This window comes from Desulfotomaculum copahuensis, assembly GCF_001655685.1.
Classification (GTDB): Bacteria; Bacillota; Desulfotomaculia; order Desulfotomaculales; family Desulfovirgulaceae; genus Desulfotomaculum_G; species Desulfotomaculum_G copahuensis.
The window spans coordinates 1-51,788 of sequence record NZ_LYVF01000175.1 but is presented as its reverse complement, the minus strand read 5'-3'; the positions used below and the strand labels follow the sequence as shown (position 1 = coordinate 51,788).

The following is a 51,788-nucleotide window of genomic DNA, read 5'->3' as shown; positions in this document are numbered from 1 at the left end:
CCGTCCCCGCAGGTGTCCGGCAGCCAGCCAGCCGGCCGGCATTACCGGCGTTCCGGCACGGCACGCCGGTCACCCAGGCGCCGGACAACCAGCCGGGCCAGTCCGGCGGCCACCACCGCCTTAAGCAGGTCAAACCCGATAAAGGGCAAAAAGCCGATCTTGATTACCTGTGCGGCGGAAACAGCCTTGCCCAGATAGAAATTAAGAATCAAGTACAAATAGGGCAGGCCCACCAGGTAGATCACCGCCAGACCGGCCACCATGGCCGGCAAATAACGCCACAGACCGGGTTCCCGGCGTCGTGGCAAAAGTGCGCCGATGACAAAGGCTCCGGCAATGAAACCAGGCAGAAAACCAAAAGTGGGCTGCAGTACATAAGCCGGCCCGCCGAAGGGCGGTTTTTCAAACACGGGCAGCCCGGACAAACCCAGCAACACGTAAACCAGTATGCTCAGCGCCCCCGCCCGGGCGCCCAACAGCGCGCCGGCCAGCATAACCACAAAGGGCACCAGGCTGAAAGGCACCACCGCTCCGCCAAAGCGCACCAGCGCGGCCGCCACTGCGCAAAGGGCGGCAAAAAGTGCCGCCAGCACCATTTCCCGCGGTGACATTTTCACGCTACAACACCCCCGAATAAATCAGTTAATAACGTTCTTCGCTGTGCCCGGGAAATACCCGGACTGTCGCACGACTTTCGCAAAACGCAACCTCATATTGGGTATGATAGCCTCAGGCTTGGATTGGCCTTTCACAGCGGCAACGGGCAACTGTCAACCCATCCCCGTTCCCGGTTAACAAAAAAGGCGTGCTCAACCGCTGCATGCGCCGTTTAAGATTACTGCGGCCGCAAGCTCACCTCCCCGGAAACCACCTTTTTCAATTCCCCCGCAGGCAGGCGTAGCAGAAGGGCGCCATTCTCATCCACGTCCTCGGCCAGGCCGGTCCAGCTTTCCTTCAGTGAAGCCACCCGCACCGGCCGGCCGAGGGTGACGGAAAATTCCTTCCAGCGCGCCAGCACGGGGGCGAAGCCGTCCTGCAGCCACAACAGATACCAGTGTTCCAGTTCCGTCAGCACGGCCTGCAACACGGCCACACGGGAAACGGGCCGGCCGGTTTCAATCAAGACGGAAGTGGCCGTAGTACGCAGTTCCGCCGGCAAATCGGCCGCCGTCAGATTCAAATTAATCCCCATGCCCGTGATCAGGAAATTGATCCGCTCCATTTCCGCGCTCAGTTCGGTGAGAATGCCGCAAATCTTTTTTCCGTTCACCAGCAAATCATTGGGCCACTTGATCCCTGCCTCAACGCCGGCCGCCCGGCGCAGGGCGCTGCAAACGGCGACAGCGGCCAGCATGGTCAGGGGCGGCGCGTCCACCGGGTTGACGGGCGGGTGCAGGATAACGGAACACCAGATGCCTTTGCCGCAAGGAGAATACCAACCCCGCCCCAGACGGCCGCGCCCGCCGGTCTGCTCCTCCGCCACCACCAGCGTGCCGTCTGGCGCCTCCCGTCCGGCCAGTTCCCGGGCGGTACGGTTGGTGGAAACCAGCGATGTGTAGTGGTATATCCGGCAGCCGATCAAACCGGTCGGCAAGCCGGCGGCGATTTCTTCCGCATACAGCCGGTCGGGAATGTTAATCAGCCGGTAGCCGGCGTGAGGCTGGGCTTCGATGCCGTAGCCGGCCTCCCGCAAGGCGCGTATGTGCTTCCATACCGCCGTGCGGGAAACGCCCAGCGAGCGGCAGATGGCCTCCCCGGATACAAAACCGGGATAGCCCTTTTTCAAGAGACGTAAAACACTTTCCTTCAATGCTCTGCACTCCGGTCGGTAATGAATGTTTCTGTAAATTTTAAATGATCACGGACAATTTGTCAACTCCGGCGGCATAACCGGTTGACATTGCACTCCCGCCGGCAGGCAGCCGGGGCGGATCAGCCGGCACGCCAGTCCGCACCGGCCCGGGGGAAAGCCGGGCCAGGCATACAGCCGGACCGGAACGCACGGCGGGCCGCCGGGTTAAAGCCGCGCCCCGCTTCCCGCCCCGGCCGGCAGGGACGGACCGGACACGCCGGCGGGGACGTCCGCGGCTTTTGGCGGTCCGGGCGGGCGGGGCGGCTCGCGGCGCGCCTTGTGTGAAGAATGTAAAAACATCACCATCGGCACGGCCACCGCCACAAAAACGGCGGCCACCATGAAGGTGTCGTCAATCGCCCGCACGAAGGCCTCCCGCTGGGTCAAGCCGTATATAACGGTCAGCGCCCGCTGGTTGCCGGGAAAGCCGCCGCCCAGCAACAGTGCTATTTCCTGCAGCACTCCGTGCGCCAACGGCGAGGAAAATGTCACCGCTTCGGCCAGCCTTACGGAATGGAAATACTGTCTTTGCTGCAGGATGGAAGTGAGCAGGGCGATGCCGAATGAGGCGGCAATCTGCCGGCAGACGTTGCTCAATGCCGAGGCCTGTCCGACCAGGGCGCGGGACACGGTGTTCATGCCCGCCGTAGTGATCGGCATCATGGCCAGACCGATGCCCAGCGCACGCACCACCATAATCATCTGGATGTGCCGGTAGCTGGTGGCCAGGGACAGGTTGTGCAGCTCCCAGGTGCCCAGCGCGGCTATGGACAAGCCAACAACGCCCGGCACCACCGCCCCCAGGCGGTCGAAAAGAAAGCCGGCCACGGGCATGGTCAAAGCGGTGGCGATGGCTGAAGGCATGAGCAGCAAGCCGGTCTGCATGGGCGTAAGCCCCATCAGGTTTTGAGTGAACAGGGGCATCAAAAACACACCGCCGAAAAGCCCCATGGTATTCAAACTGGCGGCCAGAATGCTTAAAGAAAACACCGGGTTCTTCAATGTGCGCAGTTCCAGCATGGGCTGTTCAATGTTCAATTCCACCAGCACAAACAAAATCAAAGCCGCAAAACCGGTCGCCAGCAGGGTGACGATGAACTGGGAACCCCAGCCGTCCTTGTGCGCTTCGCTCAAAGCCAGCAAAAGGGCGAAGCAGCCGCCGGTGGAGAGCGCAAAACCCCAGAAATCCGGCTTGCGATCCGGCTGGCGGTCACCGCCGGGCAGCAGGAGCAGCGCCAGGATCAGACCGAGCACGCCCACCGGAATATTCATGGTGAAAAGAAAACGCCAGCTCAAGTGGTCGATCACATAGCCGCCCAGAGTGGGACCCACGGCCGGGGCGGCCACCGCCGAAACACCCCACACACCCAGGGCCATGCCGATCTTTTGCCGGGGGACGATTTTATAGATAATAGCCATGCTCACCGGCATGATCACCCCGCCGCCGATACCCTGGACCACCCGGGCGGCAATCATGGTGTTCAACCCCAAAGAGATGCTGCATAAAAAGGAGCCCGCGGTAAACACACCGAGCGCAATTATGTACAGCCGGCGCGATCCCAGGTAATCCCCCAGGAAGCCGGTCACCGGAATGACCACCCCGGAGGTAAGCATGTAGGCGGTCAACACCCACTGGATTTCATCAGTATTGGCTCCAAAGATGGACATCATTTTGGGAATGGCCACGTTGACCGAGCTGTTGTTGAGTATGGCGGCAAAGGCGCCCAGTACCACCACGAAAAGGGGCACCCAGAAGGAGGCGTTCTCCTGATGTGCATCTGTCTGCATTATGGTCCTCCAATAGCTCCAGACTCCATATTAAGCCGGGGTTCGCCGGCTTAATAGTTAATTGACTTAACTATTTGGCTTAAAAAAGACAATCTCATGTTAACATAATAATAACCGTCCGTCAATAAGTTGCGAACGAAAACGGTGCCGGCCTGTTCCAAAGCGTTGAAGGCCTTGCCCGCTAAAGCCGGAGGGTTAGCGCAACGGCTTGATCTCCCCCACATCCAGGCTGATATCCAGCGCCCGGGCCGAATGGGTGAGCGCACCCAGGGAAATGTAATCCACCCCGGTACGGGCCACCTCGATGATGTTTCCCTCGTTTATGCCCCCGGAAGCCTCGAGCAGGGCGCGGCCCGCAGTCAGTTCCACCGCCCGGGCCATGGCGGCGGTATCCATGTTATCCAGTAAAACGGCATCCGCCCCGGCGGCCAGGGCTTCTTCCAGACCGGCCAGATCCTCCACTTCCACTTCAATTTTCATCAGAAACGGAACGGCCGCCCGGGCCAGCGCCACCGCCCGGCCGATACCGCCGGCCACCTTGATGTGGTTGTCCTTGATCAATACCGCGTCGTACAGGCCGAAACGGTGGTTTTTCCCCCCGCCCACCCGCACGGCGTATTTTTCCAGCATACGCAGGCCGGGAGTGGTTTTACGCGTATCCACGATTTTAACCGGGAAATCCCGCACCATGCCGGCCAGGCGGTCCGTATAGGTGGCGATGCCGGAAAGCCGCTGCAAAAAATTCAAAGCCACCCGCTCGCCGGTTAAAATAGTGCGGGCGTCTCCTTCCACCCGGGCCAGCAATTGCCCGGCCTGAATATGCTCGCCTTCCCGCACCCGGGGCTGAAAGGAAATATCCCGGTTCAAGCGGCGGAACACGGCCCTGGCCACGGGCAAACCGGCTACCACACCCGGTTCCTTGGCCTGGATCAGACCGACGGTGGTATAATCCGGCGGCACAATGCTGCCGGTGGTCACATCACCGGTACCGGTATCTTCAGCTAAAACACGCTCAATCAAATCGTTGAGCAAAAGCTCATTGAGCATAAATTTTCACCTTCACCACGAGTAATCATTTTTCGACCGGTCAGGCGCCGGCACCGCTCCACGATCAGCTTTCCCCCGGCACCCGGGCATATGCACAGAAGCTGCGGCGGACCAGGACATTACAAAAGGTTACCCGAATACATCAGCGGCGCAAAATCACATGTTTTTGCCAGCACGGGCGCGACTCCGGATAATCATGCCGGTAATGCCCGCCCCGGCTCTCGGTGCGGATTAGGGCGGCCTGGGCGACCAACTGCCCCACCTGCAGCATGTTGCGCACTTCCATTTCCGGCGGCCCGCCGGCCCGGCAGCCCTCCAGTCCGGACCAGCGTTCAAAAAAAGCCAGCGCCTTCTGCAGTCCGTCCGCCGTGCGCGCCGGCCCGGCATACTTGCCCATGATGGCTTGAATTTCCGCCCGCAGTTGCTTTTCATCCACCGCCGGCGGATCGGACAAAACCCGGCAGCAAAAATCCGGATATTCCCCCCCGGCCGGCGGCAGGCCGGCAACACGTTCCACAGTGCGGCCGCCGTAGACCAGGCCGTCCAGCAGCGAATTGCTGGCCAGCCGGTTGGCCCCGTGCACCCCCTGGCAGGCCACCTCGCCGCAGGCATACAGGTTGTGGATGCTGGTTTCGCCGTGGAGGTTGGTCTTTACCCCGCCCATCATGTAATGGGCCGCCGGGGCCACGGGCACCGGGTCCCGGGTGATATCCAGTCCGTATCCGGCGCAGGTGCGGCTGATGGTGGGGAAACGGCTGTGCACCATTTCCGGATCCAGATGCGACAGATCCAGAAACACTTTGTCTGCGGCGGTATTGGCCATTTCTTTCAAAATGGCCCGCACCACCACGTCACGCGGCGCCAGTTCGGCCAACTCGTGATAGCGCGGCATGAACCGCTCCCCGTAGCGGTTGCGCAAAAACGCACCTTCCCCCCGCACAGCCTCGGAAATGAGAAAACGGGGGGCGCCGGGCAGGCTCAAAACGGTGGGGTGAAACTGGAGAAACTCCATGTCCATTACTTCCGCCCCGGCCCGGTAGGCCAGGGCGATGCCGTCGCCGGTGGCCACTTCCGGATTGGTGCTGTGGTCGTAAAGCTGTCCCAGGCCGCCGGTGGCCAATACCACCGCCCGGCCGTAAAACACCTTCAACCGGTCTTCCCGGCAGTCCAGGGCAAGCACACCGTAGCAGGTATTTTCCCGTACCAGCAGGTCGACCACAAAATGATTCTCCCGCACCTCGATCAACGGGTCCAGGGAAACCTGCTCATTCAATACGCGCTGAATCTCAGCCCCGGTGGCGTCTCCGGCGGCATGCAGAATGCGCCGCCGGCTGTGCGCCCCCTCCCGGGTGAGGGCCAGTTCGCCGTCCTGGCGGTCAAACCGGGCGCCCATGGCGATCAGCTCGCGCACCCGCTGCGGCCCTTCATTGACCAGTATATCCACCGCTTCCCGGTCGCACAGGCCCGCCCCGGCCCCCAGGGTGTCCTTCAAGTGCAGGCCCGGCGAATCGGAGTCGCCCAGGGCGGCGGCGATACCCCCCTGCGCCTTGTCCGTATTGCTGTCCACCAGCGTGTGCTTGGTGAGCACCACCGAACGGCGGCCGGCCCAGCTGGCGGTGCAGGCCGTATACAACCCGGCGATGCCGCTGCCCAGGATGACAAAATCCCATTTTTCCCGGGGCAGCTCCCGGGTGTCGAAATTGACCAGGTAACCGGAGGTCACATTAATCCTCTCCCGGAAATATATTAAGCGCACCGCCCGTTGGCACCGGTGGGCGGTACGCCGTGAAACCGTTTTTCTATGGATCCGGCGGCGCACGCAACCGGCACCGACGCGGCGGCCACACCAAAGGCCGCGGTCCGTACCCGTTCCTGGTTTGAACGCGGGAATCCGGTTAAAGCAACCTTGATTGTTTCACGTTAAACAATGGCCAGCATCCGCTCCAGGGAACGCAACGCCTTTTCCCGGATTTCCGCCGGCACCGTCACCCGCGGCTGCAGGGTGGCCAGCGCCCGGTGCACCTTTTCCAGTGTGGTGGCCTTCATATTCGGACAGATCAGTTTGTTGGACGCCAGGTAAAAACTTTTGCCCGGGCATTGCTTGTGGAACTGATGCAGAATGCCCGCCTCGGTGCCGACAATGAATTCCCCGGCGGCGCTCTCCCGGGCGTAACGCAGCATGCCCGTGGTGCTGGCCACCGCGTCGGCCAGGGCGATCACCTCCGGCCGGCACTCGGGGTGCGCCAGCACCAGCGCCTGCGGGTGGGCTTCCTTGGCGGCCAGAATGTCTTCCCGGGTCAATTTGTCATGTGTATTGCAGTAGCCCGGCCACAGGTGCAATTCCCGGCCCGTCTGCTGCGCCACGTAGCGGCCCAGGTTCCGGTCGGGAATGAAAAGCACGGGCTGATCCGGCGGCAGGGAATCGACCACCTTGACCGCGTTGGCGCTGGTGCAGGCGATGTCGCTTTCGGCCTTGACTTCAGCCGAAGTGTTGACGTAACAAACCACTGTGACCCCGGGCAGGGCCTGCTTTTCAGCGCGCAGGTCTCCGGCGGTCACCATGTCCGCCATCGGACAGCCGGCGTTTATCTCCGGCAGCAGCACGGTTTTTTCCGGGGAGAGAATGGCGGCGCTTTCAGCCATAAAGTGCACGCCGCAAAAAACGATTACTTCGGCGTCCGTTCCGGCGGCCTGCCGGGACAACCCGAGGGAATCACCCACGTAATCGGCCACTTCCTGCACTTCGGGACGCTGATAGACATGGCTTAAAATGACCGCCCGCCGCTCTTTCTTGAGCTGTTTGATTTCTTCAGTCAACTGGTGGTTTTTGTCTTCAGCCACTGCTTTCACTCCCTGTCAATAAATGGAATGCAGCCGGTCCAAACAATTAAAATAATTCTACCATGCCTTTCAACTGTGTCAAGAGGCCAGGTTTATCCTCTCTCGCCGGGCGCCTCGCCGTGCCGTACCTCCGTCACCCGGTTTTTCTCATCCACCAGCAGGACGGTGGGTTGAAAACCGGCCGCCTCTTCCGGCGTGAGCATGGTATAGGCGATGATAATCACCGTATCGCCGGGCTGCACCAGGCGGGCGGCGGCGCCGTTCAGACAAATCACCCCGGAATCACGCGGGCCGGCAATGACGTAGGTTTCAAACCGGGCGCCGTTGTTGTTGTCCACAATCTGCACCTTTTCGTGAGGGAAAATGCCGGCCGCTTCCAGCAGCGCCTGATCAATGGTGATACTGCCCATGTAGTTCAAATTTGCTTCCGTGACCGTGGCCCGGTGAATCTTGGCCTTGAACATGGTGATGAACATTTATGCTCCCCCCTTGCCCTGCATGATTTTTCCACATCTCCCGGCGTGAGCGGCAAGTGAAAACAGCCGGGCGCCGGCCGGAAACCGGCCGCATAAAATGCCGGCGGCCGCACCTCGCCGCTCAAATGCCCCGGCCCGCCCTTCCCCGTCGAATTGCCGGGAAAAGGCCTATAAATCCGACACACCGCCGTTGAGCACCGTGTTGTCGATCAGGCGGGTGGCCCCGAAACGCACCGCCAGGGCCAGCAGCGCCGGCCCGCGCAGTTCCGTCAGCGGCTCCAAATCCGGCAGGGAGCGGATCTCTACATAGTCCACCTGCGCCCCCGGGGCGCCGGTGATCTTTTCCAGCACGGCCCCCCGCAGCCGGGCGGCGTTCCTTTCCCCCGCCTGCACCAGTTTTTCAGCTTCCTGCAGGCTTTGATAAAGGACCGGGGCGGCGCGCCTTTGCTCCGGATCCAGGTAGACGTTGCGCGAACTCATGGCCAGTCCGTCCGCTTCCCGCACCGTGGGCACGGCCTCAATTTCCAGGGGCAGGTTCAAATCGGCCGCCATGCGCCGGATGACCAGCACCTGCTGGGCGTCCTTCTGGCCGAAGAAGGCCCGGTCCGGCTGAACAATGTTGAACAGCTTGTTCACCACCGTGGCCACACCCCGGAAATGACCCGGCCGGGAGGCGCCGCACAGGCAGCCGGTGAGCCTGCCCACCTCCACGTGGGTGGCAAACCCTGGCGGGTACATCACTAACGCCGGCGGGACGAAAACGGCATCCACCCCCGCTTCTTCAGCCAGGGCGGCGTCCCGCTCAAAGTCCCGCGGATAGCGCTCGAAATCCTCCTGCGGCCCGAACTGCAGCGGATTGACAAAAATGCTCACCACCACGGCGTCGCAGACTTCCCCGGCCCGGCGCATCAGGGACAGGTGCCCCTGATGAAAATAACCCATGGTGGGCACCAGGCCCGCAGTCTGCCCGCGGGCCCGGACCAGGCGCACAAAAGCGCGTATTTCTTCAACCGTTCGGCAAATATGCAAACCGGACACTCCCATCTAATACAGCCTGGCCATTACTTCCTCCGCCATGCCGAAACCATGCTCCGGGCCGGGGAAGGTGCCGCTTTGCACTTCCTCCCGGTAGGCCTGCAGCGCCCGGGAAATATCCTCGTGCAGTTGGGCGTAGCGTTTGGCGAATTTGGGCGAGAAACCGCCGTACATGCCCAACAGGTCGTGGGTGACCAGCACCTGGCCGTTGCAATGCGGGCCGGCGCCGATGCCGATGGTGGGTACATCAAGGGTTTCGGTCAGCATTTTGGCCAGGGGCACGGGCACGCACTCCAGGACGATGGAAAACACTCCTGCCTCTTGAATGGCCCGGGCGTCGTCAATCAGCTTCCTGGCTGCGGCCTCATCCTTGCCCTGCACCTTGTAGCCGCCCATCTGGTTGATGGACTGCGGAGTCAGGCCCAGGTGGCCCATCACCGGAATGCCGGCCGCCACTATGGCCCGGATGGCCTCGGCCACTTCCCGGCCGCCCTCCAGTTTCACCGCCCGGGCGCCGCCTTCCTGCAAAATGCGTCCGGCATTGCGCACGCTTTCCTCGCGGGAAAGATGGCAGGACAAAAAGGGCATGTCCCCGATCACCATCGCCCGGCGCACACCGCGGGTGACGGCTTTGATGTGATGCACCATATCATCCATGGTCACCGGAATGGTGGAGTCGTAACCGAGCACCACATTGCCCAGGGAATCTCCCACCAGGATGGCGTCAATGCCGGCGTCGTCCACCATTTTGGCCATCGGATAATCATAGGCGGTGAGCATGGTCACCGGACGGCCCTCTTTTTTGGCCTCCCGGAAATAAGCGGTGGTTACCCTTTCGTTGCTCATGAAAAAACCCCCTTAAAAATGTGCTTTAAGTATACCTGGCGGCATATTCCGCCATTGCGGCCGCCGGAGACAACCGGCCGGTTCCCGGCATTACAGGCAGTCGCCTCCGTTCCGGGCGCACGCCCGGCGGCAGCCGCCGGATTAATCGCTGGTTGAACAGGCTCGCGGCTTATCCGTAACTAGCATACCTCTTCGCTGTTGGCCCTATCCTCCAGCAGTTTTCTCAGCTCACCGGCCTGCCGCCGGTCAATACCGCCCTTTTCCAGCGCCACCCCCACCGTATACAGGCCGAGCAGGCGGTAGAGGACGGCTTCTGTATCTCCGACCTGCTCCAGGGCCGGCAAATGCCCGGCCACGGTGGGCAGATCGCCGCGGGCGATTGGTCCGGTGAGCGCCGCCGTGGGGCCGGACCGGGCGATGTTGTTGATGGTGCCCTGCACGAGCGGTAACAGCGCCTGAAAGGCCTGTGTCCGGGACAAACCAAATTGCCCGTAAAGTCCGGTGGCCAGATGCATCAGGGAAACCAGGAAGTTGGAAGCAATGCAGGCCGCCGCGTGGTAAAGGGGCTTATCCGCCGCCTTGACATAAAAGGCGTGGCCGTTCAGATCGGCCACCACCTGCCGGGCCAGGGGCATGGCGTCTTCGTCCCCCTCCAGGGCAAACCAGGAACCGGGCAGGTTTTCCATCGCCCCCCGCACATCGGCGAATGACTGCAGGGGGTGTATGGACAGCGCCAGCGCCCCGGCTGCACGCACTCCTTCAAGCTCATCCGCCGCATGGGCGCCGCTGGTATGGGCCACCACCTGGCCGGGACGGAATCCCCCCCGGGCGGCGATGCCCGCTGAAACCGGGGCGATTTCCCGGTCCGGCGTGGTGATAAAAACCAGTTCCGCCGCCCGCACGGCCCCATCAACCGTTGCCGCCGGGCAGCCCAGCGCGCCGGCCAGTTTTTCCGCCGAGGCCGGCGTTTTGCTGGCCACCGCCGCCGCCGGGTAGCCGCGTTCTTTCAAAAGCAGGGCCAGTGCGCCGCCCACCTTGCCGCACCCCACCACGGCAATGGCCGGTCTGGTCATCAGGACACACCTCCGTAGATATTTTTAGCATTTCCCATCACCGGCCGGTTCTTTACATTGCCCTGAAAACCAGCCATCTTTTCGTTTAAAAACAAAAACGCCCTCCGGGACAACCGGGAGGCATTCTTCACCCTATCACCCCCGTCTCGGTCCGTCCGGCTCCAAGCGGTATAGAAAATATTTTACTGGCAAAAAAAGATTTTCCAAGGTATGGTTCCGCATGGATACCATCCTGTAGTGACATTCTAGCACAGGCCGGCGGGCAATACAAGACAATTTTGAAAACGGAAGGCGGCACGGGCAAGTTGCTATCCAGCCCCGCGGCCCGGCAAATATAAACAGGAATATGTTGAAGCAGGGATCGTATGTTTACGCGCCGAAGATAACACAAGCAGTACCAGCACATCATTCACATCCCGGCCGGGAATCGCATGTTTATGCGCGAAAATATATCAGAACGGACGGACCGGTTCTTTTCCCTTTGTGGTGCGGGCAGTTGTTCAGCGCCAGGCCGTCCACGACTGCGCTGCGGAAGCGCCCGCACTGTTTCCTGGTTTCGCCGGCCCGTACTGCGCCGCAGTTCAGCCCTGCGACCGGGCACTATGACTGTTTAAAGCACACCACTGTTTATCCGTCGGCCGGCGTTTTAAGGAAATGCCGAAGGCGTGCCGGAGGAAGGAAAATGACTGTACTTGCCATTGGCCCGGAACAAACCCTGCTCGTCAAGGCCGCCCGCCTCTGGCGGGGGTCGCCGGAACCGCCGGAAAAGGACGCGCTAGTCTGCCTGCACCGGGGCCGGGTGGCGGCCGTTTTCACCGGCACGGCCGGTATGCAGGTTGATCAAACAGCCTTGTGGGGGGATGATGCCGTACGGCTCACGGACATCATGCGCCGGATACTCACAGACACAAAAACAACCGGGCGGGAAGACGGCCCCATCCCCCTGCCCGGGCAGCCGGATACGGCGCACCGCCATCCATTTACATGCGTTCCGGCCGGAGACGGACAGCGACAGCCTCCGCCATGCCGGACCATCGCCCCACGCCTTTTCCCGCCGGGATGTTCGTGCACCGGCACCGGGGCGGTCCGGGTGCTGGAACTGCCCGGCTGTATGCTCATGCCCGGGCTGGTTGACTGTCACGTTCACCTGGCTCTGGACGGGCGCGATTTTAACGCTTCCCGGGAGCGGTGGAACGACCGGGCGGGCGTCCAGGAACTGATTGGGGCCAATCTGTCCGCCGCCCTGGAACGGGGGATCACCGCCGTGCGGGATGGCGGGGATCTGGCTCTGGCCGGGCTGGCCGCCCGGGACACGGTAGCCGCCGGCAGGCCGCCCGGCCCGCTGGTGCTGGCCTCCGGGCACGCCCTGCGCCGGCGGGGCGAATACGGCTCCTTTCTCGGTCCGGGGCTGACGCCGGCGGAACTGGAAACGGCCGTGGACCGTCTGGCCGGACGGGGCGTGGATCAGATCAAAGTGCTGGTCTCGGGCCTGGTCAGTTTCCGGGAATACCGCCGGGTGGGCGGACCCCAGTTTTCTGCCGGGGAACTGGAACGTATCGTCAACTGCGCGCACAGCCGGGGCTTGAAAGTGATGGCCCACGCCAGCGGCGACGAAGCGGTGCGCCTGGCCGTGGAGGCCGGGGCGGATTCTATTGAACACGGCTACTTTGTCCGCAGGGAAACTCTGGTCCAAATGGCCGCCCGGGGCATTCCCTGGGTGCCCACGGTGGTTCCGGTGGCGTGCCAGCTGCAGGAAGGCTTTTGTGCACAATATTCTCCGGCGGAAAAGGAGGTGATCCGGCAAACTTACCGGCGCCAGTTGCAGCAGATCGGCCTGGCCCGGCAACTGGGCGTCATGCTGGGGGTGGGTACCGACGCGGGCGCCGGCGGTGTGCCCCACGGCCGGGGATACCTGGATGAACTGCTGCTTTACCGCGAGGCCGGCCTCACCCCGCCGGAAACATTGCTGGCCGCCACGGTAAACGGTGCGGCCATCCTGGGCGCGGAAAACGTGCCGGGTACCATCGCCCCGGGCAAACCGGCCCGGCTCATCGCAGTGCGGGGTGATCCATGGCGGGACACCGGCGCTCTGGCGGATGTGCGCTATGTAATTATTGCCCGGTAAACAGCCGGGCGCTGAATACATCCGGCACGGCTTTTCGCCCGGGAAGGACCGGCCGGGCAGTTGCGGAAATAGCCGCCCGTTACACAGCGGAATACCGGGTTTAAAGAATTCATGCCGTAGCAATTTTACGGACGGTTTCCCTCTGCTCCGGCGCCAGTCCGGCCAGCAGGCGGTCCACCCGCCCCCGTCCCGGCACCGTCAGTTCCGGCACCAGATCGGCCAGGGGCACCAGCACGAAAGCGCGTTCATGCAGGCGCGGATGGGGAACGGTCAGCTGCGGCCAGTTGATTACCCGGTCACCGTATAAAAGCAGGTCAAGATCAATCACCCGCGGCCCCCAGCGGATGGTGCGCACCCGCCCAAGGCGGTTTTCCACCTCCAGGCAGGCGGCGAGCAAATCTTCCGGCGGCAGGGCGGTTGCAACTTCAGCCGCCGTATTGACAAACCAGTCCTGATCCGTGTATCCTACCGGCGCGGTACGGTAATAAGGCGCCACCCGCAGCAGCCGGACGCCGGGCGTACCGGCGAGCAAATCCAGCCCCTTTTTAATATTGGCCGCCTTGTCGCCAAGATTGGACCCGATCCCGATGTAAGCTTTTACCGGAAGATCACCAATAGACGACAATCACATTACTCCCTTTTCCGGGCCACTTGACTGTCAATTCCTCAAACCGTTTAAAATACCTCATTCAAATCAACCTTCAACCCTTCAAACAGGGATGAGGTCAGCGGTTTCCGGGCCGACCGGGCGAACAACCGCGGCGGCTGTTCCTCCCCCTCCGTCAGGGAATAAAGCTCGATCGTCTGGACGCCGGCGTTGACCAGCCAGAGTTCCCGCACTCCGTACCGGGTGTATAGTTTCTTTTTAATGGTGCGGTCCCTTTCCGCCGTTGACGGGGAGAGGACCTCCACCACCAGATCCGGGGCGCCCTGGATGTTGGCATCAGTAACAATGCCGGAGCGTTCCTGGGAAATGAACATTATATCGGGCTGAACCACGTCCTGGCCGGAGAGTACCACATCAAGCGGAGCAAACAGAACCTCGCCGCAATCTTTTTCTCGCACATAATCGCGTAAAATTGCCTCCAGGTTGGCTGCTATGCGCTGATGAATGACGCTGGGCGACGGAACCAAGTAAAACTCCCCCTCGATCAACTCGTAGCGCCGGTCTTCGGGCATCAGGCAGTAGTCTTCGTAAGTGAACTTGATGTGCGGGTTAACCACGTCCAAACGCACTCACCCCTGATCCAATTTTACAGCCTGTTTCTTCCAGCGTCAATAAAGTGTCCCGCTCCGGGCCTTCTGAAAGCCTAAGACCTGTGCTTTAGCAGGCGGCATTCCAATGATATGAGAAAACTCTCGCGGAAAAGCCTCCTGGCTTGTCCTGGAGGAAGTTAAATTTACCACCCCTTACAAAAAAGCCACCCGGTCCGGAGCGCAATCCCGGCCGTTTTTCAGCGCCGCCGCTCGATCTGCACGGCCATGTAGTCAAACCGGCCGGGCAGCGGGGCGCCGGGTTTCTGCACCCGCACGATCACGTCCTGCACTGCAAACCGTTCCAGCACGGCGGTGGCGATTTTCTCCGCCACCGCTTCAATCAGCCGGCAGGGCGGCCCGGTGACGATCTCTTCCGTCAGACGATAAACGTCGGCATAGCTCACCGTCTTTTCCAGATCGTCGGTGCGCCCGGCCGGGCGCAGATTCAGCGTCATCTCCACATCGACTTCAAAGCGCTGGCCCAGTTCCTGCTCCGCGGGCAGCACGCCGTGCCGGCCGTAAAACTGCATGCCTTTCAAAATGATCCGGTCCATAATAACCCCCGTTTTCCCCGCAGTGATCACGCCTTTGTCCGGGCGTACAATCCGGACGTATCGATAATCCGGAAAACATCAGCCTTACGGGCAACCGCCCTACCCCGCCGGGATATCCCGCCGCCGCACCATGGCGTCGGTCATCCGGGCCACGCGGGCCATTTCCTTCACGTCGTGCACGCGTACAATGTCCACTCCGGCGGCAATGCCGATCGCCACGGTGGCCGCGGTGCCCTCCACCCGCTGGTCCGCGGGCAGGTGGAGCGTTTTGGCGATCAGCGACTTGCGGGAAGTGCCCAGCAACACCGGCCGGCCCAGGCAATCCAGTTCCCGCAGGCGGCGCATGACCTCCAGGTTCTGCTCCAGCGTCTTGCCGAAGCCGATACCCGGGTCAATGATAATCTTATCCCGGCACAGGCCGGCCCGTTCCGCTATGGCCATGCTTTCCCGGAAAAAGGCAATCATGTCCCCCATCATGTCCCGGTACTCCGTGCCCTGCTGATTGTGCATCAGGATCATCGGAGCGTCGTAGCCGGCCGCCACGCCGGCCAGATCCGGATCGGCGCGCAGCGCCCACTGGTCGTTGATGATATGCGCGCCGGCCTCCAGCGCGCGCCGGGCCACCCCGGCCTTGGTGGTGTCGATTGAAACGGGCACGTCGATTTCCGCCGGCAGCTTTTCCAGCACCGGCATCACCCGGCGCAGTTCCTCGTCTTCCGGAATGGCTTCATAGCCGGGCCGGGTGGACTCCCCGCCTAGATCAATGATATCCGCCCCGTCCGCCACCATCTGCCGGGCGTGTTCCAGCGCCCGCTCCGGGTCGTTGAAGCGCCCGCCGTCGGAAAAGGAATCGGGGGTCACGTTTAATATACCCATAATCAAGGTACGCTCCCCCAGCACCAGCGACCGGCTGCGGCAATCCAGACGGCAGGGGCGGCGGCCCTCCAGATTCTGCAGCACCTGCCGGATCTCGCCGGCCAGCGCGGCCAGACCGAAAGGCTGCAGGCGCAGCTTGGCCATCAATGCTTCGTACTGTTTGAGTGTACCCATGAGCAAAACGTCCGTTTCTTCCACCGTGCCGTCCGCCGCTCCCCGGGCGATGGCCGCCTCGCCGCCCTTGCCCAGCATTTCCTGTTTGATGATATTGGCCTGTTTGGGATTGACGCCGCTCAACTTCAGCAGGCGGTGCACCGCCTTGGGCGCCATCAACCGGCAGCCGGTCCGGTCCGCGCCGATGGCGGCTATTTCGGCCAGCGCCTGCTCCCGGTTCTTTATTTCAATATTACGCACCTGAATAGACAAGACTATCCCCTCCTGTAAGAGACAACGGCGCAACAACCAGCCGGACGGTTTACGCCGGACGGCGGCAGGCACGCCATTCAACTGTCTAATAAACCAGTGCCTGCCGGACAGCGGGCATATCCTCCGCCTTGTAACACTCCCGGCGCGCCGGACAGGAGGCGCAGGGCCGGGCCAGATCGTCGGCCCGGGCCAGCAAGCGTCCCAACAGTCCGCCTTCCGGTCCGCCGTGCCGGTGGGCGGCGATGGCCCGTGCAATAACATCCGTCTCACCGGCCTTGAACCCCGTCTCCAGCAGTATAGGACGGGCGTCCCGGGCGCCGGCCGCGGCGTGATCAACCCCGGTGTCGTATTGCCGCCAGCGGGAAATGTCATGCAGCAGGCCGGCGGCGTAAACCGCTTCCCGGACCGCTTCAGACCCGTCCAGGGCGTGGGCGCGCATCAACCGGTCCATTTCTCCCGCTTCCATCAACAAAATATAGGTGATCCGGGCCACATCAAGCATATGCTGAAAATCGTGACGGCAAAAAATTCGCTCTTTTTCCCGGTCCGCATTGCGTATAAGACCTTCCCGGTAAACGGGGTGTTTGATGATCCGTTCAACCCGGTGCATGACAGCCCCCCCCTTTCCGGACATGAAAAACCCGGCTTTATCCGGCGGCGGGCGGCCTTTAATCCGGCCCGCCGCCCGTGCGCTCAAAAAACCGGGTTGCTCCTGAAGACATCCAACCGCACAAATCCAGTGTTTGGCACCCCGCGGCCGGCGCCGGGCAAAAGCATAAAGCATCCGGCAGCAGGTGCATTTCACTGCTTATAGGCACCCGCACCGTTTCCGGACGGATGCCGGAACTAAAGCTGCTCCATCTTTTTACCATGCTCCCAGTGCAGGCAGTTGAAGGGCTTGCCCTCTTCGTCAATGCGGTAAACATCACGGCCGGCGCATTGCGGACAGGCCATCTCGGAAGCGCAGGGACCCTGGCCGCAGGGAACTTCCCACTCATGACCGCATTGCTCGCAGTGGAAGCGGCGCACCACCACCTGGAAGTTACCCCCCTCCACCCGGATGGCCTTGCCGTTGACCAGGGCTTCAGCCACTTTGGCCCGGGCGGCACTCAAAACGCGGTGATAAGTGGGCCGGGAAACACCCATTTTCTCCGCACAGGCTTCCTGCTCCAGCCCCAGCAGGTCCTTCAAACGGATCGCTTCCAACTCTTCCACGGTCAGGCCGACTTCTTCCAGATCGCGCAGGGGTACACCAGCTGGTTTAAAGAAAGTAAGTCGGGGCAGAAATTCCACCCGGCGGCATTTCGGTGGTCTGGACATAATACACAACTCCCATCTTTTGCTCATTTTGGATCCGTCGCCGGACCCGCGACAGGCAACTTCGCCTGATTGTCCATAATATCTTAAATTATAGCCGCTGCCTGAACCAATGTCAATTTGACAATTAGTTATAATTTAGGTTTTAAAAGCATTGCTTAAAAACAGGAAAAATTCCGCCCGTTGTACACCAAAGAAGGGATTCCTGTACAGGAATCCCTTCTTGTCTGCTTGTAAAACTTCCCGTTTATTTAGAACAGTCCGAGCACCTTGCCGGTTTCCGTATCCACGTCGATCCGCCGGAAGGCCGGGTCGGAACTGGTGCCGGGCATCAGGCTGATCGCGCCGGCCATCGGGCAGAGGAACTTGGCCCCGGCGTAGACCAGCACGTCGCGGATCGGCAGCGTCCAGCCCTTGGGCACGCCTTTGAGCGTGGGATCGTGGGTCAAGCTCAGGTGCGTCTTCACCATCATGGTGGCAAAGTCTGCGTAGGCCGGATCCGATTCAAACCGCTTGGCCTTGGCTTCCGCTTCCGGCGTCCAGGAAACGCCGTCCGCGCCGTAGACTTCCCTGGCGATTGCTTCCACCCGCTGACGCAGAGGCATTTCCAGCGGATAGAGGAACTTGAAGTCGACCTTGTCGTTGCAGGCGTCGATAACCGCGTCGGCCAGTTCCAGGGCGCCGTCGCCGCCTTTGAGCCAATGCTCGGACAATGCGCAGCGGGCGCCGGCGGATTCGGCCGCCCGGCGGACCACGGCGATTTCATCCTTGGTATCGGTGTAGAAGGAGTTGATGCAGACCACCGGCTTGATGCCGGCCTTGCGCACTGTATTGATGTGATGGATCAGGTTTTCGCAGCCTTTTTCCACCAGCGCCACATTTTCCTTGACGTATTCATCAGGCAGCGGCCGGCCGGGCACCACTTTCGGGCCGCCGCCGTGCATCTTCAGCGCCCGGATGGTGGCTGTGATCACCGAGACGTTCGGAATAAGACCGCTGAAGCGGCACTTCACGTTCCAGAACTTCTCAAAACCGATGTCGGCGGCAAAACCGCTCTCCGTTACGTGGTAGTCGAACATCTTCAGGGCGATGCGGTCGGCGATGATCGAAGACTGGCCGATGGCGATGTTGGCGAAGGGGCCGGCGTGCACCAGCACGGGCTGATATTCCACCGTGCTCATCAATGTCGGGTTGATCGCGTTGCGCATGAAGGCAGTCATCGCGCCGGCCACTTCCAGGTCGGAGGTGGTCACCGGGTTGCCCTTCTTGTCGTAGGCCACAATGATCCGGCCGATGCGCTCGCGCAGGTCCTTCAAATCCCTGGCCACGGCCAGAATGGCCATTATTTCCGAGCTGACGGCGATACCGAACTTGGATTTCATCATATAGCCGTCCATCCGGCCACCGATGCCCATAATGATATTGCGCAGGCCCTGGGCGCAGAAGTCGATGATCCAGCCCATTTCCACATTGGTCGGGTCGATATCCAGGCGGCGCAGGTTGCGCTTGGCCAGTTCGGCGTCGTCATAGTTCCGCTCGTGCTGCATGCGGGCGTTCAAAGCCACCATGGCCAGGTTGTGGGCGTTCATGATGTCATTGATGTCGCCGGTCAAACCCAGGGAAAATTCAGTCATCGGGATGGCCAGGGCGTTGCCGCCGCCGGCAGCCGTGCCCTTGATGTTCATGGTCGGGCCGCCGGAAGGCTGCCGGATGGCGGCGCCCACATTCACGCCCCGCTTGCCCAGCCCTTCCACCAGGCCCATGCTGGTGGTGGTTTTGCCCTCGCCCAGCGGCGTGGGAGTGATGGCGGTCACTTCAATGTATTTGCCGTCCGGCTTGTCCTTCAACCGGTCGATGATCTTCATGAAATCCAGTTTGGCAATCCGGCCGAACGGGATGATCTCGTCCTTCTCCAGGCCCAGTCTCTCCTGCCACTGACCGGGAGTGGGCATGTTTTTCTCTGCAGCTTCGGCAATTTCAAAGTCCTTCATTTTGGTTGCATCGTAAGCCATTTTTATTTATCCTCTCCTCTCTTTTGGTTCAAAAAATCTCTTGATGCATTTATGACGGGTCATTTCCCCTGCATTGGTTCCCCCTTCTCCTCTCCTCCTTTACCGTTCAAGTTAATTTAAAAGGCAGCCTGCAGGCCGCCGGCAAAACATAGCGAACATAGAACAATTATATTTATTCGCGCGGCCGGCAGAAGTTTCCTCCCGCCGCCCCATATTTTCATCCCGGACCGGGTTTCTTTTAATATATCCCCAATTTAACCGGACATGATTATTTTTTCTTGGCCGCCCGGGTTAAAAACTTTTCTTCCGCTACAATGAACCGTTCGTGGACGCCCCGCCCGATTATTTCCATTTCGTCCCGGGCCTCGACCTGGAAAACCAGCCGTTTGCCGTCGATTTCCGTCAACCGGGAGGTGGCGAAAACCTGCATGCCAATGGGGGTGGCGGCCAGGTGCTCGACATTCACCCGGATGCCGACCGTGGTCAAACCTTCCGCCAGATAAGGCTGCACCGAGGTCAGGGCGGCTTTTTCCATCAGCCCGATCATGGCCGGCGTGGCAAACACTTTTACCCCCCCGCTGCCATAGGCCACGGCGGTGTTGGACTCGCCGACCGCAGTCACAGCCTCGCCGGTGATGCCGGGAGTCAACCGGTTGCTCATCCTTGTTCACCTCTTCGCTTTTTTGTAAATTCGTCACCTTATCAGAGAATTCCTGCAAACCCACCAAAAAACCAGCAAAAATAAATATTGCCGGAAAGGTAGATCTTTAAATACCGAAAAACCCGGGCTTTAATCCCGGGTTTCGTTTCCCCTGGCGCTTTTGCTTTTCCGGCAGGCGTACTTGCTGATTTTCTTCCGCCGGTCCGGCGCCACCTGTGTTTCGGGCCGGCGCCGCCAGACCAGGCGGGGCAGGGACAGCTTTTTGGGCATTACTCGTAGATCCAGCGATCCAGGGAGCGGTCATAAGACACCAGTTCCTCCGGGCGGAAAAAGAGGTTGATTTCCCGTTCCGCACTGGCCGGCGAGTCGGAGCCGTGAATGACGTTGCGCCCGATGTCCATGCCGTAGGTGCCCCGGATGGTGCCCGGGGCCGCCTGGAGCGGATTGGTGGCCCCCATCATTTCCCGGGCCGTGCTGACGGCGTCTTTTCCCTCCAGCACCATGGCCACCACCGGGCCGGAGGTGATGTAGTCCACCAGCGGGGCGAAAAAGGATTTCCCCTTGTGCTCGCCGTAATGCTCTTCGGCCAGGGAGCGCGGGATCTGCATCAGCTTTAACCCGGCGATTTTCAAACCTTTCCTTTCAAAACGGGAAATTATTTCCCCCACCAGCTGGCGCTGCACGCCGTCCGGCTTGACCATGACGTATGTACGTTCCATTTTGTTCCTCCTTGACATTGGCACTGTTGATGAATACCGGCTTCCGGGCATTGCCGGAACCGGTCACTATACTTTGTGCTCCTCCTCGCCGGTCTGTTTCATCAGGGCGGCAAACTCCTCCGCCTCGATGGTTTCCTTTTCCATCAGTGTCCTGGCAATCAGATGCAGTGTATCAATATGTTTTTCCAATATTTCCTTGGCCCGGTTGTAATTTTTCTCAATGATCTGGCGCACTTCTTTGTCTATGGACGAGGCTACTTCCTCGCCATAGTTGCGGTCGCGGGCCAGATCCCGGCCCAGGAACACCGTCTCCTGCTTGCGGCCGAAAGTCAGGGGACCAAGTTCATCGCTCATGCCATATTCCATCACCATACGGCGCACGATTTCCGTAGCCCGTTCCAGATCGTTCTGCGCGCCGGTGCTGATTTCCTTGAGCACCACCGCCTCGGACACCCGGCCGCCCAGGAGCATGGTCACCTGATCCAGGAGCATGGACCGGGTCATATAATAACGGTCTTCCTTGGGCAACAGCAGCGTGTAGCCGCCCGCCCGCCCGCGCGGAATGATCGACACCTTGTGTACCGGGTCGGTATTGGGCAACAGGTAGCCGACCACGGCATGACCGGCCTCATGGTAAGAAACCAGTTTTTTCTCCTTTTCGCTGATCACCTTGGACTTCTTCTCCGGTCCGGCAATCACCCGTTCAATGGAGTTTTCCAGCTCATGCTGTCCGATTTCAGATTTATTGAAACGGGCTGACAGCAGCGCCGCCTCGTTGACCAGGTTGGCCAGATCGGCGCCGGTAAAGCCGGGTGTGCGGCGGGCCAGCACGTCCAGATCCACGTCCTTGGCCAGGGGCTTGCCCCGCACATGCACCTTGAGAATTTCCTTGCGCCCGACGATGTCGGGAATATCCACCACCACCTGCCGGTCGAAGCGCCCCGGCCGCAGCAGCGCCGGGTCCAGAATGTCCGGGCGGTTGGTGGCGGCAATGATAATGATGCCCTCGTTGGGGCTGAAACCGTCCATTTCCACCAGCAGCTGGTTCAGTGTCTGCTCCCGTTCATCGTGACCGCCGCCCAGGCCGGCCCCGCGCTGGCGGCCGACGGCGTCGATCTCGTCGATAAAGACGATGCAGGGGGCGTTTTTCTTCGCTTGTTCAAAAAGATCCCGCACCCGGGAAGCGCCCACACCGACAAACATTTCCACAAAGTCCGAGCCGCTGATACTGAAAAAGGGCACTCCGGCTTCCCCGGCCACCGCCCGCGCCAGCAGCGTCTTGCCGGTGCCCGGCGGGCCGAACAGGAGCACCCCTTTGGGTATGCGCGCCCCCAGTTCCGAAAACTTTTTCGGATTTTTCAAAAACTCGACAATTTCCTCCAGCTCTTCTTTGACCTCGTCGGCCCCGGCCACATCGGCGAAAGTGACCCGCTTCTTCTCATCGGTATGCAGCCGGGCGCGGCTTTTACCGAAAGACATCACCCGGTTCCCGCCGCCCTGGGTTTGCTGCATCATAAAGAAAAACAGCAAGACAAAAATCAGGATCGGCAGCACGCTGGTAAATATGTTCGCCCACATGCCCGGCGGCGGGGGTTCCTCCGTATTCATCGGCACCCCTTTTTCCAGCAGCAGGTTGGTCAGCTGGGTATCGGTTTTTAACGCAATCACTTGAAAATGGGTGCCGTCCTTGGTATCCCCGATGATCAGGTTGGTGGTCGGCCTGGACTGGACAGTCACCTTGGCTACCTGCCCCTGGTTTACGGCCTGATAGAACTGGTTGTAGTTCCACTGTTCAACCCCCGGGGCGGATGGCTGGGTAACTCGAATCAGAAGGATGATTACCAGCACTATGAGCAGGTAGATGCTTAAGTTCTTCAAGACCTTGCTCAAAAAAGACACTCCTCTCGCCAAGGCCAGTCGCACGGCTCATAATAAAGATTTTAGCATAATTACGGCCGTGTTTCAATTAAATAAAGCTAAATGATTGGACTGGAGCGCCGCCTTCCATTATTCTCAAATAGAGGAATTCTTTTGTCAACGGGGTCACTTTAAACTTTTCGCCCGGACGCACCCCCCCCACCCAGACAATATCATCACCACAAACCACCAGGGGCAAACAATCCCGCTGCCCGGCCGCAATACCGCAGCCGTTCAGGAATTTTTTCAACCGCACCGGTTCTCCCAAACCAAGGGGCATGAAGCGATCCCCGGCCCGGCGGCGGCGCACAAACAGCGGTCCCGGCAGCTTTCCCCGGTCCAGCAGCGCTTCGCCGGCGGTCAGCCGGCACGGATCCGGGGACTGCCCGGGTGGCGACAGCTCCGCCCGGATGGTTTTGTTTATTTCCGGAATATAAGTGCACCCGGGCACCGCCAGGGGGTAAAAATAAGGGGGCACCATTACCGGCCGCCCGCCGCCGCAATAAAAACACAACCGGGAGCCCGCCCGCACGGCCTCCGCCCCGCCGGGCAGGACCGCTGCCCGGCCGCCGGCGGTGTTGTCCAGCATCCCCAGCAGTGACTGCACATGTCCGTACGACAGATCGGCGGACGACCCCGTCAGTTCACGCCAGGCCCGGCGCAGCATCCGCCGCCGCAACGGCGGGGGGACCGCGCGCAGGGCGTCGATATCCAGCTCCAGGGCCGCTCCACCGGCGTCCGACTCCCGCCGCGCCGCCGGGTAAAGCCCGGCTGCCTGCTCTTCAAGATAGGCGTCCTCTTCGCGGCAGATCTCCCCCAGGCGGACCAGGGCATCCACCAGGCGCGGGTTGTATTCGCTCTCCAGCAGGGGGATCAGGTGCAGCCGGATGCGGTTGCGGGTATAGGTATCCTGCCGGTTGCTGGCGTCCTCACGGAAGGGCAGGCGGTGCCGGCGGCAGTATTCCGCGATTTCCCGCCGGCGGACATGCAACAGCGGCCTGATATAAGGCCCCCTGACCGGCGGGATCCCTTTCAAACCGGCCGGACCGGCGCCCCGCAGCAGGTTGAGCAGGATTGTCTCCGCCTGGTCGTCGGCGTGATGCCCGAGTGCCAGCCGGTTGGCGCCCGCACGCCGGCAGGCCTGTTCAAAAAAGGCATAGCGCGCTTCCCGGGCCGCCTCTTCCAGGGAAAGGCCCCGGGCGGACCGGTAGGCGGGGACGTCGCATTCCCCGGCAATGACGGACAGCCCCAGCGCGCCGGCCAACTCCCGGACCAGGCCGGCGTCGGCCCGGGCTTCCGCGCCCCGGATCAGGTGGTTGAAGTGGACGGCCTGCAGGCTGAAACGCCGTTCTTCCCGTAAACTCCACAATATATGTAACAGGGATACCGAATCCATACCGCCGGAAACACCGGCCAGCACCAGATCGCCCGGTTTGATCATCTGAAAGGCGTCAATCAGGGCGCATACTTTTCGCATCAAATCCATCGCCGGATACCCGCCTGCCTGAATCATGTCTAGGAAAAATTCCACAAAGGAAAATATTTTCCTTTAATTTTTTCTTCCGGACGGAAAAATTTAGGGGCAAATATATCGTATCCCCGGCGGCGGGCCGCTATCCATACCTACACGGCCTTTTCCAGCCTGACCACCAGCACTGTCATGTCATCGCCCTGTTTTTCCCCGCCGGCGCCGGTTTGGGCCAGTTTCAGGAGCAGCTCCGCCATTTCCCGGGGCGCCAGATCGCCAATCTCGCGCAGCACGCCGCAGAGCCAGTCCTCCTTGTCTTCCGGTCCCCGGTGGGCGTCCAGAACACCGTCGCTGACCATGACCAGTGTGTCGCCCGGCTGCAGTTTTTTATCCACGGAAGCGACATCAATATCCTTGATGATTCCCACCGGCAGCGAACTGGCCTGCAGGGTGCTTACCCGGTGGTTGCGGACGAGAAAGCAGGCCGGGGCGCCGATTTTGATAAATTCCCCCGCCCCGGTGTAAAGATCGAGCAGGGCGACATCCAGAGTGGCGAAGCTATCTCCGGTGGCCCGCAAAACCATGATTGAATTGACCGTTTTTACGGCCAGGTGATGTTCCAGGCCGGATTCCAGCAGGCGTGCCAGCAGGGAAACGGCGGTCCGGCTTTCCGCGGCCGCCGGCGCGCCCACCCCCATGCCGTCGCTGAGCACCACGGCAAACTTGCCTCCCCGCAGAGGCAAAAGAGCGTAACTGTCGCCGCAAACCCCGTCCTTCCCCCGGCTGGCCACGCCCGCCACCAGGCGCAGCGGCAGGTCGGGGTACAGGCGCAGGCGGCAGATCCCCTCCTCCCCCCGGAAAAGGGCGCAGTCATTTACGGGCAGCGTGTACCGCCCGTCCAGCAAGCGGGAAACCAGGGGAACCACCCGGTTTTGGCATTCCCCGTTTTCCGGGCAGGCCTGCCGGCACAACATGACTTCCTGTCTTTCCCCGTCCGGCCGCGACACCCGCACATCGGCAACCGGAATGCCCGCCTGCTTCAGCTTCTGGCGCAGCAGCGCCTCCTCCCGGCCGGTTCCGGCCACATCGAATTCCAGTTCGTGGGAGAGGTTTTCGATAATTTCGGAAACGCCACGCAGCTGGTTTGACACCACTTCCTTGCTTTCCGAAAGGCGGCCGGCCCAATACTGGTTTACCTTATAAGTATCATAAAGGCAGGTCACGGTGATGGCCATTTCCTTGGGCCGGGAGCAGCGCTTTTTCAGTACTTCCGGCAAATCCCGGCTGTTCACCTGCCCATAGGTTTCCACCAGGCTGAACAATTCGAGCAACGCCTGGTAGGTCTGATAAAACTCCCGCTCCCAGCAGGTGCGGTACATGCCGCACCCCCGGCATACCTTGCCGCCGATTTCATTGAACAGCGGCTGCAGTCCGGCCTCCGGCACGCCGCCCGGGGCCGGGGCGGTGGAGGCAACCTGATCAAAACTGCGCGAAAGCTCGTGCAAAACGCGTGACCAGTGGCGCATGCGGCCGGCCACCACCGCCTGCACCCGCCTGTCCTTGACGGCCGCCGGCGCCGGATCGACCGCCGGGACCAGGGAAACGGCCAGACGGTTGACGTGTGCCGGCGGTACAAGCAGGAAAAGGAGTACGGCCAGGCCGGTTTCCGCCGCCACTTTGGCCAGGCCCCCGAAATTATCCAGATAAACGGACAGAATGATATTGCCGAGCAGAAAGCCCACCGCCACGCCGGCCTTGCCGAATCCGCGGCCCAGACCGGCCAGCAGGCCGGTAAAAGAAAAGGCGCCGACCACCGCCGGCGCGGCGGTATAAACCAGACCGGGGAGAATGCCCACCACCGCCCCGGCGGCGGCGCCCAGGCCCGGTCCCCCGGCCAGGGCGGCCAGCAGGATGATCAGGCGGCTGAGCAGGCCTTTCAAGGTGAACAGTCCGATCTGAAGCTCACCGGTGCCGGCCACCAGCGCCGCCAGCAATACGGAAAAAGAAAAAAGCTCTTCCCCGGAAGGGGGTTTGGCGCCGGACAACCTGTCCAGCACGGGCAGCGCCTGTAAAAAGACCAGCGTCAGGGCGGCGGCGATCAGCGCCTCAAAAGCGACACCGATGTACTCATAAGTAGCCGGACCGGTAAAAGCAAGTAGACCGGTTTTGACGATCAAAGTCAGGGACAGCACCAACAGCGGCATAATCAGCCAGGGGCGCCCCGTTTCACCGGGCAGCCCGCGGGCCAGCGCCCAGGTCAAGACCACGGTGGCCAGGGCGCCGGCCAGGGGCAGGCCACGGCTTACCGTGGCCAGCCCCACGCAGGCCCCGGCCACCGCCGGCAGGCCGGCTCCCGGATACACCCGCGCCACTGCGGCTGCAAACGCCGCCGCGCAGGGCACCATTTCCCCGAGCAGGATCACCCGCCCCAGAAAAAAGCCGGCCGCACACAAAAGCGGCATCTTGGCGTCCCAGGTCAGTTCCTTCAACAAGCGGCCGGAAAACCTGAAACGGCCGGCGGACAGGCGCTTTTTTTTACGGACGGGACGTTTTTTTTTGCCTGCGGACTTCACCCGCTGATACGGATAGACCTCCATTTCTTCAGACAACAAATGCCACCCCTTATCAGAATACCGGATTCCTTTAATTGTAAATTATAGTATAACGGGTGGCAATTAATTGTCATTATTGGTAGGTCAATACATTTTTTCTTTCGACAGCCTCCAGAGCCAGACCGTGCATTATGTCGGCCTCGCTCGCTTTAAGTTCCGGCAGCGCCAGCTGCTTCAACACCTGGCTCACGATGCGCACTCCGGCCGGGATGATATCGGCCCGCTCCGGCTGCAATCCGGGCAGGCGCTTCCTTTCTTCCAGATCCGACTTTTCCAGCTGGTCCAGCAGGGAGTTCACCCTACCGGCCGTCACCGCGTGGCCGTGCACCCGGTCCGGATCATAAACCGCCAGGCCAAGGTCCATGGCGGCCAGGGTGGTCACCGTGCCGCCGACCCCGACCAGCGTCCGGGGGGCGGCCGCCTTCACCCGGCGCAGCGGGGCGGCAAGCCTGCCGGCCAGCCAGCGCCGGTCATAGCCGCCCTCGGTGATGCGCACCGCCCCCACATCAACACTGCAGAAATGCACCCGCCCGTCCCGGGACCAGATAAACTCCGTACTGCCGCCGCCCACGTCCATGACCACGGACGAAGCCTCCTCCACCGGCAGGCCGCTCAACACCCCGCGGTAACTCAACCGCGCTTCCTGCTGCCCGCTCAGGACCTCTACAGTCAAACCGGCCCGGCGGGACGCCGCCAAAAAATCGTCCCGGTTGGCGGCGTCCCGCACGGCGCTGGTGGCCGCCGCCAGCACCAGCGCGGCTTTACGCTCCCGGGCGATGTCCAGGTAGTTTTGCAGTACGCGCACGGTCCGGCCGACGGCCTCCGGACGAAGCCGTCCGGTGGTAATCCCCTCACCCAAACGGGTGGTGGCCAGTTCCCGCTGCACCGGCAAGACTTTCCGTCCTTCCGTTACGTCGGCCACCAGCAGGCGCGTGGAATTGGTGCCGATATCCACAACCGCCACTCTGATCAATTTCATCACCACCGGTTTCAAAAATCGGGAAATAATAAAAAGGCACCCTTTCAGATGCCCCGCTCCGGCACAAAATAAATCATTTAACTGAAACGGCCCGTTCCGGCGGCACCGCGCAGCCGGCCGGGCGCCGTCAAACCAGCTTGCGTCCGGAACCGCGGCCGCCCCGCTTGGCATCGGTGCTTTTACGCAAAGACTGCTGCCTTTCGTCGCTTTCTTTAAGAAAACGGTTTAATTTTTCTTCGAAGGAAGGCTCGAACCGCTTCCGCCTGGTATGGCCGGCGGCGGACGGATTGGCCTGCTTGATGGAAAGGCCCACTTTACCGCGCGGATCCACCGAGATCACCTTTACGTTTACCCGGTCGTTTGGCTTGAGAAAATCATTGATATCCCTGACATAGACTTCCGCAATTTCAGAGATGTGCACCAGGCCGGTCTCGCCACCGGGAAGCTGGACAAAAGCCCCGAAATTAGTGATCCCGGTAACCACACCCTGCAAAACGCTGCCCACTTCCACCGGCATTTACGGCGATGCCTCCCTGCTCAGATCAAGCCTTGATCAATTATATGCAGGATGGCGGAAGAGTGTCAAGATGTGTTTTTAATTGGCCGGCCGGCTTTTTCCCGCCGGCTGCACCGGGACAATGCGCGTTTCGCCCGGTTTGACCAGACCCAGCCTTTCCCGGGCCACCTGTTCAATATAGGCGTTTGACTGCACCAGGCTGAGCTGCTGCCGCAAATCGTTGTTTTTCTGCTGCAACTGGTTAACCTGCTGCTGCATTTGCTGCAGATCCCTCTGCATGGCAAACAGGCGGTTGAACTGGGAGACAAAAGAAAACACCAGGTAAACGGCCATCACCACCAGCAACAGCAGCGGCAGCCTGCTCTTTTTAAAGGAAAAACTGTGCCGGTGTGCCCTGGCCGGCATATGTCCGGGGAAAGAAGCGCCTGTTTGCTTGTAGGCCGGTGAAATCATGAACCCTGCTCCTCCTCGTCCTCGTCCGGGCCGAACAGTCCCAGTTGATCTCCCGGAATAATCATTACCACTTCATAGCCCTTGTTGCGGGCGCGGTTGAACAAAGTGGCCACCGTACTGGCACTCAGCTTCAACCGGCGGGCCACCCGCTCGTTGGAATAGCCGATTTCCTTAAGCGCCACCACCTGGCGTTCACGAAAGCTGAGCTTCTCCATGCCCCGGATTTCCAGCCTCATGCCGCCAACTCCTGTATCCACAAAACTTGTACATCCTTTCTACATACAATGGACAATTTCCTGCCGGGGGAGGAAAATTTTTCTTACTTTTTATGCTTCGGTCCGCGCCGCCCCGGCCGGCGGCGGGCCAGCCCGCCCGTAATCCGCGCCGGCAGGGGAATCAGATAGCACCTGCCCAACCGGCCCACCCCCCGCCCGGCGCAATGCAGGCCGGCGCCGGCCCAGCGGCAGGGCAGGGCGAAGGCCAGGTAGAGCATTTTAAACGGAAAGGCGATCACCTGCCAGAGAAAACCCGACACCGTCAGCACCAGCATCGCCAGACGGCAGACAGCATGCAGCAGCGCCCGGATCAGCCGCCTGGCGGCCGGACTGAACAGTTTCAAGTATACCAGCGCACCCAGGCCAAGACCGAGCAGCAGGTAAAAGCGCACTTCACCCTGGTTACCCGCCAGTAAAACGGCAAAGACCACCCCGGTCAGGAGCAGCCAGTACAGCAGATCACCCAGTAAAACAACTGTTTTCCCCGGCCGCAGCAGTTCCCGGACCACCCGGTAGCAGTCATAAAGAAATCCGGCCAGCATGCCGGCGCCCAGAGTGAGCACGAAAGCAAACAACTGGTCATCAAGCATCTTTGTCCACCCCCCGCGATTAAAAAAAAGCGCCGCGGCGCTTGAAGCCCTGCCTGTTGTTACTTGAGCAGCCTATCCAGCACGCCTTTGCCGCGGGCGCGGCCGCCGGCTTTGGCCTCCCGGAACTGCAGCAGGCTGAACAGGCCCGCCGCCTCCAGTTTCCCGGTCCCCAGGTCGAGCTGTGTAATATGTAAACCTTCCCCTTTCAGGTAAAGCAAACCCATGTTGGTGTCCAGCGTGATTTCTTTTTCGTCGAAGCTTTCCACCTGCCGGACACCTTCCACCTGCAGGTGCTTGCGGTCGGTCAGCGCCACTTTGTTCTTGCCCTGCGGCTCCACGGCGCCCCCTCCTTCCTGGCCAAACCAGCGTGTTATCCAATATCTATGCGCCGGAGGGAAATATATGAACAAAAAAAGAAGCGACCGGCAAGGTCGCCCCTTATGTCCATAACTTTTGTAATTTGATGTTTTGGTAGTAGAAGCGGATAATCTCTTGCGGGGAACGTCCTTGCTGCGCCATCAGCCTGGCCCCCCACTGGCACATGCCCACCCCGTGGCCGTAGCCTTTGCCGGTGAGAATCAGACTGTCCGCATCAACAGACACACCGGTCAATAACGTGGAACGCATCAAATCGCTGCCCAGCGCCAGCCTTAAAGCCGGGGCGCCGACGGTGACGCCGCCGATCCGGAGCTGTTCGGCCCGGCCCGACGGTCCGCGCCGCACGACAACCGCTCCGGTTATCGCCCCCGGATCACGGCCGGTAACCTGCTGCACCGCCGCCCGCACCGCCGCCAGGGGGAATTTGTGCACCCAGTGGCGGTTTTCCGGTGTGGTAATGGACAGGCAGTTGTCTTTTACCCCCGCTTTGACGTACGGAGTGGGCTTTTTGGTATAGGCCAGCCCCTCGGCCGCCGAGGCTGAAACCCCTCCATCACAGGCCGAAAACCAGGATTTGATATAGTCACCCCGGTGGGTGACCACCTCCCCCCGGGTCCGCGCCACAGCTTGACGCACGTTATCATTGATCCGGGCGGGATTGTAGGCTTGAAATTCCTCCACACTGGTGGAAGCGTCTGTTCCGTGCAAACGCTTCACCCGTCCGGCCTTGATGTTTTCCATGGTAAATGTGCGGGCCAGGATGGCCTGCGCCGCCAGGGCGTTTACCGGCCAGGACGGTTCCATTTCGGCGGCCACCACTCCGGCCACATAATCCTCCAGTTTGAGGGTTTTCTTCTGGCCGGTTTCGTTGATGTACAAACTGATGGCCGGCTCGCGTCCCGGCCCGGCGGGAACCGGCTTGCGCGGCGCCGCCCTGCTGCACCCGGATGCAATTAGACCGAGCACGCTGATCAAGATGATGACTCCCGTAAAATGTTTTACCTGCATGCCACCCCTCCGGTAATAATTTTTTGCTCACGCGCGGTACCTGCTGCTCCGCCTTTAGTTTTACCGGGTGGTGTAATAATATGACTACGGGAGCTTCCGGCGCATACCCCCCTTTGATTTTTTATTCCCGCGGCCGGAAAACGGGTTTTCGGGATTAAATACGGCAGCCCCCCGGGCGGGTGAACAACCGCGGTTGACACGTACATTTCCGTCAACCGCATTACGGGCCAGGCGCCCACACTTTATCCCGCCTCCCAAACAGGCAGCCGCTTTTCCATGCCGGCCGGTCATCCTTTCAAGGCCCCCTCACCTCCCGGCTACCTTGTCGCCGGACCGCCAGGGCCGGGCTTATGGCCAGCGCCCCGGCCAAGTGCAGGTACCGGCCCAACAAACCTTTCAATGCCGGCATGACGCTGAAACCGCCGGCCAATCCGGACTGGAGCAGGTGCATGCGGTCCCCGGCAAGCACCCCGGCGGCAAAAGCCAGGCCCACGGCCATAAAGATACCCACTCTGCGGAAAGCTTGTCCCTTCAAAGCAAACACTCCCTTCTGGTACTTACTGTTAATGCTACCATATATATGTATTACCAGGCAAAGACCATATTTTGCCAGCACAAGCTGTTTAATTAATTTATTTTACGCAGCCTTCCTTTCCCGCCCCCTTGCGCCCGGAAAATAAAAAGCCGGAAAACAAAAGGGAGACTTCCGGTCTCCCTATGTTTCCAGCGTCTTATCCTCCAGCACCCGGTACATTTCCGGCGCCCTCTGGGACGGAACATTTTCCGCGACAAGCAGTATCTCTACTTTTAACTGCCGCCGGCCCAGGGACAACGTGATTACATCCCCGGGCTTGACCACCGCACCCGCGCCGGCCACCCGCCCATTAAGCCCGACCCGTCCCCGGTCGCAAGCTTCCTTGGCCAGCGTGCGTCTTTTGATCAGCCTGGATACTTTGAGGAATTTGTCTAAACGCAACTGCTTATTTCATGGACGAGACAGTATCCCGGAGCATCTTGCCGGCCTTGAACACAGGCACCCGGGCCGCCTCGATGTTGATCTCCTCGCCGGTTTGCGGGTTGCGGCCCTTGCGGGCGGCACGCTCCCTGACCTCAAAAGTGCCAAAGCCGACGAGCTGTACCTTATCCCCCCTGGTCAACGACTCTTCAATCGCAGCCAGTACGGCGCCAACAGCCTTTTCTGCATCCTTCTTGGTCAAATCGGATTTTTCGGCTACCTGTGCAATCAACTCTGCCTTGTTCATATATACCCCCCTCAGTAAATTTGGACAGGATCTGCATTATTATTCGCTAAATATCAGGCGGTTCCTCCCGTCAAGAAAATTATTCCTGCATTTTTTCTCCCTTTTCCAACTTTTTTGCCTCCTCCCACCAGGCATCCAGCTCGTCCAGGCTGCATTCCGTCAGTTCACGGCCGGCACGGGACGCTTCCGCTTCAATATGCCTGAACCGGCGCCGGAAACGGTCCACCGTTCCGGTCAGCGCCGCCTCCGCCTCCACATCAAGCAGGCGGGCCGCATTGACCACCGCAAAAAGCAGGTCGCCGATTTCCCTTTCCACATCTAGAGCCTGTCCCGCGGCAATGGCGGACTCCACTTCCCGCAGTTCTTCCCTCACTTTGTCCATGGCCCCGCGGTAATCCGGCCAGTCAAAACCGGCCTTGGCCGCCCGCGCCTGGATATCGCCGGCTCTCAACAGCGCCGGCAGGTGCCGGCCGGCCTGATCCAGCAGGGACTTCCGGTTTTGCCCTTTTCTTTCCCGGGACTTGATTTGCTCCCAGTTGACCAATACTTCAGCGCTGTTTTTTACCTGCACATCCCCAAAAACGTGGGGATGCCGGCGCAACATTTTTTTCGTGATCCCGTCAACCACGCTGTTCATGTCGAAAGCGCCCTTTTCCCGGGCCAGCTGGGCGTGGAAAACTATCTGTAACAATAAGTCTCCCAACTCTTCACATACTTTATACATATCTTCCTGTTCGAGGGCCTCCACAACCTCGTAAGTTTCCTCCAGCAGGTACTTGATCAGGCTGTGGTGGGTCTGCTCGCGATCCCAGGGACAGCCGTTTTCACCCCGCAGGGTGGCCAGTACGTCAACCAGGGGATCCAGCGGGTATTTGCAGGCCGGCTTGTCCACCGCGGGCGGCAGGTAAACGGAAGTCAAATGATCCAACCAGTCAATCCGGTCCAGGGTATAAAGGGGACACTGCTGCACCTTTTCCTCCCCCGGCACGCCCGCCGCACGCACCACTGTAACCGTATGCTCCTCCGGATAGTATTCCATCAGGCTCAACTTGACGTCGGAAGCCACCAGCCGGTTGTAAACCTGAAAGACGATATTTCCCACCCGGGGTACCGGCGGCTGCTCCGCCAGGCGCAGGCCGTCCACCAGATGCAGGCCGGCCGCCGGATCCAGGCGCAGGGCGACGTAAAGAGCATCCAGAAAGCTCATCGCCGGCAAAACCTTGACACCCAGCCCGTGCGCCGGCGCTTCCCGCATGATCAGGGACGCCGCCGTTTCGGCCACCAGCGGATGACCGGGCACGGCGTAAATCAGCGGTTTTGCGGCCGCCGCGGCGAGCAGCGCGGCGGCGATGCGCCGGTAGACTTCCTGGAAATCACGGCTGGTTTCATAAAAGTGATCAAAAGTTTCAAAGACAATGCCCCGCTCCCGCAGCCAGGGCACCACCGGATGCCGCTCCGTACGCAAAAAAACCGGCCTGTCCTGCTGTAATACCTGCCATACCGCCAGGGGCAACTGCTCCGGCGCACCGGGACCCAGGCCGGCAATGATTATCTCAGGCGTGCTCATCTCGAAAATACCCCCATTATAATATAATCGGCGCCGCCGGCGGTAAAAAAAGGCCGGGCAAATAAAAAGCGGCCCGCAGGCCACCTTTTATTGCTCCATCTGTTTGGCCAGGAAACCGGCAGCTGTTTCGGCCAGCTTCAGCTCCATTTCACCCATTTTCACATCCGTTTCCTTTGAAGCCAGAATCACCGCCCCGATTGGATCCCCGCCGGCAATAATGGGAGCAATCACTTCCGAGGAATATTTGCAATCATCATCGTCCGCAGTCAAACATTCCTTGCAGAATGGATCCTCGCCCGGAGTGTTGATGATCACCGCCTTGCGCTCTTCCATCACCTTTTCCACCGCCGCGCCGACGGGCTTGTTCATATATTCTTTTTTGGGTGCTCCGGCTACCGCTATAATGGCGTCCCGGTCCGCTATGCAGGCAATGTGCCCCAGCGCTTCGTACAGGGAATCGGCATATTCCTTGGCAAAGTCACCCAGTTCACCGATGGGTGAATATTTTTTCAGGATTACCTCGCCTTCCCGGTCAACGAAGATTTCCAGAGGGTCACCTTCCCGGATTCGCAGCGTCCTTCTGATTTCCTTGGGAATTACTACTCGTCCTAGATCGTCAATGCGTCGTACGATACCTGTTGCTTTCATAGGATCACCCTTCCCTCCTTTTTATGCAAAATCTTCGCGAATTAACTTTCAATGATAGTATATAACAGGCGGGAAGGACTTATTCATTTTTTACCAATAGACAGCAAATATTTTTCTTTTTTCGGGACAAATTTATTGTTTTGTTTTTGCCGGCGCCAGGTTGTTTACAATCCTGGCGTTTTTGCGCAGCCCGTCCAGAAATTCCTGGAATTTGGTTTTACGTGCCTGATCCGTCAGGTTTGCCATGATCTGATCTTTTACCTGGTCAAAAGATTTTACCTGCGCCGGGATAATTTTCTCCAGCTTGATCACGTGGTAGCCATATTGTGTTTTTACCGGCTGGGCGGTTATCTCACCGGGCTTCAAGGCCTGAACCGCCTTTTCAAATTCCGGCACCGCCTGCCCTTTGGCAAAGGTGTACAGACCGCCCGAATCTTTTGTCCCCGGGTCCTGGGAGTATTGTTTGGCCAGCGCGGCGAAATCCGCTCCGTGCTGCAGCTTTTGGATGATCGACAGCGCCTCGGCCTTGGCCGCCGCTTCCGCCTGCAGGTCGCCCTGTTTCGGGACAGTGATTAAAATATGGCGCACCTGCCACTGCTCGGGCGTGGAAAACTGATCCTTGTGCTGGTTGTAATAGTCCTGCGCCTGGGCAGCCGTGGCCGGCTTGACATCAGCCAGTACTTTATTTTGCAGCGCCTGGATGGCCATCAGATCGGTCAGTTCGTCCTGCAGCTTGGGCTCGGAAAGACCATTGGCGGCCAGATACTGCTTGAACTTCGCCTCGGAGCCCAGCTGCTGGCGCAATGTTTTAATTTGTTTCGCCACCTCGGCCGGGGACGGCTTTAATTTCTCCTTGTCCGCCTCCTGCACAAGCAACTGCTCGTCGATCATCTGCTCCAGCGTCCGCTGCCGCAGCAAATCCGTCATCTTTTGCCCGTCCGGTCCGCTGAAACTGTAGCCCTGCTTGGTCAGCTCGTCCTTGTTGGCGTTCACCCGCTCGTTCAGTTGATCCATGCTAATCTCTTTGCCGTTGACCGTGGCCGCCACGTTGCTGTTGGCGCAACCGGCCGCCAGCAGGGCCAGCACGGCCAGCATGATTAACGGTAGCCATTTCTTCAGCCTCATGCACACCTCTCCCTTTAAACCAATAGCAACATTATATCCCGCCCGGGACGAAACATCAATAAAAACCGGCGGGGAAAAAGCCGGTGCGCACCACAGAGCGCCGGCGCCGGGCCGCGATTACTCCGGCAAAAGGACGGCGCATACCGGCCCGGCGGCACGTGGACTTTTTCCGCGCATAATTTTACCACGGGCAGGAAAAATTAATTCATCTGTTGAAATATTTTAAAACCGTATCCATAAAGGAGGTCGTTATCATGCAGAGTAAAATTGCCGCGGCGATCAACCTCCGCTATCCGCCGGTGGCCATCATCCTGACCGACGAAAAGCCGGCCGGGGCGCTGCAGTTCAAAGAAGGGCGCTGGGGCTGCGTGGCGGCCATGTTCACTGCGGCCGCCAAAGGCCGCACCGCCGTTTTCGACCGCCGGACGTTCGGCTGTCTTGGCGGCGGCACCGGACTGGGTTTCGGCAACCAGTACGTGAACTTTCCCGGCGGAATCGAGTATTACATCTCCACCGGCAACAAAGAATTCGCCGCAAGCCCGGCCGGCCGGAACATGCGCACATCCACACCGCTGGCGGAGGGGGAGGGCTATTACAAATCACCGGCCATCGCCAAAAAATTTGTCGATGCCCTGCCCATGACTGATGTACCGAGCACTTACGTGGTTTTCAAGCCCCTGGATCAGATGACGGAAACGGAAGAGCCGGCAGTGGTCGTTTTCCTGGCCAACGCCGATCAGCTCAGCGCCCTGGCCGTGCTGGCCAACTACGACCGGGGCGCCAGCGAAACGGTGCTCGCCCCCTTCGGCGCCGGCTGCCACACCCTGTTCATCATCCCCTACGCCGAGGCGCAAAAGGAGCAGCCGCGGGCGATCATCGGCCTGACGGACATCTCCGCCCGCAAGCACGTGGACAAGGACCTGCTTTCCTTCGCCGTGCCTTATAAAATGTTCCGGCAAATGGAAGACAATGTGGAGGGCAGCTTTTTACAAAGGGAAACCTGGCTGAACGTGCTGAAAAGAAATCAGTAAATTAAAGGGGAATATTTGACCTTGAGCAAAAACAGCGGGCAGTACGCGTGAACAAACGGACTGCCCGCTGTTTTTCCGGATACGCCGGGTTAAAACTGAAAACCCGCCATCCGGCGATCCGGATTTTTTGCTGAAATGTTCAGTCCACGACCAGGGCCAGTTCGCCCGGCACCGGCAGGAGATCGCCGGCGGCATTGATCGCCCAGAAAAAACTTTCCGACTGGACGGCCAGGAAAATCAAGAGCAGAAAAACCAGCAGGCTGGGCATGGCTACATATTCATTGGTCACCGGATGCTCCCCGGTGATGCCGAGGAAGCTTTCCAGATCCAGTTTCAGCGGAAACAAGTCCGCCGCCAGGGATAATGCCTTGAAAAATGGCGGTAAAATCAGCCCGGCGGCGATCAAGACCGGGAAAAGGGCCATTCCGGCGCCATCAACGGACTGCGGAACCGGAAGAACCTCCGTCCGCGCTTCCGGTTCCGCCGGACCGCCCCCGGCAGCCGGCAGGACATTAAATGCATCCGGGTTGAAAAGCCTGGCGTACATGTTGCACGGGATTCACCTCCACAGCGGCGGTGAATCCCTCCCTCACCTCCTTTAGCCGGTTGTGGACGAACCTGTCCTGCAAACTTTTTATATTTTATGCCTGCCGGAGCGGTTTTTTCCGTCCCGTTATAAAACAATTTCCGGCGGGAAAAACCATCCCGCCATACCTGTTTTAAACAGATGCCGGGCGGCATGATCAGCTCAAACCGGCCCGCGGAATGAACGAGGCCATTTTTTTAGACGTAGGACAAAGGATTTGCCGGATGAAAGGCGAATTTCCAACTTGAGGCAAAGCGGGAGGTTTTTAGATATGCAACTGATTATCGTTGATGACGGCACGCTCACCGCCCGGGCGCTTTGCCGGGAACTGCCGCCGGCATTGGCCCCTTATCCGGTGATGGTGCAAATTGTGCACAGCGCCATGAAAACAACGGTGACCGCCCTACGGACCGGGGAAGCGGAGCAGGTCAGGGAATATTACGGTTCACCGGCCGAACTGGCGGCAAAGGTAACCGGTGCGGATATCCTGGTGGTGCATAAATCACCCGTCACGGAAGACGTCATCGCCGCCGCGCCGGGCCTGCGCCTGATTGCCTGCGCCCGGGCGCACCCGGTGAATGTCGACCTGAAAGCGGCCCGCCGGCGGAGAATCCCGGTGGTGCACGCCCCCGGCCGGGCGGCGGAGTCGGCCGCCGACCTCACCGTGGCTCTTTTGCTCTGCCTGGCGCGTAATCTGTACATAGTCTGCCGGGAAAATGACCGGGGCGGGGCGAAGCTCTGGCAATATGAAAACCGCAGCCGGCTGGAAGGAATGGATCTGGCCGGCAAGACACTGGGGATCATCGGTTTCGGACAGGTCGGCCGCCGGGTGGCGGCCCGGGCGCTGGCTTTCCACATGCAAATTTTGGTATACAGCCCGCACGTAAACAGAGACGAAATAATCGCCGCCGGGGCCGGACCGGCCGCCCTGGAAGAACTGTTGAGCGCTGCCGACTTCATCAGTCTGCACACCCGCCCCCGGGCGGATAAAACCAGTCTGATCGGCGCCCCCCAGCTGGCTCTGATGAAAAAATCAGCCTGCCTGGTCAACACGGCCCGGGGGGAATTGATCGACGAAAATGCACTGTTCGCCGCTTTAAAAGAAAAACGGATCCGGGCGGCGGCGCTGGACGTGCTGTGCGACGAACCGCCGCCTCCGGATCACCCATTTTTCACCCTGCCCAATATACTGCTGGTGCCCCACCTGGGCGGCAAAACCAAAGAGGCCCCCGCCAATGCAGCCGCCATCGTCACCAGGGAAGTGGCCAACTTTTTATCCGGCCGCCCGCTGGAGCATTTGTTCAAGGAAAACGGTTCTTAATGCGGGCCGGCCTGGAGCCCGCGGCGTCAGATCGCCTTTCATTGGCGCGGGGCCAGGCCCAGGATGCGCCGGGCTTCGTCCGGGGCAGCCGGCGGACGGCCCAGTTCGCCGGCCAGACGGACCACCCGGGCCACCAACCGGGCGTTGCTTTGCGCCAGTTCCCCTTTGCGGTAGTAAATGTTATCCTCAAAACCCACCCGGGCATGACCGCCCAGAATGATCGCCAGGGTGGCCAGGGGCAGCTGGTGCCGCCCCACCCCGGCCACCGACCAGGTGGCGCCAGCGGGCAGGCTTTCCGCCAGGTACAGCAGCTGGCGGGGGGTGGCCGGCGCCGCCCCGGGCACCCCGAGCACAAAATCGAAATGCAGGGGCGGCTTTAACAGCCCTTTTTTCACCAGCGCCAGAGCGTTCTGGATCATCCCCGCTTCAAAAACTTCGATTTCCGGTTTGACCCCCGACTCCAGCATGCGCCGGGCGAAAGCCTCCAGAAGCGGCGGCGGGTTGTAGAAAACCTCATCGCCGAAGTTGCACGTGCCGCCGGTCAGGCTGGCCATTTCCGGCTTCAAGGCCAGCGGCTGCAGCCGTTCTTCGGCGGTCATGCCCACGGCGCCGCCGGTGGACACCTGAATAATCAGATCGGTTTGACTTTTGATCAACTCCATGACCCGGGCAAATGTATTTACGTCCTGGGTAGGCTTACCCGCTTCATCCCGCACATGCAGGTGAATGATCGCCGCCCCCGCTTCCCGGGCCGCCACCGCCTCTTTGGCGATTTCCTCCGGCGTCACCGGCAGGTATGGCTGCTCCCGCCTGGTCACCTCGGCACCCACCGGGGCTACGGTGATGATTAGCTTTTCCATCTGTTTTCACCCCCGATCGGAAAACCGTACAGTTTTTCCCCGGATCATAATCAGCTGTTTCCAGCCGCCAGCCGTCTTTCAGCCGCGAACCTTCGACACCGGGCTGGATTAACCGCCGGTAAAGTCAAGACAAGGTTCCGCCCCCGGTCCGCCCCGGCTTTTGCGGCTTGCAGCCGGCCGCTTTTATTTTAGCCGCCGGTTTTCTTCCGCTGGCACTCCTTTTTCACCACACAGGTACCGGTGGCCCGGCAGACCACCACCGGTTCCGGCAGCACATCAGCCGCCGAGGGCTGGCCCGGTACACTGGCCGGGCTAATCACCTTGCGCGCTTCAAATTCCATGCGCCGGGAGGTATTGCCCGCGGACACGATGCGGCCCGTGGCTTCAATATAGTCCCCGGCAAACACCGGAGCCAGAAACTCCACGTTATCGTAAGCCACAAAAAGCCCCTCATCCCCGTCGTGACGAATGAGCAGTTCCGTGGCCACGTCGCCAAACAAATTGAGCATGCGCGCACCATCCACCAGACCACCGGCATAGTGCGCGTCGTGCGCACTCATACGCAGCCGGATCATTGCCTCGGTCATAACACATCCCCCTTTAAAAAAGATCACCGACCGGGTATTCTCCCCAATCAAAACAGGTATTTCCCACGGCCATGCCTTCACTCCTGTTCACGAGTGGACAATACGCCAGTAAAAACAAGCCTCTTTGGATCAGGCATACAGCCGTTCGAACAGCTCCCGCAGCACTTTTGACTCCCGCAGCACCTGCAGGGCAATCTGCGCGTGCCCTTTGGCATATCCGTTGCCGATCAGCATCCGTACATCCTTGCCCACTCCTTCGGCGCCCAGGGCGGCGGCGGTAAAGCTGGTGGCCATGCTGAAGAAATAAATGGTACCGCCTTCTTTTGTGGCCAGAATGGAGGCCATCTCCGTCCCGGGCACGTTCACACAGTTGATGGTCAGGTCGGCCAGCCGGCCGCCGGTGGCCTCCTCAACCGCCTTCAGCACGGCCAGCGGATCGGTGGCGCTCACCTGCAGCACCGTGCCGGCCAGGCCGGTTTCCCGCATGCGGGTACAGCTGTTGGCCCCGGAACCGATGCCGATCACCCGCCCGGTGACGCCGGCCCGCTTTTTGGCCTCGTATAAACACAAAAGTCCCGACTTGCCGCCGCCGCCCACCACCAGCACAGTGTCGCCGGGATGCACCAGCCGGGCCGTTTGGGCCGGGGCGCCGGCCACATCCAGCACGGCCAGGGCCAGCCGCTCCGGCAAGTCCGGCGGCAGCACTGCGTAAAGGCCGCTGGCAAAAAGCACTGCCTGTCCCTCAATTACCACCTGATCTTTTTCCAGGTGTATTTTTTTAATCCGCTCAATATGCAGCGGAGTGAGGGAAAGGGACACCAGACTGGCAATTTTGTCCCCCACTTTGAGGTCAGTTTCGTCTTGCAGCGCCGGGCCAATTTGGGCCACCCGGCCGATAAACATACCGCCCGAACCGGTAACCGGGTTGTGATGTTTGCCCCGTTTGGCCACGATGTCCAGCATGACGGCGGCAATCTTTTCCCGGTCGTCGCCGGCCGCCCGGCGGATCTGGGTGAAACTGGCCGCATCGATGTTCAGCACGTCTACATCGACCAGGATCTCGTTATCATAAATCTCCATCGTGTTGTCTATTTTCCAGGCCCCCTGGGGCAGCGCCCCTTTGGGCTCAAGCACACGGTGGGTGCCGTAAGGACAACCAGTCTTAAACATCGGCAATCACTCCTCTGCGGCGGGCCATTTCCTGGACGACGTAGGAGGCCACGTCATCAGCATAGGTGCCGGGACCGAAGCCGGCGTCAAAGCCCAGTTCCTGGGCCAGTTCCTGCGTTATGCGCGGTCCGCCGATCACAGCCAGTGTGGATAAACGCAGGTTCTCGGCCTCCAGCATATCCATCAGTTTGGTCAAATTGCGCAGGTGGATATTTTTCTGAGTTACCACCTGGGACACTAAAATGGCGTCCGCCCGGCGCTCGATGGCCAGTGCAACCAGCTCTTCACAGGGTACCTGGGCGCCCAAATTAAGCGCTTCGATTTCATGGTAGGCCTCCAGGCCCTTATGACCATTATAACCTTTCATGTTCATAATAGCGTCGATGCCCACCGTATGGGCGTCGCTCTCAATGCAGGCGCCGATGATGCAAATTTTGCGGCCGAATTTTTCCTGGATGAAGCGGTCCACCGCGTCTTTGGACATTACTTTGACGTCTACTTTGGGCACTTTGATCGCTGTAAAGTCAACTGCATGCACACAGCGTCCGTAGACCACCAAAAAAGTGAACCCCCCGCCCAGTTCCTGGGCGTAAACCACCACCGCCTCTTCCAGGCCCATTTTTCCGGCCAGCCGGCGGGCGGCCTCTTTGGCCTCATCGCCGCACGGCACCGGCAGGGTGAAGGAAAGCTGCACCGCACCATCATCAAGCGTATCGCCGTAAGGTTTGACCCGGGTCGGATCAATTTTGCCTGCTGATACACCGGCGGCGCCGGCAGCTGAAGCAACGGCGGGCCAGACCCCGTCCGGACCGGCCTTGCATGCGCCGGCGCCGGCGTCATAAGCACCGGCATCCGAAGCGATGGACCGGACTCCGGCCGCACCGGACTTGCCTGCAGCGGCGGCGCAGGATTCGGCCCCGTATAGATCAGCCCCGCCTGCGGCGGTACCGGCCGCCCGGGCACCCCCAACAAACTCCGCGCCTTCAATTCCGCCCGGCTCAGTTTCATTTGCAGTTTTGGCGGTTTCCCGGTCCGGTCCGGGCATGCTCCCCGGCCCCCGCTCCCTGAACAGCTCCAGAAAAGGATTATAATAGTCAGGGTCTTTCGGCACCACGCCATCCAAGCCCCTGCCGCCGTCCGGCCGGCGGGAAATGTCCGCGAACAGGCCGCGGCCGACGGCCTCCATCAAACCCAACTGTTCGATTTCAGCCAGCAGTGCCACCGCCTGCTCCAGCACCCGCCGCGCCCGGCGCTGGATGCGCCCGCCGGGGACAAAGGCGGTTTCTTCCGCCAGATGCCGCATGTTGTTGAATATATAACGCGCGTTTTCAATGCTCAGGTAGCGGTCCTGCAAGAAAGGAGTGTGAATGGCCTCGGTGAGCATGCCCAGAAGCTGGATGCCCTGACCGGTCATGATCCCGGCCACATTGAACAGGGCATCCTGGATGTGCCCGCGGAAGATGTTGCCGGTCATATATTTTGTGGGTGGCATATACTTAACCGGCGCCTCCGGGAAAATCTCCCGCACCATCTGCGCCTGGGCCAGCTCATAGAGAAAACCGTCCTCCATGTCCGGGTTCATTTCAAAAGCATGGCCCAGCCCCATCTGCGCCGGCGGCACACCGCCGGCCAGGGCGAACTGCTCGTTGATCAACTGAGAGGCCAGCACTGTATGTGCTTTTTCAAAGGCGTCCGCCGTGGTCAGGTAGTTGTCCTCACCGGTGTTGATGATGATCCCGGCAAAGCTGTTGATCATCCGGGAGAAGTACTGATCGATAAATGTCCGCTTCATGTTGATGTCCCGGAAAATGATGCCATACATGGAATCGTTGAGCATCACATCCAGGCGCTCGACAGCGCCCATGGCGGCAATCTCGGGCATGCACAGGCCGGAGCAATAGTTGGTCAGACGGATATAACGGCCCACCTCCTCCCCCGCCTCGTCCAGCGCCTGCCGCATCAGACGGAAATTGGCCCGGGTGGCGTAGGTGCCGCCGAAACCCTCGGTGGTCGGACCATAAGGCACATAATCCAACAGGCTCTGGCCGGTAGAGCGGATCACCGCGACAATGTCGGCGCCCTGCCGGGCGGCCGCCTGCGCTTGGGCCATATCTTCATAGATATTGCCCGTGGCCACAATTACATAAAGCCAGGGCTGCGGTCCTTCCCCCAGCCGGGACAGCAGTTTCTCCCGCTCCTGCCGGCGCTGTCGGATTTTCTCCACCGCCGCCGCGGCCAGCCGGTCCACCGTTTCCCGCACCCGGCCGGCATCAGCCGGCGGTATGGCGGCCAAGTTGATTTTCCCACGTGTTGCCGCCGCGCACAGTTCATCTACTGTCAGACCGTAGACGGCCAGGGCGCTGCCCAGCCAGTAAGCGGCTCCCCGCCCCAGGCCGCCGGCGGCGGCAATCTGCTCCACCATGACATTGGGCACAGGCACCCCGGCCTCGTCCACCCCGTCCACACCGAGCAGGCGCAGGACGCTGCGCTCCACGGACACGGTGGTATGCCGGTGAATAAAATCCATTACGGGGGCGGTGATTTTCTGCGCCAGTTCCCGCCCCCTGGCGATTTGACGGGGATCAAGGTCAAGTTTGCCCACGTTGAAAACCTCCCGACAATTCATCTTCGTGCGCCATGCCGGCCGGGGCCGCTCCCGGTGCGCCCGCGGTGCAGCCGGATGCTGTGGAAAACGGCCCTGGCGGCCTCCCCTCTTGCAACGGCAACCGGCAGGGAATAACCGGCACGGCATCCGCTCAACGAAAACACATGCTCTCCCCACCCACCACATCGAACACCGGCACCGGCCGCACCACTTCCGCCACGGCGTGCCGGAACCCCCGGGCGTCAAAGCGGTAACCGGTCGGCGAAACCGGATTCACCGTCACCGCCAGCAGGCGCACCGGTTCGAGCACCCGCACCTCCCCGCCGGCGGCGCGGAAGCGCCGCCACAGCTCCGGCTCCACAAACAGGCAGGTGGCATTTTTAATAATCAACTGCATGTACAGGCCCCGGCGCAAAGCGGCGTACAGGATTTCCAGCAGCCCGCCGCCCACCGCGCCGGCCGCCGCCACCGCCAGTGTGTCCGACCCCAATGCACCGGCCAGTTGATCGCCAATGGCCAGCGCCGTGCGGACGGGCAGCGGTCTGACGCCCGCTTTGTCAATCACGGCCACCGCGCCGGCGGACACGGCCCGGCATGCCGCCTCCCGCAGCCCGCCGTCAACCGGGGGCAGCCGCAGCTGTTCCACCCGCACCCGGGTGCGCTCGACCACGGTTTCCATCCGCCGGTCCAGTGCCGCGCCGGTGGCCAGGATCACCCCGCCGGCCAGCGCCGGGGCCGCCCCGGCCACCCGGTCGAAGGCGCCGTCGATGATCGCCGGCCGCGCCCCCATGGACAGCATGCGCCGGCAGACCGCGGCAAGCTCCGCCGTCTGGTGCGGCCCGGCCAGCTCCACCGGCCCGCCCGCTTTGGCACGGGCGATCACCACCTCGCCCAGAGGCGTGCAAAAGCCCGTTCTTTCCAGCACATCCACCGGCCGCCGTGCCCGGTCCAGGGCGCCGGCGGCGGTGGCCATCAAAGCGCCCGCCGGCAGGTAAACGGGGGGTTTGGGCATGTTGTACAGCGCGTCCAACTGCTCGCCGTCCCGACCGATCGAAGTCAGCCCCACGGTCAGTCCGGCCCGCGCGGCCGCTGCCACCAGATGGTTTAACGTGGCCGTCTTGCCGGTGTTTTTGGCCATACCGATCACGGACACGGTCCGGCAGGAAGCCGTAAGATCAATCAAAATCATCAAAAACACCCCGTTCCCTTACATTATAGCCGCGCTTCCCGGGCGGCCGCCAGAGCAGCCGGAATGGAAAATATGCTGCCCACCCTTATACACAGTGTACAATTTCCGGACCGGCGGGCGTAACGGCAGACAACGGGCCGCCCCGCTGTAACAGGGCGGCCCGGCGCATTTACCGGAAAAATTGTCCGGCGGACGTGCATGCGTCAACCGGCGGAACGCTCAAGACAGGGCGTGCGCGCCGGACGGCGCGGTTTCATCAACCACTTCCTTGATATCACCGGTTTCATACCCGGTCAGCACTCCCCAGTAGTATGCCGCTATACTGAGCGCCGCCACGACCAGGGTATCTCCAGGGAACTTGAGCAGTCCCTTGCCGCCGAATGATTTATCCCCGATATACGAACAAAAGATGATCGCCACCAGATATACCATCAGCCAGATTCCGGAACGGACATGCCTGACTTCAAAACTGCCCCGGAAGAAGTAGTAAAAGTAAATCAACAGCCCGGCCACAACCGCCCCCAGGGCGTACAGCGTCGATGGCCATCCGGTCCAATAAACGATCAATCCGGCGACAATGAAAGCCAGGGGGGCGATCAGGCTCAACCCGCCAATCCGGATCGGCCGGGGCAAATCCGGCGCGGTTCTGCGCAAAACACTCGCCGCCACGGGACCCAGCAGGTAGCTGATCACACCGGTCACGGAAATGAAACCGATCAGCTTGCTCCAGGAGGAAAAAGGCGCCAGACAGAGCAATCCGATAATCAGATTGAATAAAATCGCATTGGCCGGAATCTTCCAGCGGGGATGAATCTTCATCAATCCTTTGGGCAGGTAGCCGTTTTCCGCCATGGCGAAGATACCGCGCGCGGTGGTGGCAGTAAACACCAGCCCGGTCCCGCTGGGGGAAACCCAGGCATCCACCCGCAGCAGAATGGCCAGCCACCCCAGGTTCAGGGCTACAGCCAACTGGGCGAACGGCGCCGACATGGACAGGCCGCCCCACCCCTTGATTATGTCGGCCGGAGCCAGTGCGCCGATAAAGGCGAACTGCAGGATAATATAGATGACCACACAGATCGCCACTCCGAGCACGGTTGCCCGGGCCACGTCGCGCTGCGGGTTTCTGGCCTCCCCGGACAACTCGATGGCCTGCCGGAAACCCTGCAGGGCGAAAATGATCCCGCAGCTCCCGATGGCCATCAATGTGGCCTGAATGCCGTGCGGGAAAAAGCCGCCGTAGTGGCTGAAGTTACCCTTGTGAAATCCGGCGGCGATCAGCAGCACCGCCGTCAACGCCGGCACGATGAATTTAAAAAAAGTAAGGGCGGTGTTCACCCTGGCAAACAGGCGCACGCCGTAATAGTTGATCAGTGCGAACGCCGCAGTCAAAACAGCCGACATCAGCAAGCCCCTGAAAGTCAGCAGGCCGGTCTGCGTGTTGTAGAGGTGATGCACATAAGTATTTGCATACTGGGTTATTGCCTCCGCCTCGGCCGGCGGCGTGGTCACCCAGCTCAACCAGGCCCCCCAGCCGATCACAAAACTGACCAGGCTGCCGTGGGAATACTGCGGATAGCGCACACTGCCGCCCGGTTCAGGGAGCATGCTGCCCAGTTCGGCATAAGTCAATGCCAGCAGGCATATGGCCACCCCGCCGATCACCCAGGAGATTATGGCCGAAGGCCCGGCCATATTGGCCGCCACCTGTGAGGCCAACAACCAGGAGGAACCGATTATTCCACTGACGATGGCGAATGTCAGGTCGATTAACCTCAGTTCCCTCTTCATTCCATGTTTATATATTTTTGGTATGCCCAAGATTATCCACCTTCCCTGATTTTACTGTACACAAAAGCATCCGGCGTGCAATTTAAAACCGGCTCACCCCTTCCCGGGCACTGCCCCCTTGTCTTCTACGGACCCTGTGGTTGGACAATTCAAAACATTCTCATAAGAGCTTAGTATTATTCCCGCTCCATTGTTATGTGCCAAACTTAAAAAATCAAAGGCAAATTTTTGTACACCGGGGACAAAGATGCCACCGCACCCCGAAGCACCGTCAACGGAAAAAAATATCGCTAAAAGCGCCTTTGCCATCCGGACCGGAGGTGGATTAAAGGATTCTTCGCCCGGGCCGGCGAAACATATTTTACAAACATCCGGGCATTTTCAAACCGTATATCACCATCCGGAGAAGGTGCGTCACATGCCCCTCACAGTAGGCGAAGCACTGCAGCTGCCCGTTTTCAGCGGCGCACGGCTGCTGGCCGGCGGGGAAGGATTGGACAGCCAGGTGCGCTGGGTCAATGTGGTGGAAGTGCTGGATGAAACCACCCTGCTGCAGCCCGGCGAACTGCTGCTCACCACCGCCTACGGTCTGGAACCGGATCACCGCCTGCAGTCGGAACTGATCCCGGAACTGGCCGGACGCGGCCTGGCCGGGCTGATCATCCAGGTCGGCCACTACCTGCAAGCGGTACCGGAAAGCATGCGCCGGCAGGCCGGCGGGTACCGCTTTCCCCTCATCGAGCTGCCCAAAAACGTCTCCTTTGCCGCCGTCACCCAGGCCGTGAACCGGCAGATCATCAACCGGCAGATCGAACAACTGGAATATGCCGGCCGGGTGCACAGCCGGTTAATCGACCTGATGCTGGCGGGAGGGGGACTGCCGGCCATAGCGGAAACCCTGTCCGGCCTGACCGGCGGCGCGGTGACCATCGTCGACCCCCTCTTCCGCCTGTTGGCGGCCTGCCCGGCCGGCGAGGGGGACAACCCGGCGGAAGCGGTGCGGCGGCAATTTCAGGCGCTGGCGCGAACGGGCCTGCTGGATGTACCGGCACTGGAAAGAAAACCGCTGCAGGTAAGGAAAATGGCGGCCCACCACATTCCGGACCAGTACATTTTCCCCGTCCTGGCCGGTGACGCCCTGCTGGCCTACATCAGCGTGCGGGAAGAAGACGGGCCGCCGGGCGAGACCGCCGTCACCGCCGTGGGTCAGGCGGCCGCCCTGTGCGCCCTGGAAATGCTCAAAGCACGCGCCGTGCGGGAAACGGAAAACCGGCTGCAGGGCGACTTCCTGGACGATCTGCTGGCGGAAAGCCCCGCCTCCCCGGCAGACATCAAACGGCGGGCGCTTTATTTCGGCTATGACATGCACAAAGAGCAGCTGATCATGCTGGCCGGGGTGGACGGTTTCCCGCAGCTTGCCCACGACCGTCCGCAGACGGAAGTGGAGGACATCAAAAGAAAACTGGCCGGGGCGGTGGAAGCGGCGGTCCAACAAACAGCCCACCGGGTGATTTATAAATACCGCCACGACACACTGATCCTGCTGGCACAGCTGCCGGCCGGCAGCAGCAAGGAACAGGCGGCCGGGCTGGCGGCCCGCATACAGTCCCGGGCGGCCGCCTTCCTGCCCCCCCTGACCGTCTCCATTGCCATCGGACAGCCCTGCACCGCGCTGCAGGAACTGCGCCGGAGCTACCGGGAGGCGGCCCGGACGCTGGAGGTGATCCGGGCCACGGGCCGGAAAAACACCGTTCTGCACTACCGCGATCTGGGCATTTACCGCCTGCTGGCCAAACTGAAAGACGATCCGGAACTGGCCGCCTACTACCGGTCCAGCCTCGGCCCGCTGGTTGATTACGACCGGCGGCACGGCACGCAGCTGGTGAAAACGCTGCACGCCTATTTCAAGCATAACGGCAGCTTGAAGGATGTGGCGGCCGGAATGTTCATCCACCGCCACACGCTCAAATACCGGCTCAACCGCATCCAGGAGATTAGCGGGCTGGACCTGAAAAGCCCGGACGACCGTCTCACCCTGCAGATGGCCCTGAAAGTCATGCCCCTGCTGTCCGGCGATTCGGAGGACGCGAAACGGCCGGGAGAAAACCCCCGCCGTGGCGGCCCGGCGTAAAGCCGTTCCGGCCGGGCAAAACCCCGCCCCGCAGGTACGGTCCGGTGCAAAGCCGCCGTCCCGGATTGACCGGACCCCGCCGCGGCGGCCAAATGCAAAGCCCCGCCGGCTGGGCAAAACCGGCGGGGCCGAAAGAGGAGGTAAAGTCTATGGTTATAATATAACCGGTAATTATTACAGATCTGTGTCAGAGATATTACATTACTGTAAAAACGCAAAAAAGCCGTCCCGGTGAAGCGGCTTTTTTGCGTTTGTCCCATCCGTCCCCCCGCACCGGGCAGCCGGGGCCGGGAAGATGCTCTTCCCGGGACACCCATACGCACCGGACAACGGGCCTTCCCTTTTGTCCATCCGCAGCCGGGCCGAAACAGCACCACCCGGCAGGGGCCGCCCGGCACCGTCCCCGCGCCCGGGCCGGGACCGGCCGCGCCTAGCTTTGCAGCGCGGGCTGGTTCCGGTACAGCTCCAGCGCTTCCGGATTGGCCAGGGCATCCCGGTTGGACACCTCCCGGTTGTGGATGATGTCGCGCACGGCCATTTCCACCTTCTTGCCGCTGATCGTGTAAGGGATGTCCGCCACCGGAATCACCCTGGCCGGCACATGCCGGGGGGTGGTGTTTTCCCGGATGGCGCTCTTGATCTTGTTCACCAGCGCTTCGTTAAACTCCACCCCGGGCGCCGGCTTGACGAACAAAACCACCCGCACGTCGTTGTCCCACTCCTGCCCCACCACCAGGCTGTCCAGGATTTCCGGCAGCGCCTCCACCTGGCGGTAGATCTCGGCCGTGCCGATGCGCACGCCGCCCGGGTTCAAGGTGGCGTCGGAACGCCCGTAGATCACCACCCCGCCGTCGTCGTTAATCTCAATGAAGTCGCCGTGCCGCCAGACGTTCGGGTAGACATCGAAATAAGCCTTGCGGTACTTCTCCCCGTCCGGATCGTCCCAAAAGTAAATGGGCATGGACGGGAAGGAGGCGGTGCAGACCAGTTCCCCCTTCTGGTTGAGCACGGGCCGGCCGTTGGCGTCAAAGCTTTGCACCTTCATGCCCAGGCCGCGGCACTGCAGCTCGCCGGCGTAAACCGGACCGATCGGGTTGCCCAGGGCGAAACAGGAAACAATGTCCGTCCCCCCGGAAATGGAGGACAGGCAGAGGTCCTGCTTGATCTCGCGGTAGACGAATTCAAAGCTTTCCACCGACAGGGGCGAACCGGTGGACAAAACCGCTTTCAGGGGGGTCAGGTCATATTCGGACCCCGGTTTCACGCCGGCCTTTTCCACCGCCGCCAGATACTTGGCGCTGGTGCCGAAGATGCTGATCTTTTCATCCTGCGCCAGTTGCCAAAGGCCGCCGGCATCAGGATAAAAAGGCGAGCCGTCGTAAAGCAGCAGGGTGGCCCCCACGGCCAGGGAACTGATCAGCCAGTTCCACATCATCCAGCCGCAGGTGGTATAGTAGAAAATGGTATCCTCCCGCTTCAAATCCGTGTGCAGCATCAGCTCTTTCAGGTGCTGGATCAATGTGCCGCCGGCGCCGTGCACCATGCACTTGGGCAGACCGGTGGTACCGGAGGAATACATAATGTAGACCGGATGGTCAAAGGGCAGCTGCGCAAATTCAATTTCCAGTCCGTCTTCTTTGGCCAGGAAATCTGCATAAAGCACTGCGCCCGGCACCATGGCGAGATCCGGATTTGCTTCGGTATAGGGGACGACCACCACCCGCTCGATGGAAGGGATTTCCTTAATCACGCCGGCCACCCGTTCCAGGGAATCATGCTGCTTGCCGTTATAGAAATAACCGTTGGCGGTGAACAAAACCTTCGGCCGGATCTGGCCGAAGCGGTCCAGCACCCCTTTGATGCCGAAGTCGGGTGAGCAGGAGGACCAGACGGCGCCGATGCTGGTGGCGGCCAGCATGGCAATGGGGGTGTGCAGCATGTTGGGCATAAACCCGGCCACCCGGTCGCCCGCCTGCACGCCCATCCGGCGCAGCGATGCGGCCAGCCGGGCCACCTGGTCGTAAAGTTGGGCGTAGGTCAGACGCACCGACGGCTGACCCTCTCCTTTAAAGATCAGAGCCATGCGGTCATCCCGGTAGCGCAGCAGGTTTTCGGCAAAATTCAACTCTGCGCCGGTAAACCATTTGGAGCCGATCATGTCTTCAAAATCAGTCACCACCGCCTCGTAAGGACGGGAAGCCCTGATGCCGCCGAATTCCCACATCGCCGCCCAGAAATCGGCGTTTCTGGTCACCGACCAGTCATACAATTGGTTGAAGTTTGAAAAGTCCAGGCCGTATTTTTGATTGACAAAGGCGATAAAGCGGGTCATATTGGCCGCCTGCTTCCGCTCCGCAGACGGTTCCCAAAGCAGTTTCCTCATTTCATCCGCGCCCCCTTAAATAATTTACCCGGCGGCACCCGGCCGTAACACCGGCCGGATGCTCCTTCCGGGCCGTTCACGGCCCGGAAATCAATCGTGCAACTTATCTGTCTAAATGCAATATTCGCATTTTACACAAAAAATCCTTCTCGCGCCAAAATCATTTAAAACGGGATGAAAGTCAGGCCGAGCAGGATGACCACACCGGTGACCACAAAAATGAGCGCGGTATAGCCCACGATTTCCCGGAAATTCAGTTTGACCACAGTCAGGAAGGGCAGCGCCCAAAAGGGCTGGATCAAATTGATCCAGTCGTTGCCGAAGGCATAGGCGATCACTGTTTTGGCGTGCGGCACGCCCAGCTGCGCCGTTCCTTTCTTTATAGAAGAATATTCCTATCTTTATAGAAGAATATTCCTATCAAGAAATT

Annotated in this window: 49 protein-coding genes; 4 read left to right on the top strand and 45 right to left on the bottom strand. The window is 60.6% G+C overall.

Features of this window, described 5'->3' with window-relative positions; genetic code table 11:
• Positions 1–41: 41 nt before the first annotated feature.
• From A6M21_RS13420 to A6M21_RS13375, 10 genes are all read right to left on the bottom strand, one after another.
• The gene (locus A6M21_RS13420; protein ID WP_066669660.1) at positions 42–617 is read right to left on the bottom strand and encodes a biotin transporter BioY; all 576 of its coding nucleotides are present in this window, start codon (positions 615–617) and stop codon (positions 42–44) included.
• A gap of 218 nt (positions 618–835) precedes the next feature.
• Complete coding sequence (locus A6M21_RS13415; protein ID WP_066669658.1) at positions 836–1,810, bottom strand: biotin--[acetyl-CoA-carboxylase] ligase; 975 nt, start codon at positions 1,808–1,810, stop codon at positions 836–838.
• 207 nt (positions 1,811–2,017) lie between these two features.
• Positions 2,018–3,640, bottom strand: a complete 1,623-nt coding sequence (locus A6M21_RS13410) for a DHA2 family efflux MFS transporter permease subunit (RefSeq protein WP_066669656.1) — start codon at positions 3,638–3,640, stop codon at positions 2,018–2,020.
• Between the two features lie 195 nt (positions 3,641–3,835).
• Positions 3,836–4,687 carry a carboxylating nicotinate-nucleotide diphosphorylase gene (gene nadC, locus A6M21_RS13405; protein WP_066669652.1) on the bottom strand — a complete coding sequence of 284 codons (852 nt, stop codon included), beginning with the start codon at positions 4,685–4,687 and terminating at the stop codon, positions 3,836–3,838.
• A 142-nt stretch (positions 4,688–4,829) separates the two neighbouring features.
• Positions 4,830–6,410: an L-aspartate oxidase gene (nadB, locus tag A6M21_RS13400; protein WP_066669650.1), complete on the bottom strand. Its 1,581-nt coding sequence runs from the start codon at positions 6,408–6,410 to the stop codon at positions 4,830–4,832.
• Between the two features lie 197 nt (positions 6,411–6,607).
• Positions 6,608–7,528 (bottom strand): quinolinate synthase NadA, encoded by a 921-nt coding sequence (nadA, locus tag A6M21_RS13395; RefSeq protein ID WP_066669648.1) that lies wholly within the window; start codon positions 7,526–7,528, stop codon positions 6,608–6,610.
• A 92-nt stretch (positions 7,529–7,620) separates the two neighbouring features.
• On the bottom strand, positions 7,621–8,004 hold the full coding sequence (panD, locus tag A6M21_RS13390; RefSeq protein WP_066669643.1) for an aspartate 1-decarboxylase: 384 nt from the start codon (positions 8,002–8,004) through the stop codon (positions 7,621–7,623).
• Positions 8,005–8,172: 168 nt separating this feature from the next.
• Positions 8,173–9,033: a pantoate--beta-alanine ligase gene (panC, locus tag A6M21_RS13385; protein ID WP_066669680.1), complete on the bottom strand. Its 861-nt coding sequence runs from the start codon at positions 9,031–9,033 to the stop codon at positions 8,173–8,175.
• 15 nt (positions 9,034–9,048) lie between these two features.
• Positions 9,049–9,885, bottom strand: a complete 837-nt coding sequence (gene panB / locus A6M21_RS13380; RefSeq protein WP_066669642.1) for a 3-methyl-2-oxobutanoate hydroxymethyltransferase — start codon at positions 9,883–9,885, stop codon at positions 9,049–9,051.
• Between the two features lie 179 nt (positions 9,886–10,064).
• On the bottom strand, positions 10,065–10,958 hold the full coding sequence (locus tag A6M21_RS13375; RefSeq protein ID WP_066669641.1) for a Rossmann-like and DUF2520 domain-containing protein: 894 nt from the start codon (positions 10,956–10,958) through the stop codon (positions 10,065–10,067).
• A 682-nt stretch (positions 10,959–11,640) separates the two neighbouring features.
• Between A6M21_RS13375 and A6M21_RS13370 the strand changes: the two genes are divergently transcribed.
• Positions 11,641–13,083 carry a metal-dependent hydrolase family protein gene (locus tag A6M21_RS13370; RefSeq protein WP_066669640.1) on the top strand — a complete coding sequence of 481 codons (1,443 nt, stop codon included), beginning with the start codon at positions 11,641–11,643 and terminating at the stop codon, positions 13,081–13,083.
• A 109-nt stretch (positions 13,084–13,192) separates the two neighbouring features.
• On the opposite strand, the gene folK is transcribed toward A6M21_RS13370, so the two are convergent.
• From folK to A6M21_RS13240, 26 genes are all read right to left on the bottom strand, one after another.
• A complete protein-coding gene (folK, locus tag A6M21_RS13365; protein WP_078060680.1) occupies positions 13,193–13,708 on the bottom strand; it encodes a 2-amino-4-hydroxy-6-hydroxymethyldihydropteridine diphosphokinase in 516 nt (171 codons plus the stop codon).
• A gap of 50 nt (positions 13,709–13,758) precedes the next feature.
• Positions 13,759–14,307, bottom strand: coding sequence for a Uma2 family endonuclease (locus A6M21_RS13360; RefSeq protein ID WP_242868856.1), 549 nt, complete (start codon positions 14,305–14,307; stop codon positions 13,759–13,761).
• 230 nt (positions 14,308–14,537) lie between these two features.
• Positions 14,538–14,894, bottom strand: a complete 357-nt coding sequence (gene folB / locus A6M21_RS13355; protein WP_151191945.1) for a dihydroneopterin aldolase — start codon at positions 14,892–14,894, stop codon at positions 14,538–14,540.
• Positions 14,895–14,993: 99 nt separating this feature from the next.
• Positions 14,994–16,196 (bottom strand): dihydropteroate synthase, encoded by a 1,203-nt coding sequence (folP, locus tag A6M21_RS13350; RefSeq protein WP_066669639.1) that lies wholly within the window; start codon positions 16,194–16,196, stop codon positions 14,994–14,996.
• 85 nt (positions 16,197–16,281) lie between these two features.
• A complete protein-coding gene (locus A6M21_RS13345) occupies positions 16,282–16,806 on the bottom strand; it encodes an HD domain-containing protein (protein ID WP_066669673.1) in 525 nt (174 codons plus the stop codon).
• A 236-nt stretch (positions 16,807–17,042) separates the two neighbouring features.
• Positions 17,043–17,516: a DUF134 domain-containing protein gene (locus A6M21_RS13340; protein WP_066669637.1), complete on the bottom strand. Its 474-nt coding sequence runs from the start codon at positions 17,514–17,516 to the stop codon at positions 17,043–17,045.
• Positions 17,517–17,764: 248 nt separating this feature from the next.
• Entirely contained in the window at positions 17,765–19,525 is a 1,761-nt protein-coding gene (locus tag A6M21_RS13335) for a formate--tetrahydrofolate ligase (protein ID WP_066669635.1), read from the bottom strand.
• 268 nt (positions 19,526–19,793) lie between these two features.
• Positions 19,794–20,186 (bottom strand): thioesterase family protein, encoded by a 393-nt coding sequence (locus A6M21_RS13330; RefSeq protein ID WP_066669630.1) that lies wholly within the window; start codon positions 20,184–20,186, stop codon positions 19,794–19,796.
• A 129-nt stretch (positions 20,187–20,315) separates the two neighbouring features.
• A complete protein-coding gene (locus A6M21_RS18825; RefSeq protein WP_161486074.1) occupies positions 20,316–20,456 on the bottom strand; it encodes a hypothetical protein in 141 nt (46 codons plus the stop codon).
• Entirely contained in the window at positions 20,456–20,905 is a 450-nt protein-coding gene (gene ndk, locus A6M21_RS13325; RefSeq protein WP_066669629.1) for a nucleoside-diphosphate kinase, read from the bottom strand. Before ndk ends, A6M21_RS18825 begins: the two co-directional genes overlap by 1 nt.
• A 66-nt stretch (positions 20,906–20,971) precedes the next feature.
• A complete protein-coding gene (gene ftsH, locus A6M21_RS13320) occupies positions 20,972–22,795 on the bottom strand; it encodes an ATP-dependent zinc metalloprotease FtsH (protein ID WP_066669628.1) in 1,824 nt (607 codons plus the stop codon).
• 76 nt (positions 22,796–22,871) lie between these two features.
• On the bottom strand, positions 22,872–24,308 hold the full coding sequence (gene tilS, locus A6M21_RS13315; protein ID WP_066669627.1) for a tRNA lysidine(34) synthetase TilS: 1,437 nt from the start codon (positions 24,306–24,308) through the stop codon (positions 22,872–22,874).
• Between the two features lie 137 nt (positions 24,309–24,445).
• A complete protein-coding gene (gene spoIIE, locus A6M21_RS13310; protein WP_066669626.1) occupies positions 24,446–26,899 on the bottom strand; it encodes a stage II sporulation protein E in 2,454 nt (817 codons plus the stop codon).
• A gap of 76 nt (positions 26,900–26,975) precedes the next feature.
• Entirely contained in the window at positions 26,976–27,866 is an 891-nt protein-coding gene (locus A6M21_RS13305) for a Ppx/GppA phosphatase family protein (protein ID WP_345788105.1), read from the bottom strand.
• Positions 27,867–28,008: 142 nt separating this feature from the next.
• Positions 28,009–28,398, bottom strand: a complete 390-nt coding sequence (locus tag A6M21_RS13300) for a S1 RNA-binding domain-containing protein (protein WP_066669625.1) — start codon at positions 28,396–28,398, stop codon at positions 28,009–28,011.
• Positions 28,399–28,476: 78 nt separating this feature from the next.
• Complete coding sequence (locus A6M21_RS13295) at positions 28,477–28,851, bottom strand: FtsB family cell division protein (RefSeq protein ID WP_066669624.1); 375 nt, start codon at positions 28,849–28,851, stop codon at positions 28,477–28,479.
• The gene (locus A6M21_RS13290; protein WP_066669623.1) at positions 28,848–29,087 is read right to left on the bottom strand and encodes a LuxR C-terminal-related transcriptional regulator; all 240 of its coding nucleotides are present in this window, start codon (positions 29,085–29,087) and stop codon (positions 28,848–28,850) included. Before A6M21_RS13290 ends, A6M21_RS13295 begins: the two co-directional genes overlap by 4 nt.
• A gap of 83 nt (positions 29,088–29,170) precedes the next feature.
• Positions 29,171–29,716: a spore cortex biosynthesis protein YabQ gene (gene yabQ, locus A6M21_RS13285; protein ID WP_066669619.1), complete on the bottom strand. Its 546-nt coding sequence runs from the start codon at positions 29,714–29,716 to the stop codon at positions 29,171–29,173.
• Between the two features lie 59 nt (positions 29,717–29,775).
• Complete coding sequence (gene yabP, locus A6M21_RS13280; protein WP_066669618.1) at positions 29,776–30,054, bottom strand: sporulation protein YabP; 279 nt, start codon at positions 30,052–30,054, stop codon at positions 29,776–29,778.
• A 100-nt stretch (positions 30,055–30,154) separates the two neighbouring features.
• The gene (locus A6M21_RS13275) at positions 30,155–31,102 is read right to left on the bottom strand and encodes a SpoIID/LytB domain-containing protein (RefSeq protein WP_066669617.1); all 948 of its coding nucleotides are present in this window, start codon (positions 31,100–31,102) and stop codon (positions 30,155–30,157) included.
• A gap of 295 nt (positions 31,103–31,397) precedes the next feature.
• On the bottom strand, positions 31,398–31,637 hold the full coding sequence (locus tag A6M21_RS13265) for a hypothetical protein (protein ID WP_066669614.1): 240 nt from the start codon (positions 31,635–31,637) through the stop codon (positions 31,398–31,400).
• Between the two features lie 180 nt (positions 31,638–31,817).
• The gene (locus tag A6M21_RS13260; protein WP_066669612.1) at positions 31,818–32,078 is read right to left on the bottom strand and encodes an RNA-binding S4 domain-containing protein; all 261 of its coding nucleotides are present in this window, start codon (positions 32,076–32,078) and stop codon (positions 31,818–31,820) included.
• 4 nt (positions 32,079–32,082) lie between these two features.
• Positions 32,083–32,364: an HU family DNA-binding protein gene (locus A6M21_RS13255; RefSeq protein ID WP_066669610.1), complete on the bottom strand. Its 282-nt coding sequence runs from the start codon at positions 32,362–32,364 to the stop codon at positions 32,083–32,085.
• Positions 32,365–32,443: 79 nt separating this feature from the next.
• On the bottom strand, positions 32,444–33,931 hold the full coding sequence (gene yabN, locus A6M21_RS13250; protein ID WP_066669671.1) for a bifunctional methyltransferase/pyrophosphohydrolase YabN: 1,488 nt from the start codon (positions 33,929–33,931) through the stop codon (positions 32,444–32,446).
• Positions 33,932–34,018: 87 nt separating this feature from the next.
• The gene (spoVT, locus tag A6M21_RS13245; RefSeq protein ID WP_066669606.1) at positions 34,019–34,579 is read right to left on the bottom strand and encodes a stage V sporulation protein T; all 561 of its coding nucleotides are present in this window, start codon (positions 34,577–34,579) and stop codon (positions 34,019–34,021) included.
• 132 nt (positions 34,580–34,711) lie between these two features.
• Entirely contained in the window at positions 34,712–35,704 is a 993-nt protein-coding gene (locus A6M21_RS13240; protein WP_066669604.1) for a peptidylprolyl isomerase, read from the bottom strand.
• A gap of 254 nt (positions 35,705–35,958) precedes the next feature.
• Here A6M21_RS13240 and A6M21_RS13235 point away from each other — a divergent pair, with 254 nt between their 5' ends.
• Entirely contained in the window at positions 35,959–36,735 is a 777-nt protein-coding gene (locus tag A6M21_RS13235; RefSeq protein WP_066669670.1) for a DUF169 domain-containing protein, read from the top strand.
• Between the two features lie 139 nt (positions 36,736–36,874).
• Here the strand turns inward: A6M21_RS13235 and A6M21_RS13230 are convergent, their stop codons facing one another.
• The gene (locus tag A6M21_RS13230) at positions 36,875–37,282 is read right to left on the bottom strand and encodes a hypothetical protein (protein WP_066669602.1); all 408 of its coding nucleotides are present in this window, start codon (positions 37,280–37,282) and stop codon (positions 36,875–36,877) included.
• A gap of 310 nt (positions 37,283–37,592) precedes the next feature.
• Between A6M21_RS13230 and A6M21_RS13225 the strand changes: the two genes are divergently transcribed.
• A complete protein-coding gene (locus tag A6M21_RS13225; protein WP_066669601.1) occupies positions 37,593–38,642 on the top strand; it encodes an NAD(P)-dependent oxidoreductase in 1,050 nt (349 codons plus the stop codon).
• Positions 38,643–38,680: 38 nt separating this feature from the next.
• Here the strand turns inward: A6M21_RS13225 and kce are convergent, their stop codons facing one another.
• The 6 genes from kce to A6M21_RS13195 all read right to left on the bottom strand — a co-directional run bounded on the left by kce (position 38,681) and on the right by A6M21_RS13195 (position 46,874).
• On the bottom strand, positions 38,681–39,502 hold the full coding sequence (gene kce / locus A6M21_RS13220) for a 3-keto-5-aminohexanoate cleavage enzyme (RefSeq protein ID WP_066669598.1): 822 nt from the start codon (positions 39,500–39,502) through the stop codon (positions 38,681–38,683).
• A gap of 188 nt (positions 39,503–39,690) precedes the next feature.
• On the bottom strand, positions 39,691–40,089 hold the full coding sequence (kal, locus tag A6M21_RS13215; protein ID WP_066669592.1) for a 3-aminobutyryl-CoA ammonia lyase: 399 nt from the start codon (positions 40,087–40,089) through the stop codon (positions 39,691–39,693).
• A gap of 129 nt (positions 40,090–40,218) precedes the next feature.
• Complete coding sequence (kdd, locus tag A6M21_RS13210) at positions 40,219–41,259, bottom strand: L-erythro-3,5-diaminohexanoate dehydrogenase (RefSeq protein ID WP_066669584.1); 1,041 nt, start codon at positions 41,257–41,259, stop codon at positions 40,219–40,221.
• Entirely contained in the window at positions 41,252–43,861 is a 2,610-nt protein-coding gene (gene kamD / locus A6M21_RS19390) for a lysine 5,6-aminomutase subunit alpha (RefSeq protein WP_066669575.1), read from the bottom strand. The genes kdd and kamD overlap by 8 nt, the downstream gene beginning before the upstream one ends.
• A gap of 154 nt (positions 43,862–44,015) precedes the next feature.
• The gene (gene kamB / locus A6M21_RS13200) at positions 44,016–45,053 is read right to left on the bottom strand and encodes a lysine 5,6-aminomutase reactivase subunit KamB (protein ID WP_151191944.1); all 1,038 of its coding nucleotides are present in this window, start codon (positions 45,051–45,053) and stop codon (positions 44,016–44,018) included.
• Between the two features lie 219 nt (positions 45,054–45,272).
• Positions 45,273–46,874 (bottom strand): APC family permease, encoded by a 1,602-nt coding sequence (locus tag A6M21_RS13195; RefSeq protein WP_242868854.1) that lies wholly within the window; start codon positions 46,872–46,874, stop codon positions 45,273–45,275.
• Positions 46,875–47,262: 388 nt separating this feature from the next.
• Here A6M21_RS13195 and A6M21_RS13190 point away from each other — a divergent pair, with 388 nt between their 5' ends.
• Entirely contained in the window at positions 47,263–48,975 is a 1,713-nt protein-coding gene (locus A6M21_RS13190; RefSeq protein ID WP_161486073.1) for a PucR family transcriptional regulator, read from the top strand.
• 430 nt (positions 48,976–49,405) lie between these two features.
• On the opposite strand, the gene A6M21_RS13180 is transcribed toward A6M21_RS13190, so the two are convergent.
• Positions 49,406–51,358, bottom strand: a complete 1,953-nt coding sequence (locus A6M21_RS13180; RefSeq protein ID WP_066669567.1) for an acetoacetate--CoA ligase — start codon at positions 51,356–51,358, stop codon at positions 49,406–49,408.
• Positions 51,359–51,522: 164 nt separating this feature from the next.
• Positions 51,523–51,720 (bottom strand): TIGR00366 family protein, encoded by a 198-nt coding sequence (locus A6M21_RS13175; protein ID WP_282434544.1) that lies wholly within the window; start codon positions 51,718–51,720, stop codon positions 51,523–51,525.
• Positions 51,721–51,788 lie beyond the last annotated feature (68 nt).

What these genes read in the sequence shown, in the direction of transcription:
- A6M21_RS13410 (WP_066669656.1), bottom strand. Translation starts at nt 3,640, where the DNA reads ATGCAGACAGATGCACATCAGGAGAACGCCTCCTTCTGGGTGCCCCTT.
- nadC (WP_066669652.1), bottom strand. Translation starts at nt 4,687, where the DNA reads ATGCTCAATGAGCTTTTGCTCAACGATTTGATTGAGCGTGTTTTAGCT.
- panD (WP_066669643.1), bottom strand. Translation starts at nt 8,004, where the DNA reads ATGTTCATCACCATGTTCAAGGCCAAGATTCACCGGGCCACGGTCACG.
- panB (WP_066669642.1), bottom strand. Translation starts at nt 9,885, where the DNA reads ATGAGCAACGAAAGGGTAACCACCGCTTATTTCCGGGAGGCCAAAAAA.
- A6M21_RS13375 (WP_066669641.1), bottom strand. Translation starts at nt 10,958, where the DNA reads ATGACCAGACCGGCCATTGCCGTGGTGGGGTGCGGCAAGGTGGGCGGC.
- A6M21_RS13370 (WP_066669640.1), top strand. Translation starts at nt 11,641, where the DNA reads ATGACTGTACTTGCCATTGGCCCGGAACAAACCCTGCTCGTCAAGGCC.
- folB (WP_151191945.1), bottom strand. Translation starts at nt 14,894, where the DNA reads ATGGACCGGATCATTTTGAAAGGCATGCAGTTTTACGGCCGGCACGGC.
- A6M21_RS13345 (WP_066669673.1), bottom strand. Translation starts at nt 16,806, where the DNA reads ATGCACCGGGTTGAACGGATCATCAAACACCCCGTTTACCGGGAAGGT.
- A6M21_RS13340 (WP_066669637.1), bottom strand. Translation starts at nt 17,516, where the DNA reads ATGTCCAGACCACCGAAATGCCGCCGGGTGGAATTTCTGCCCCGACTT.
- A6M21_RS13335 (WP_066669635.1), bottom strand. Translation starts at nt 19,525, where the DNA reads ATGGCTTACGATGCAACCAAAATGAAGGACTTTGAAATTGCCGAAGCT.
- A6M21_RS13330 (WP_066669630.1), bottom strand. Translation starts at nt 20,186, where the DNA reads ATGAGCAACCGGTTGACTCCCGGCATCACCGGCGAGGCTGTGACTGCG.
- A6M21_RS18825 (WP_161486074.1), bottom strand. Translation starts at nt 20,456, where the DNA reads ATGCCCAAAAAGCTGTCCCTGCCCCGCCTGGTCTGGCGGCGCCGGCCC.
- ndk (WP_066669629.1), bottom strand. Translation starts at nt 20,905, where the DNA reads ATGGAACGTACATACGTCATGGTCAAGCCGGACGGCGTGCAGCGCCAG.
- tilS (WP_066669627.1), bottom strand. Translation starts at nt 24,308, where the DNA reads ATGGATTTGATGCGAAAAGTATGCGCCCTGATTGACGCCTTTCAGATG.
- A6M21_RS13300 (WP_066669625.1), bottom strand. Translation starts at nt 28,398, where the DNA reads ATGCCGGTGGAAGTGGGCAGCGTTTTGCAGGGTGTGGTTACCGGGATC.
- A6M21_RS13295 (WP_066669624.1), bottom strand. Translation starts at nt 28,851, where the DNA reads ATGATTTCACCGGCCTACAAGCAAACAGGCGCTTCTTTCCCCGGACAT.
- A6M21_RS13290 (WP_066669623.1), bottom strand. Translation starts at nt 29,087, where the DNA reads ATGAGGCTGGAAATCCGGGGCATGGAGAAGCTCAGCTTTCGTGAACGC.
- yabQ (WP_066669619.1), bottom strand. Translation starts at nt 29,716, where the DNA reads ATGCTTGATGACCAGTTGTTTGCTTTCGTGCTCACTCTGGGCGCCGGC.
- A6M21_RS13275 (WP_066669617.1), bottom strand. Translation starts at nt 31,102, where the DNA reads ATGCAGGTAAAACATTTTACGGGAGTCATCATCTTGATCAGCGTGCTC.
- A6M21_RS13255 (WP_066669610.1), bottom strand. Translation starts at nt 32,364, where the DNA reads ATGAACAAGGCAGAGTTGATTGCACAGGTAGCCGAAAAATCCGATTTG.
- yabN (WP_066669671.1), bottom strand. Translation starts at nt 33,931, where the DNA reads ATGAGCACGCCTGAGATAATCATTGCCGGCCTGGGTCCCGGTGCGCCG.
- spoVT (WP_066669606.1), bottom strand. Translation starts at nt 34,579, where the DNA reads ATGAAAGCAACAGGTATCGTACGACGCATTGACGATCTAGGACGAGTA.
- A6M21_RS13240 (WP_066669604.1), bottom strand. Translation starts at nt 35,704, where the DNA reads ATGAGGCTGAAGAAATGGCTACCGTTAATCATGCTGGCCGTGCTGGCC.
- A6M21_RS13235 (WP_066669670.1), top strand. Translation starts at nt 35,959, where the DNA reads ATGCAGAGTAAAATTGCCGCGGCGATCAACCTCCGCTATCCGCCGGTG.
- A6M21_RS13230 (WP_066669602.1), bottom strand. Translation starts at nt 37,282, where the DNA reads ATGTACGCCAGGCTTTTCAACCCGGATGCATTTAATGTCCTGCCGGCT.
- A6M21_RS13225 (WP_066669601.1), top strand. Translation starts at nt 37,593, where the DNA reads ATGCAACTGATTATCGTTGATGACGGCACGCTCACCGCCCGGGCGCTT.
- kce (WP_066669598.1), bottom strand. Translation starts at nt 39,502, where the DNA reads ATGGAAAAGCTAATCATCACCGTAGCCCCGGTGGGTGCCGAGGTGACC.
- kal (WP_066669592.1), bottom strand. Translation starts at nt 40,089, where the DNA reads ATGACCGAGGCAATGATCCGGCTGCGTATGAGTGCGCACGACGCGCAC.
- kdd (WP_066669584.1), bottom strand. Translation starts at nt 41,259, where the DNA reads ATGTTTAAGACTGGTTGTCCTTACGGCACCCACCGTGTGCTTGAGCCC.
- kamB (WP_151191944.1), bottom strand. Translation starts at nt 45,053, where the DNA reads ATGATTTTGATTGATCTTACGGCTTCCTGCCGGACCGTGTCCGTGATC.
- A6M21_RS13190 (WP_161486073.1), top strand. Translation starts at nt 47,263, where the DNA reads ATGCCCCTCACAGTAGGCGAAGCACTGCAGCTGCCCGTTTTCAGCGGC.
- A6M21_RS13180 (WP_066669567.1), bottom strand. Translation starts at nt 51,358, where the DNA reads ATGAGGAAACTGCTTTGGGAACCGTCTGCGGAGCGGAAGCAGGCGGCC.